This is a genomic window from Thermoplasma sp. (assembly GCF_023256435.1).
GTDB lineage: Archaea > Thermoplasmatota > Thermoplasmata > Thermoplasmatales > Thermoplasmataceae > Thermoplasma.
Genome location: NZ_JAGDXM010000030.1, coordinates 1 through 57671, shown reverse-complemented (window position 1 = coordinate 57671; position 57671 = coordinate 1). Strand labels below are relative to the sequence as shown.

Below are 57671 nucleotides of genomic sequence, written 5' to 3'. Positions count from 1 at the left end.
ATAACCGCAACAAAGGATGGGGAAGCTGTGTTGAAAACCAAGATTAGCACCGATTTATCGGGCAAGAATGTGCTTGTTGTTGATGATATTACAGATACCGGAGAAAGTATGGGCCTCGCTTATGAGTATGTCAAATCCCTCAAGCCAAAGGAGTTAAGGAGCGCAACAATGCTCCACATAAGCAGATCTAAATTCGTTCCAGATTATTACTCGGATCTCATAACCGAGAAGAACTGGGCATGGTTCATATTCCCATGGAACGTTTACGAAGACCTCAACAACCTGATAAGGAAATCACTCACCGATAAGGTAAATCCTGACGAAGTTATAGACATACTGAAGGAAGATTACGATCTCGACGTCTCATCTCTGAACATAGAGGAGATACTGAACGATTTCGTTGTTTTCGGAAGAATGAAAAAGGAGGGCAGGGACTTCGTCATCGTACAATGACCGTCCCGCTTCCGCCTGAAAGCGCATTGACGCTATTCTCTATAGATGTTATGAAGGCTTTCTTGCCACCGTTCTTTATGAACCTGATCGCTGCCATAACCTTGGGCTTCATGCTCCCCTCCCCGAACTGTCCATCTTTAAGGTATTGTTCAATTTCATCAACCCGTACCTCGTGAAGCGATCTCTGATCGGGTTTTCCATAGTTTACGAAGACATGATCAACATCTGTCAGTATCATGAAGAAATCGGCACCTATTGCGGTGGCCAGAACGGATGATGCCAGATCCTTATCTATGACTGCGTCTATGCCGTACATGACACCATTTCTATAGACGACAGGAATCCCACCACCGCCAACCGCTATCGGTAGATTTCCATTATGAAGCAGGTATTCTATCACCGGCTCTTCGACTATCTCCTTGGGATCAGGAGATGGTACCACCCTGCGCCAGCCGTCCTTGAATTTCTTCATTGCCCATCCATTCTTCCTGGCCTCTCCAAGCTCTCCATCGCTGTAATATCGGCCAATTGGTTTTTCCGGATTACTGAACGCCGGATCGTCTTCATCCACGACGGTCCTGGTTATTATGGTGAAGATGTTCTTGCGCAGTCCATATCTGGCCTTTATATTGTTGTATGCATTGGCAAGTATCTCGCCTATGTATCCCTGCGACATTGCCACGCTCTGGTGCAGATGAGCCTGTATTCCTGAAATATCATGGCTCTGCTGTATATCTCCAACCTGTGGGCCATTTCCGTGTGTTATGACGGTCTCATTGTTCTCCGTCACCGATTTCAGGTTCTCAAACGTCCTGTAGGCATGATCATACTGCGTCTCATAGTCCCGCTTTTCTCCATTCTGGAGGAGTGCATTTCCTCCCAATGCTATTACGATTCTGCTCATCATTTCACCGGGGAAAGTGATTAATCCCTTGGAAATATATAAAGATGGTCAATATACATGGCATATTCCATTGCTATATATTTTCTATACAGTTCCTATCACACCTCATATTTATAATGGATAAAACGATCTGCCGCTATGATCATAGACACATACGGGCAGGCCACAGCAAACAGGATAGACGAAGAGAGGATAAAACCCAATTACAATGGCTTCAATCTCTACAATGTTCCTAACTCAATTTTGGAGGTCTTCGGCATCGGCAATCAAGCCCGAATCGATGACCGCATATTCACGTACTTTAAGGGATCATACGATAAGGTGGTCTTCTTTTATCTTGACGGCTTCGGCTATGATAAATTCATGGATCCATCATACGGATCAAAGCTGAGGGATGCATTCGTGGATAACGGCTATGTGTGTCCTATAACTACGGTATTCCCGTCCACGACTGCGGCAGCCAACACAACGATAAATACGGGTCTACCGCCTTCTGATCACGGATTGCTTGAATGGATACTTTACTTTGATGAGGCGAGGACGGTCGCACTCACGCTTCCATACAGGCCCATCATCAGGAGATACAGAAAGAGGTTCGAATCGATGAACCCGGCAAATCTGTTCCGGGGAGAGACGATATTTCACAGGTTGAGATCTGAAGGGATACGCAGCGTATCATTTCTCAAGTCAAACATAGTCAATGGAGAGTATACAAAGCTTGTGCAGAACGGATCGGATATAGTGGGATACTCGTACATCACTGATGGCCTGATCCTGCTCAGAGATGCCATTTTAAAAGGTGCCTATGATTATTATTATTTCTACGTGGATAATATCGATCATATCGGTCATGTCTACGGGCCAGAAAGTGAGATGTACAGGACAGAAGCTTCCACAATATCAGATATGATAGCAAACATGTTCAGGCAGATTCCAAAGGATAAATTGAGAAATACGCTGGTAGTGATAACGTCGGATCACGGTCATATTCAGGTAGATCCCTCCAAGACCATATTTCTTAACGACAAGAGGAAGATATTCAGTTCATTGAAGAGCGACGGCAGATACAAGATCCCGCCAGTTGGCAGTCCAAGGGACGTTTTTCTTTTCATAAAGAAGGACCATCTTGATGACGTCCTTAAATATGCAAAGAAACATTTTCAGGGCGCACTGGTTGATCTTGTGGAAAATATAGTATCGCAGCAGTTTTTCGGGCCTCACATGACAGGCGATCTGGCGCTTCGTCGTGCTGGAAATCTACTCATAGTACCCCCCAGAAACGATATGATCTGGTACAAGCTCCCTGGTTTGCGCGACTCACATATGAAGGGTATGCATGGCGGTCTTTCAGAAAGCGAGATGCTCATACCGCTTGTTTTTGGAGAGGCTTCGGAGATCTTTTGAAGCATCGGTTAAGATAAAATAATATACAAAAATTGAATTTCCTGACGGATAAGCCACTGTAGCTCAGTTGGTAGAGCAGCTGACTTGTAATCAGCAGGTCGGGGGATCGATGCCCTCCAGTGGCTTCTTATGAAGATGTTCTTTCTTTTATAGGCAAAGTTAGAAGTCTAAGGGATCGTTAAAATTCCAACCCTCAGCAATGAGGATACGGATCTCTATCAACGGAAAGATTTAATAAAAATTTTGCTATATTGATAGAAATAGGGTTAGTGCAGTTAGAATATACCCATACAGGTAGAGGGCTCTAGACTGAAAGGAGATGCTGAGATTCCGTTGAGGGTAAATTCCGCGTATGATCCTAGTTGCGATAGATAAGCGGCATGACCTATAGGTGCAGGGCGCAGGGATCCAATGCAGATCCGTATGCATCGATATCGGCGTGATCAGGTCTAAGTGTACATCTGATGGGATATTGGTCTCAAGATGAAAGGCAAATTGGCCATGGTATAGAAAAGGTAAAATGGATGGTTGCAGAAGGCGATTTTACAGGTAAAGCAGAAAATTATTCGAAATACAGGCCAGCTTATCCCATAGAGATAATCAGGCTTCTTAAGGAGAAATACGGTTTCAATAAGGATATGGTTATTGCAGATATAGGCTGCGGTACCGGCATACTTGCAAGATTGTTCCTTGAAAATGGAAACCCAGTAATATGTGTTGATCCCAACGAAGATATGCTGGCCGTTGCGAAGAAGATTCTTTCTTCGTATAGCAATGTAAGTTTCGTTGTCGGCAAAGCCGAATCAACCCGCCTCAATGATCATTCTGTGAACGTCATCACAGTTGGCCAGGCATTTCACTGGTTCGATATGGATAGAGCCAAAAGGGAATTCAGAAGGATACTTAAGGCACCAAACATGGTTGTCCTCATCTGGAACGACAGGGATGTGCGTGATCCATTCACGCAGCAGTATGAAGAGCTGGTGCGGGAATTCAGCAAGGGATATCACGGCACTGGAAGCACAGCCATACCTGCTGAAAGGATATATAGTTTTTTTGATTACGACTATGATTATTATCAGATGGACAATTTTCAAGCTCTGGATCTAGACGGATTGATCGGCAGATATCTGTCCAATTCTTACAGCCTCCAGGAGAACGATCCCAGGTACAGGGAGGCCATTTCAAGGCTCGAAGATCTGTTCAAAACAAATCAGAAAGATGGAAAGATAGTCCTGAAATACACGACAAAGGTTTTCATAGGAAGGCTCATCTGAAAATGTCAACTACCCCTACCTCACATAATGGACTTGTTGCTGGTCTCTCTTCCCACCAGTAGATGAGGTTTCATTGAACCGCAGCGATCGGCTGGCTGACAGCAGCCTGAAGTTCAGTGCCTCAAGTGCAAATACATCGTAGGGAAGCTAAACTATCCTCTTGGAAATTACGTGATTGACATCACGCACAAACCGTCTCTCTCTTCCGCTTATTTTCTTCAGTTTACGATGGGCGGAACGAGTGCTGATGGCAGTGTGGGTATCCTTTCCCTCACCTTTCTGTATGTACCTTTATTGAGCCTGTTTTTATTGAACGTTTTATTCTCAAAACCATGTTCCAGGACTATCTGTGCAGCTTACCTGAACTGCTTCGCTGTCTCAATGAGCGAATCCATCATACGGAAGCTTCAGTTTAATATTCCTGAACATTGTTCAATAGATTCCGACATAGTATCCTAAAGTTTGTGTTCGCTTTCATCCCCTGCCAAGTCAAGGGGTCTTCCCGTTCATGGAGGATAAAAGGTATATGATCATAGATAACAAACTTTTATTACGGTTATCTTCAATTTCCCATGATAGAATTCTAAACTGTGGAAAGAAGGATGGTCATGATTAGAGAACTTCCCTGTCAGTAATAAAATTCTCTATTCCGACAGAAGATGTACGAACTTTCCACTTGGAAAGATTTATAAATTGTCTTTCCGTTTTCTTTCTTGTATCATCCGCAAAAAGCAAGCGGCGTGGTACCTGAGCAAAATCGCTGAAATCATAATATATACCTGTGGAGATCTCCGCATCTCGCTCGTATGTAATATATTCATAGAGCCAGATGTCGATCGTTGAAGCAGGACGCTACAGAGCTTAAGAGAGGAGCGTATGACATGATGGAGGTGCTGTATGTCTGATGAGGTTTACAGAGAGATAAAGATACAGGATGACGGCAATGTAAGAATCGTACAGATAAAGAGGGAGAATCCGTTAAATCCCCTCACCATCGATGTCCTGCACGAGGTTGAGCAGGCCATCAGGGAATCAGGAAAAGTTGTTGTTCTGAGGGGAAGCGACCGTGCATTCTCTGCCGGAGCCGATATAAACAACTTTCTGACGATGGATGACCGAGCTGCCTATCATTTCTCGGATCTGGGCCAGAATGTAATGAACAGCATAGCGACCTATGAAAAACCGGTTATCGCAGCTGTCCATGGCTATGCACTTGGCGGAGGCTTTGAGCTGGCACTGGCATGCGATTTTCGCATATCAGACGTTAATACAAAGTATGGATTTCCTGAGGTTGGCCTTGGCATAATGCCCGGTTTCGGTGGAACGCAAAGGATAATAGATCTCGCTGGTCCATCTTACGGAAAATATCTTGCTCTGACCGGGCGTGTGATAGATGAAAAGGAAGCTCTGTCGCATGGCATAGTGAATATGGTATCTGAAAACTATCTTGAGGAGGCCATAAAGTTGGCCAGGGATCTGGCGGAAAAACCTGCAGTTTCAGTCAGATACATAAAAGAGGTGATGACCTATACGAGAAGGGAGGGCTACGAGATGGAGAAGGAAAAGTTTGCGCTTACGTTCAGGACAAAGGATGCTAAGGAGGGACTCACTGCATTCAAGGAAAAGAGAAAACCTGTTTTCAAGGGAGAATAAAATTTTTGATTTATAATTATAAATTTTAATGGAGGAACACTCTTTTTCCTGTGAAGTACATGGGTATTCCGAGCTCGTTGCAGCGTTTTATCACTTCATCATCCCTTATTGATCCGCCCGGCTGGATTATGGCCTTTATTCCAGCATCTGCTGCCACATCGATGCTATCAGGGAACGGGAAGAACGCATCAGAGGCCATCACTGATCCCTTTGAACGATCGCCGGCACGCTGCGCAGCTATCCTAACTGCCTCAACCCTTGAGGTCTGACCGGCACCTATACCCGTTGTCACCAGATCCTTCGCGAATACTATCGCATTGCTCCTCGATCTGGCTACAACCTTCCATGCAAACAATAGATCCTCCAGCGATTTCGGATCGGCGGATCTCTCCGTCACGAGCTTGAGGGAAGATGCATCAATGGAGGCATGCATCGGTGTCTGAGCCAGAAATCCCCCCGATACTGACCTTATGCGCAGTCTTGTGTCCCTCTGCCAGTTCACCCTGAGAACACGGAGGTTTTTCTTCTTTCTGAGCAGATCCAGTGCCTTATCTTCGTAGTCCGGAGCAAGAACAACCTCTATGAAGTAAGGCTTCATGGCCGCAGCCAGTTCCTCCGTGACCTTTCTGTTAACTGCTATCACGGAACCGTATGCGCTCTCAGAATCTGCATCCCATGCCTTCCTGAAGGCAGCCACTATGTCGTCGTCCTGTGCCACGCCAGACGGTGTGTTATGCTTCATGACAACCACTGCAGGATCTTGAAACTCAAGTGCAGTCTCGAAGGCCGAATCAGCATCCAGTATATTATTGTATGAAAGTTCTTTTCCGTTGAGCTTTTCTGCACCTGCCACACCGACATGCGCACCATTAATGAACAGATATCCTTCCTGATCCGGGTTTTCACCGTATCTCAACTTTTCTCCGTCATGGCCTATGACGGCGTATGAATCTGGAACCATGCCAAAAATCCTTGAAAGGCCCTCATGTATCTTTGCATCATATTCAGCCATCCTTATGAAGGCCTTCATAGCCATTCTCTTCCTGTATTCTTGTGGTATGGATCCGGAGTTGATCACCTCAGCGGCTGCTGCATAGTCGTCGGGAGAGGTCAGTACCAGTATGTTCCTGTAGTTCTTCGCGGCTGCCCTGGTCAGCGAGACGCCGCCAATGTCGATGTTCTCTATCATTTCGTCCTCGCTCTTCATATCAGAGCTGAATGGATATAGATTTGATATGACAACATCGAATTTTATCTGGTCTCCATCATTCCTGTCCCTGTACAGAAGGCCGGCGTACAGCATCGGATGAAGCGTCTTTACCCTTCCACCTAGAAGGTCCTCGAAGCCGGTTATCTCAGATGTCTCATGAAGTTTCAGACCCAAGCCTCCAAGCGATCTGTAGGTACCTGATGTTGCGTATACCAGATCGATCTTGCTCTTTATGCTCGAGAGAAAATCGATCAGGCCAGTCTTGTCATAAACACTTATGAGGAAGTTCATGGGTGTTATTCAACGGAGGGCATAAATATTGTTCTAATTACTAATAGTAATATTATTTTCAGATGCCGTAATATTTGGAATTTGCTTACAAAACATTTAATAAACCATAAATATGGACTATCCAGAGGTTAATTATGGAGAGAAATATCTCAGTCGAGGAGCTGCACCAGATACCGACTCCAAAGAAAGAAGTTGAAATAGTGGAGAGGAAGGGTATCGGGCATCCAGATAGCGTTGCAGACGGTATTGCAGAGGCAGTTAGCAGATCCCTATCAAAATATTACATAGAGCACTACGGTAGGATCCTGCACCACAACACGGATCAGGTTGAGGTCGTCGGCGGGCAGTCGGCACCCAAGTATGGAGGCGGGCTTGTTTTGGAGCCGACATATATACTCCTTAGCGGAAGAGCCACAACTAAGGTGGGTAATGACCGTGTGCCGTTCAAATCTATAACGATTAAGGCCGCCAGAGACTATCTCAGAGAACATTTCAAGCATCTGGACGTGGATGCAGATGTCATGATAGATTCCAGGATAGGCCAAGGCTCTGTTGATCTTGTGGAAGTCTACGATACAAAGAAGCTTGAGGCCAACGACACATCATTCGGGGTTGGATTTGCACCTCTGTCCGAAACTGAAAACATGGTTCTGAATACGGAGAAATACCTTAACGGAGAGCTCAAAAAGAAGATGCCCATGGTTGGCTATGATATCAAGGTCATGGGATTCAGGCAGAAAGACACGATAAACCTGACTGTGGCGGCAGCAATGGTGGATAAATACATTCACGATGCCGACGAATACTTCAATATAAAGGATGAACTTAAGCAGCTCGTCCTGGACAACGCTGTCGAGTACACAGACAAGGAGGTAAAGGTTTTCATAAATACCGCAGATATAAAGGAAGATGGCAAGGCCGTTGGATATCTTACGGTCACAGGTATGTCCATGGAGAACGGCGATGACGGATCAGTGGGAAGGGGAAACAGAGTCAATGGGTTGATAACACCGTACAGGGCCATGAGCATGGAGGCCGCCGCAGGAAAGAACCCAGTCACGCACGTGGGAAAGCTTTATAATGTTCTGTCAAACAAGATAGCTAACGATATAGTGAAGGAGGAAGGCAACGACATCGCTGAGGTACTAGTCAGGATAGTTTCTCAGATAGGCAGACCCATAGACGATCCGCATGTGGCAAGCGTGCAGGTCATATATGAGGGGAACGTTGATCATTCAAAGCACAAGAACAACATAAGAAATCTCGTTGACGACAGAATTGCCCACATATCGGATCTGACGATGCAGTTTGTCGAAGGCAAGATCCCTGTATTCTAATCGGAATGGCCACACCTAAGTGGCCAATTTTTTTCAATTTTATTTTGGAGTTATGCGAGTTTTTGTAAAATATCATATTGCAGTTATTTTCGATCGCCAAAACATCATAATACGAAGCTATGGTGAGCTATCACTCAGCTGAATCTTCTAAAATTCCTTTCAGCGAAGTGGTCTTTGCCTGTGCATCTGATTCAGTACAGGATCTATATCATGATACAAACAGGCTTTTATTTGGACTGCATAAGCCCTATTATTATGAATTCTTGCAAAACGTATATTAAACAATTCCGCCGGAAAATTCCGCCCATATCACATCTGAATATCTTAATTTTACAGCTTCTTCAAACTTCTAACTTTTCAATAAATTGAATGCATTCATATGATGCGCCACATGGTATATGCATTTGAAGAATCACTGTAATATCCAGGAAGCAATGCCGTTATAACAAATCCATATTTCTTATAGAAGCGTATGGCCTCATCATTATCTGTTCTGACCTCCAGCCGCACACTCAGCATGTTCTCCTCCCTGCACAGCTGAAGGAATCTGTCCATCAACGCGGAACCGACACCCATCTTCCTGAACCTCTCATCAACCGCAAAGAGAAGTATTCTGGCTTCTGTTCTGGAATACTTCGAGCCCACTATGAAACCAACAACCGTATCCGTTATGGTATATACCATGAATGATTCAGGCCATTCCCTGTGAAGATCCATTATCAGGGACTGGGTATAGAACTCTGTCAGGGAATTCTGTGCTATCCTGTAGACCTGATCAATATCCTTAGGAGAGAACTCCCTGATGAAGCCAGCCACAGCGTTGATAGCCATATAAACCAGCTTTACATATCAAAACAGGCTTAAAACATTTTCCACGGATGGATCATGCGCTGTATTTTTCTCCAGTTTTTAGCGACGAAAAGAAATTGTAGATATCTGAAGCCGGATCGGATGTCTTCCTGAGATCTGGTATGAATCTTTTGAACTGCCCAGATCTTTTATCAAGTATGACGCACGCACCTACGTCATCAGCACTTCTGATGAGCCTCCCTATTTCCTGCCTTATCTTTATGGCTGTTGGATACACCACGCTGTATTCCCAGCCCTTGCCGTATTTTCTTTCGTAGTAATCAAAGAGTGATCTGTTTAATGCGTCAGGCCTGGGAAACGGAAGACCTGCAAGTATTATCATTTCGAGCTCATTTCCAGGAAAGTTTATACCCTCCGATAATCTGCCTCCAGAGACTGCAAATATGGTACCATTTCCCTTCCTGAATTTTCGAAGCATGGCATAGAGTTCCTTCTGATCTATGCCCCTGTATTCCTTCATATGATCAAATGAGACCCTGTTCTCAACTTTATCCATCAGCGAGTACGATGGAAAGTATACTATGGTGTTTCTCCTAACCTTCGTCACTATCTCTTCTATGATGGTTGCCATCTTGTCCAGTTCTCTTTCATCCAGGGTGTCATACTTGGACGATACACCATCATAGTATGCGATGTACCTGTTTTCCGGCGGAAATATTTCGCCTATCTTCTTGAACGGGATTTCAAAACCAGTTATGTCTGAGTAAAAATCAAAGGGATCGAGCGTACCAGACATGTGTATGGTCTTGGATTCCTTCAGAACCTCCAGGATTCCTGACGGATCGAGGCACGCTGCCTGGATATACCCAGACTCTTCTGGAGAAAGAATGGCGGCGTATCTTTCCTCATCCTGATCCGAAAACGCAGACAGCCTGGCGGCAACGGATGAGCAGTAACTGAACGGCACCTTGCCCACCTTTTCCTTCTCATTTTCAACGTACTCTCCGAAAAGATAGAGATAGTTGAAGAGAGAACGTATCTCCCTTTCTCCCTTCTTGTTCATTATCATCATGTATTCCATGAATTCCTGGAATCTTATCCTGACGTCCCCCTTCTGGCACCTCTCGCTCACCATGCTCTGAAGGGCGCTTCTTACCATCTCTATGAGATCGGATACATGTATCTTCTGTGAAAGTTCTGGATCGCCGTAGGCCTGAGCCTCCTTGTCGGCCCTATTGAGAGATTCAATGGATATCCTGAACGATCCTATTGATCGGCCTATATCCGGAAGATTGTGCGCCTCGTCGAGGATGATCACGAGCTGGTTTCTTGATACACCCCAGTGGCTGAGAAACTTTTCAGCTATGTTTCTGTTGAGAAAATAAGCATACGGTGCCACAACAATTTCTGCATCAGGCAGTGCTGCCTTCATGCTCTCGTATGGGCAAACGTTGTTTCGTTCTCCGTATTCATAGAACTCCTCTGCGGTTGGGAGTTCTTCAAATATATATCTCTTAGTTTCGTCCGATCTTATCTTGAAGTTGAAATATGGGCAGGCAGATTCGTTTCCCGCCATGACCTCGCGTTTCTTCATGTTGCAGAATTTGGCCAGCGATTCTGCATTTATCTCATGGAGATCCTCGATCATATGGTAGAGTATGCACATGTTAACTCTGCCCTGCATCGGTATAGCCCTGACCTTTACTGCCGAAGAAATCGCGCGAAGCTCCCTGATGACCTGTTCCTCTTGAGAATTTGTACGCACGAGATACAGGATCTTCAGCTTCCTTTCGCTGGCATATTTCAGAGCAGATCTCAGAGCCATTATGGTCTTTCCGGATCCTGTTGGCGATTCCAATGCCACGCCATAATGATCCTGAAGTGATTTACTGAGGAAGTCTATGGCCTCTGCCTGATACTGCCTGTTCTCGTACATCGTCCGCTGAAATATGCTATGCTGGTTAATTAATATGACCTCCGAAATCATCTCAACGAGGTTCTGGCCTCATAACACCCAAAGATGATGCTGATCATCTGTGACCTACATAATTCAATATGGAAACCTTTTATTCTTACAAACCCATAGCCCTTAGGGTATTATATGGTTGGACTGGAAGAGGATCTACTTAAAGTTGGCGCGATAAAATTCGGCGATTTCGTATTAACGTCGGGAAAAAGATCCACATATTATGTTGACATAAAGGAGGCCGCAACAGACCCACATCTGCTGAAAAATATAGCATCCGAATTTTCTACCATGATAAGATCAAAGAAGATCGCTGGCATGGAACTCGGAGCCGTTCCACTTGTTGTCGCAACGGCACTGCAGCTTTCCGTACCCTACATAATAGTGAGAAAGGAACGATCGCATGGAACCATGAGCCTCCTTGTTGGAAAGCTTGAAAAGGGGGAGGAGATAGATGTCATAGAGGATGTTGTTACCACAGGAAATTCTGTGCTGAAGGCTGTGCAGACGCTGCGTGAAAATGGCGCAATTGTGAAGCGTGCCTTTTGCGTCGTAGACAGGGAGGAGGGCGGATCCGAACTCCTCAGAGAAAACGGCATAGAACTCAAGCCGATAATAAAGATATCTCAAGTTAGAGGGTTCAGAAGATAGATCCTGGCGAGAGACAGCGGAATCTTGATGATGATACGTTATTTCAAATATTCCATTGCCAGATATTATTGCCTCAAATCTAAGCCAATTGCCATTCAGCGGTTGTCTAAGGATCTGGATAGATTCAGCATACGTTCATGAAAGTACGTCGTCAATCCTATCCATCTCTATCGGCGTGGTATCTTTCCCCACAAGCACTCCTTTCGAATTTGCCACTATTGATGCGCCTACATAGATGCTTCCGAAATTTGCTGTTCCTGATTTTACGGACACTTTGAAGAAGTCCTTGAGAAACTCAAGTTCGTCCTCATCGGTTTCCGGATTAACGAGCATACCCTTGGAGGTGAGTATACCAGCTGAACCAACGGTCAGGATATTTCCTATTGTCGTCCTTATTGTTTCCACGCCAAGCGTGTCTTCTATCTCCTTCCTAGATCTGTTGCTGAAATTTTTATGGATTATTGCGCCGTGATCGTTGGCTATTATGTCGTTTCCAATGGCGTTTATCTTGTCCTTCAACTGTAGCACGTTCCTGCCGTCGAGATCTCCAAGGCCAGCTATCTCGGAGCCATAGGGTACGATGAGGCCGTTTGAGTTCATCACCATCATCGTTCCTATCAGGCTGGAGTTATCTATGCTTATTTTCCTGACGTCTACCTGCAATACTTCCTGAAAATCGGCCACAGTCTTATCATCGGCCATCATTGTGATGAAGGCAACGTCATCCCAAGCCTTGGCATATATACCGATAAAGTTACTTCTAAGCACTGACGTCTTCCTTATCACAACACATCACCGCAGACTGTGAATACAAAAAATGATTGAACCGGAATCAAGGCATTATGATTTCGGTGGTTCCCTCTTCTAATTTTATTACCTTCACCGATAACTTTGATGGGATATGCTCCCTTCCTCTTTCCCATATCTTTTCACTTACTTTCGGGTCGATCCATATCTTCGACTCATCGATCTTCATCTTTTTTGAAATAAAATTCCTAAGTACAGATACAGCAGTATCCGCTCTCCTCTTCCTTGAAGAGGCCTTGGCATCCCTAAGTGGAACGTTAATTATGACCTCCTGAGTGACTGTTTCATCTGCCATTTCATTCACCTCATATCTTTAGACTGCCGCGTCTCCAGTTTCTTCGCAGCGGATTCTGCGTTACTTTCCTGGCGGTCTTCATCATGACCCAACCAGGAACTCTTCTGTTCTGCTTTACCTTTTTCATCAATCGTATCTTTCTTCCAAGTTCCTTGTTCCGGCTCATTTGCTTCTCCTCTCTATCCTTGGTTCTCTCTTATTTTCGGTAAGCTTACTTAATATATCAATTATATCCCTTTCTGTCAGCATGCGGTTGATCCTTCCCATGCTGGCAAGCTGTATGAGCTGATTTTCGACATTATCGGCCAGATCGGGTCTGACAAGCCTCACGTTGTTGAGACGCTCCCTTGCAGACGGATCGAGTATCTGTCTCAGTATCTGCTGACGCCTGGCCTTCTCTGCCTCTCTCTGCTTCTCCTGCTCCTCACGCATCTGCTCCTGCATGGCCTGCCTTTGCATGCTCTCTAATTGCTGTCTTCTTATTCTTTCAAGTTCCTCGTCATCATCCATATCCATCACTTTCGGATGAGATGCCATGTTTCATCAGCAAGATCGCGGATATACCGCTCTAAGATATATCCACCAAGCAATCATATCCACTATGTTACTTATTTCCATTTGACTTATAAGTGTTTTGCACTGGCATTGGCGTACTCAACGCGCCAGATCCAGTCATCTGCTTCAGATGAACTTCTGAAACGCTGGATCTTTCTCTGCAAGCTGCTTTATTATGTCCTTGCTTGCGTTATCCAGTAGGGACATGCCCTCAGGAGACAGTGATCTGCCCTTCGGAGTCTTCTGCACATAACCGGCCTTCTCCAGTTCATGGAATAGATATCTCACTATGGATCTGCTTCCCTGAGACGCATGGTATCTCTTCGATCCTCTGTCTACCTTGCCACCGTATTCGCTGCTCATTCTGGATATGCCCAGATTTCCATTTATGTAAAGCTTTCTCAGCATTGCGGCAGCGCGTACATAGATCCAGTCCCTGTTAACCGGTGATTTTTCACGGCTTATACCGGTCTTGACATATTTGGACCAGTCTGGCTCTGCTATCTTCTTTTCGTTCTTTAACTTCTCAGAGACGTAATTGATCAACAGATCGCTTGGAACGTATTTGACACTAACCATATTATCACAGGATGTGGGGCATATTTAAACTTGATTAATAATGTTTTCGTCATGCAGATATCCTCGTTTTCTTGGAATGCTGAAATTCTTTCCAAGAATTTTGAAGGCAAACAGATGAATGATAGAAGAAAACCTGAAAATGAATGTGCCTGCATATCATTTTCTTGATCCGCTTCCAACGGATCTCTTAAAATCCCTCTCTCCGGATATGTCCTCAAGAGTCCTTCCAGATGTTTCTGGCAGGAAAAATAAGGTCAGCAATGCTCCAAGTAGTGATATGCCCGCAAGGATCAGAAACAGATTGTTCTCACCGAACACTGCAAAGATCACAACGTTGAGGGCAGTGCCTATGAATGCACCCAGCTTTCCACCTGCAGAAGAAAGTCCTGATCCCAGGCCTCTCAATGCTGTCGGGAACATCTCAGGGCTGTAGATGAATGTGGTAACGTTAGGACCAAATTCTGTGAAAAAGTAGCTGAGTCCATATATTATCATGAACCATACTATGTAAGAATCGGCGTATATGAATTTGAGCAATCCCAGAACGAGATATGATATGGCCATCATTAAGAATCCCAGTATCTGCAGTGGTTTTCTGCCTATTCTGTCTACGGTGAATGTGGCAATCCAGTAACCAGGAAGCGCCGAAACGGCGAAGATTATAAGCGAATATAAAGTTGTGATCTGCACCTTTGCAACTCCACCGATGTATGCTGGCACGATGGCTGAAAGCATCTGGTGGCTCATTATTGAGTTCCCATAAAAAGCCCAGTCAAGAGCAAACCATGCGCCTGCGGTTCCTATCAGCGTCATCAGGAACTGGCGCTCCGTGAACATTTCTTTCCAGCTTATCTTTTCCGTAATTGCCTCATCAGGTGCGGTGGTTATTCTTGAATTTCCGGAGATCCTCTCAATGACCTTCTTTGCAGAGGATACGTCGCCAGAAACATTTATTGAGTATCTTGGGGTTTCGCCTATGGTTCTTCTTCCATAGAGCACTATGGCTGCAGGTATTGCTCCGATCATGAGTAGCAGTCTCCAGACAAGATCCATATCCGGTATGTATCTTATCATCAACAGAGCCATTATCGGCCCAAAAACAAGGCCAAAGCCCTGCATGGAAAAGACCATGCCTATAAGCTGCCCCCTGTTCTTTGCATTTGAGAACTCAGCCATTATAGTCGAACTGCCGGCATAATCACCGCCTATTCCAAGACCCAGTATGAACCTCCAGATCAGCAGATAAATGACGCCATTCACCGGAACGAGAAACGCGCTGCCTACTGCACCGATGATTAGCAGCATAAGTTCAAAACCATAAACTCTGCTGCGCCCCAGAGCATCCAGAAGCCTGCCGAAGGTGAAAGCACCGATAACCGAAGCCAGAAGTGAAACCGAAGATATGAGGGACACGTAGGCTGTGGTCAGGTGGCTCCAGCCTGCAAGCGGAAGAAGAGTAACAACAGTACCTATGATGAAAAGATCATAGGCATCGGTGAAAAATCCCATTCCAGAGATGATCCAAGCCTTGAGATGAAATTTACCAACATTTGAATTGTCAAGCTGCTGCAATAGCCCTTGCGCCATCTCTGTTTCCTCAGATCAACTGAGATATTCCTAAGATATAGTTAAGTGTCATCTAAATATAATATATAGATATATATTCGCATACTTTCTATTTTTATCACGCAATGGGCTTCGTATATGGCTATTTTTCCTTAACGGCAGGAAAATTCATGGATATTCAAAGAAAAACCTCCGGTTCGTTCATAACATCCGAATACCTGAATATAGGCCCTGATTCGCACACATACCACTGCCCTATATTGCAGTGCCCACAAACTCCAATTCCGCATTCCATCCTACGTTCAAGGGACAGGTATATGTTTTCTGGACTAAACCCGTGTTTGATCAGCTCCTGGACAGAGAACTTCATCATTATTGGCGGACCTATCACAAATGCCGATCCATTTTTGAACCGCTCTACTCCAGGTATGAGTGTCGTAACCACTCCGACTTTGCCCTTCCAGGATGGATCTCCGTTATCAACGGTTATTCTGAAATCAAGTTCCTTTTTCCACGCCTCTATTTCATTCTTGTAGACTATATCCTTTGGTGATCTAGCTCCATAGAGAACCGTGAGATCGCTCAGATTACCCTCGGATTCCATATCTTCAATCAGCGCCTTTATGGGTGGAATTCCTATGCCACCCGCAATGGCAACGATATGATCAGCGCCCTTCCAGGGCCACGTATTTCCATATGGCCCTCTCAAGCCTATCGCAGAGTCCCGATGATCCATTATATATTTCGTTACGGATCCTACCGCTTTGATTGAGAATGTGAGTGGATTTCCGAAGCCAGATGCAACCGATATGGGTGATTCACCGACACCATCAACAGACAGCATGTAGAACTGCCCAGCATGGGACATGGTTCTCTTCGAGAACACTATTGTGTATGTGTCATCCGTCTCCATTCTGAACCTTATCGGTTTCATCTTTTCCGGCAGATATTCATTCTTTATCGTAATCATGCGTTATCACCTCCTTTATATCTATGTCCACAGGACAGTCGTCAACACATCTATTGCAGCCGGTGCAAAGATACTCGCCCTTGGAAAGTTTGTAATATTTGAACTTATGATAGAACCTCTGCCTGAGCCGATCTGATAGATCCGGCCTAACATTTCCTGCGGCGGTCTTCGTGAACCCTTCCAGAATGCATGAATCCCACTCCTTCTTCCTGCCGGTTTCATCGTCATAGACATCGATGCAGTAGCAAGTGGGGCATGAGTAGTTGCATGCACCACAGGATATGCAGTAATTCGCAAACTCCGTCCAGAGCTTTGAAGACCACTTCATCCTTTTCTCAATGCCGTTCAGTTCAATCTTTCCGTACTTCCTGTTGAATTCTTTGGAGTGCTTTACAAAGACGTCCTGATCTGAAGCTGGCCTGAAACCTGCAAGATATCTTTCGTATCGCGGATCTGCCTCAACAAAGTATGATTGGCCTATGTGGAGTACCTGTATATCGTAGTCATCCAGCACCGGCCCACCAAATGATGTGCAGAAGCCGCCAGGGCACATCTCTGTGCATACAAAGTTGATGAACAGCGTATTCTGCCTCCTCACCGTATAAAAAGGATCCTTGTTCAGTATCTGCAGATCCATCAGGTAAAACCCGCGCAGATCGCAGCTCTTCACACCGATTACAGCCTTTTTTTCTGCCCTCGGAATTTCAAGTATATTCTCCGATCTCTTTATCAGAAAGTCCTTCGGCGAATAGCTGCTCTTTTTCTCTGATACCTCGCTGAAAGATGATATCTTAGAAAATACTACCTCGCCAAGTTCTTCCTTTGATCCAAATACATCGTATTCCTCCGCTATTTTTTGAAGCAGTCTCTCCATATCCTCTTCGGTGAGCTCGTATATCATGCGATCACCCTGACCGCAACTACCTTGAATTCCGGTATCTTAGAATATGGATCCAGGTTTTCTCCCACCAGTAGATTTACCCTGGCCTCCTTGAAATGGAATGGTACAAACACTATTCCGTCCGGTATTTTGGAGGTCACCATGGCAGGCAGCCTTATGGATCCGTGCCTCGATTCCACCGTTATAATCTGTCCGTTCCTTATAGACAGCTTCTTTGCGTCATTGACGCTTATCTCCACATACGGATTTGGAGATTCCCTTTCCAGTATATCACTGCGTCTCGTCATGGTGCCTGAATGCCAGTGGTAATAATTCCTTCCAGTGGTGAGGATGAATGGATACTGATCGTCAGGTGTTTCAGATGGCGGCTTGTACGGGATTGCCATGAATCTGCCCAGTCCTCTCGTGAACCTGTCCACATGCAGTATTTCAGTCCCTTCTGGATGCTGATCGTTTATCGGCCACTGCTTTCCGTCAGGATAAAGGTTTTCGTATTTTGCTCCAGAGTAGTTTGGAATTGCCACCCTGATTTCGTTGAATATTTCCTCCGGAGACCTGTATGCCTCACGATGGAATAGCCTTGAATAGAGCTGGCTCAGTATCCACCAGTCTGGTTTTGCGTCTCCCGGCGGATCCTTCACAGCAACCACCCTCTGAATCCTCCGTTCAGTGTTTGTGAACGTGCCATCTTTTTCAAGTGCCGAAGATGCCGGAAGGATGACATGTGCAAATTTTGCCGTTTCCGTCATGAATATATCCTGAACGACAAACAGATCCAAGTTTGTTAAGCCCTTTTCAACATCAGACAAATTTGCTTCTGTTATCACTGGGTTTTCGCCCATGAGGTATATCGCCTTAACCCTTCCATCTATGGCCGCATCGAACATCTCTGAAAGCATGAGACCGATATTTTTTGGGAGTTTGGCATCCCATATCTTTTCAAACCTTTCAACGCCATCCGAATCTGCTGGAATGTATCCTGGGTAAAATTCCGAAAGAGCACCCATATCGCTTGATCCCTGGACATTGTTCTGGCCTCTGAGTGGAAAGATGCCTGACCCGTATCGACCTATGTTTCCGGTCATAAGAGCCAGATTTGAGACGCTCATGACATTTTCAGTACCATGTATATGCTGAGTTATGCCCATACCATAGAGTATTGCCGATGGCCTATTCCCCGCATAAAGTTCTGCTGCTTTCTCCACAAGATCTGGGGATACACCGGTGATCTGTTCGGTTACCTCAGGCGGGTACTTCTCAATCTCGGCAGCAAAGACATCAAAATCGGTCGTCCTTGTTCTGATGAACTCGGAATCGATGAGATTCTTCTTGAGTATGACAAACATCATGGAGTTCAGGAGCGCCACGTCGGATCCTGGCCTGAACTGGAGAAAAACATCCGCTATGGAGGCAAGCTTCGTTCTCCTTGGATCGGCGACGATCAGCTTCTTGCCAGCCTTTTTCTGCCTTATTATCGTTGTGCCTATTATCGGATGCTGCTCCGTTGTGTTTGATCCTATAACAAAGAAGGTTTCGGTGGACTTCAGGCTCCTTATGGAACCTGTCGCCGCGGCTGTCCCAAGCGTACGTATGAGGCCTGCTACGGTTGAACTGTGGCAGCTTCTTGCGCAGTGATCCACGTTGTTTGTCCCCATCATGCGCGCTATCTTCTGGATCAGATAGTTCTCCTCATTCGTACACTTTGCTGAGGCCTGAAACGCTATGGAATCCGGACCATATTTATCCCTGATCTCGGTGAGCCTCCTAGCTACGTAATCCAATGCTTCGTCCCAGCTCACCTCTGTCCATACATCCCCTCTCCTGATCATGGGAGAGGTTATCCTGTCGCGTGACCCTGCATAGGAAAGCCCCTGATATCCCTTGATGCATAGCTTTCCCTCATTCACAACGGATCTTGTATAACCATGCACAGTATAATGATCCCCTGAATAATCGACCTCTATCTGACATCCTGTCCCGCAGTAAGGACAGATTGTTAGAGTCATGATTATAATATTCCATCTCGTCTTAAATAAATTTGCCATACAATCTCGGCAAATTCAATATTATGCGTAGTTATTATCACATGATAATCAATTTATATCTATAACAATTTATAAAAAATAGATGCGAATCACAGATCTATCTACATCTATTTGAACAATATAATTAAGATCATGAAGATGCGGTATGGCCATCATCAGATGTGAAAAAACGCTGAATATACTGCTTTTGGAGTAGATTGAAAAATTTAATTAACGAGTCTGTGTTTATCTATAATGCAGTACATAGTTGTGACTGGTGGAGTTATATCTGGTCTGGGAAAAGGTACAATTACTTCCAGCATCGGTCATATCTTGAAGGATTCTGGTATAAAGGTATCCGCAGTTAAGATTGATCCATACATAAATTATGATGCAGGTACGATGAATCCTTACCAGCATGGTGAAGTCTTTGTTCTTGATGATGGGGGTGAAGTTGATCTCGATCTGGGCAATTACGAGCGTTTCATGAACATCAACCTCACGAAGAACAACAACATAACAACGGGCAAGGTTTACCTTGAGGTCATACAGAAGGAAAGGCATGGGGACTACCTGGGGAAGACCGTACAGATCATACCGCACATAACTGATGAAATAAAACGGAGGATAAGGGACGTGGCGAAATCCAGCGGTGCTGACATAGTTCTCATAGAAGTTGGCGGCACTGTTGGTGATATAGAATCAATGCCTTTTCTTGAGGCTCTGAGACAGCTCAAGCGCGAGGAATCGAATGTTGTCTTCGCCCATGTTACGCTCGTTCCTGAGATAGGCCCGACCATGGAGCAGAAGACAAAGCCAACCCAGCACAGTGTTAAATCGCTGAGGGAGATAGGCATCCAGCCAGATATAATATTTGCAAGATCAAAGAGGAGGCTGACCGATGAAACAAAGGCTAGGATATCGCTTTTCACAGATGTGCCTGTTGAGGGCATTATAAGCGTGAGCGATGTGGAAAACGTATATCTCCTGCCGCAGATCATGGTGAAGGAAGGCCTGATAACGAGGCTGTCGAAGCTCCTGAACATGGATATAAATTACAGGGACTCTTGGTCGGAATACACGGAGAATATAAAGAACCCGAGGGAAAGGGTCAAAATAGCCATAGTCGGCAAGTATGTGGATCTGCATGATGCATATATTAGCCACAAGGAAGCTTTCTCGCATGTGACAGGCAATACAGGCATTGCAGTTGACATAATGTGGATCGACTCCGAAACAGTCAGGTACGATCAGAGCGTTCTGGCTGAAGCGGATGCCATTCTGATACCTGGAGGGTTCGGATACAGGGGAGTGGAGGGGAAGATAGCGGCCACAAAGTACGCTTTGGATAATGGTATTCCGTTCCTAGGCATATGCCTTGGTTTCCAGGTGGCTGTGATCGCCGTGGCAAGATACGTTCTTGGTCTTGAAGGCGCCAACAGCACAGAATTTGATGAGAAGACAAAATACCCTGTTGTGGACATACTGCCAGAACAGAAGGGCATCAAGGATCTAGGAGGTACAATGCGCCTTGGATCAAAGAAGGTCATAATAAAGAAGGGTACTCTTGCGCACAGGATATATGGGACAGACATCATATACGAGAGGCATAGGCACAGGTACGAGGTCAATCCAGATTATATAGACATGATCGAAAAGGCCGGTTTCCGGTTCTCGGCGACGGACGATGAGGGCATAAGGATGGAGATACTGGAGAAAAACGGGGATGATAGCTTCATAGCCACCCAGTACCACAGCGAATTCAAATCAAGACCGCTTGATCCATCAAAGGTTCATCTACATCTAGTGGAACAGGCGTTGATTTATAAGCAGAGAAGGATCAGGGAAAAACATGAAGGATACGCTACAGCAGCTAGTGGTCAAAGTCAATAAGAAGTTTGAGAACGACCCAAAATACAGGGAAAAACTCAAATCCCTGAGCAGGAGTATAAACCTGGAGTTCGATGGCAAGGATAACTATCACTTCTATCTCAAAGACTCGCATCTCAGCGATGTTGAGGAGGGAAAGATAGAGGCTGACATCAATGTGATGGTTTCATCGGATGTATTCAATAAGATACTGGCCAAGGAGATAGATCCGCTTACAGCCTACCTGACTAAGCAGATAAGGATAAAGGCTTCGCTCATGGATAAACTGCTCATATCTGATCTTCTGAAGTAATTTATATTTTCCAACATTTTTTCCGTGCGTATATACGAAAAAGTTGAAAAAAATTATTTTGCAGCTTCGTATCTGCATGCAACTTGCATCAGGCCAAACGTGCTATCTTCCAGTGACAGGAAAGTTTATTGATAATTTTGCACTGATCTAGGTGGTGTTAGATCATTTAAGGAAGCGATAGGATGCCGATCAGAGCGGTTGGTGAACTTTGACGGCGGATCTGAGAAGATTTCCTCCGGTGCGATGTCTCTATCATCTGATGTCCCCCATGCATCGGAGCGATAGGAAGATCTATCAGGATTAAGATAATGGATGTGATGGTAAAATATGTCTGGATGCATAAGAGTAATGATATCTGGACACGCTGAATACAGGTGCCCTTTGTGTGATTCAGTATTCAAGACCGAGGAAGAATGCATGGATCATGTTATTGCGAAACACACAATGAAAGCAAGATAGATTGCTACAGTAATGTTTGAATGTGATGAACATTGAGTGATGATTGATATGCCTATGATATCTTCATCCGGTGCCGTTAGGGACATATCTTCAATGGTGAGGAAATTAAAGCCGGGATATGAAATAGAGATGAAGACCTTCAAAAAGGATCGGGGCATAGAGATAGTCAAGATGGACGATGGTACCCTGAGCATTAACGAGTTTGGTTTCAGAACCGCCGAATACCACATCTCCGCTGATGATTTTGATCGGCTGTTCAAAGATATCTATCAGCGCGAATTTCCGCGCAGTCATGAGATCAGATATTCCATTAGGAGGAAGAGATGACCGATGGAATGGACGATGATCTCAGGAATAGTTTATCGCTTGAATATGAGCCTTTACCAGAGAAATTCAGGATCAAAAGGGGCATGAGGATCCTTGGCGTCGATGATTCCCCCTTCAGAAGAGGCGACAGTGAGAGCAGCCTTATAGGCGTCCTGATGAGGATTGATGGCTATCTTGAGGCTATACAGAAGGATCGCGTGCATGTGGATGGAGACGATGTCAATGAGGCCATAGCGAGGCTGTTCAGGAAAACAGGATCCCTGGCGAAGGTAATAATGATGAGCGGTATATCGTTTGCAGGTTTCAATATATGTGATATAGATTCCCTGCATCGAGAACTTGGTGTGCCTGTTATATCCCTGTTTGAACCAGGAGGAAGCGTAGAGAAGATGATACGTGCCATAGAAAAACACCTCGGAGATGAGGAAAAGGTGAGGATACTGAGATCCCTGAGACCTGTGGAGATAAGAAACAATGGATACGTAATAATGGCAAACCTTTCTGGGATAGACACGCGGAGCGCCCAGGAGATCATAGAGAAAAACACGCTGAGGGGAAAATTTCCTGAGGCGGTGAGAATAGCCGATCTTGTGGGAAGGATCTCTGGGATCTAGACCTTCTTTATCATCGATCTTTTCTTGTCGTAGTGCCTCTTAACCTCATGTCCGCATATATCGCATACCTTTACGGGTACTGAGAATACCTTCTTGCATCCCGTGCACCTGTAAACCCAGGATATCTGCTTTTCAATACGCTTTATGTTTGCGTTTACAAATTTCAGGTTCAGGTATGATGCTACGTTCTGTATTGAATAATCGTCCGTCACTATGGTACCGCCATACTGCAAAGCCAGGGCAAGAACATCCTTGTCGGTCTGACTCAGATTCATAAGATCACCGGTTTTGGCCGCGGTATCGTCCACCACCTTCAGGTATTCCTGGCCAGGGCTGACAACCCTGATCATGGGAAGCAGCGCATCGATCATGTAGCGCAGTTTGCCTCTCTTGATCTCGCTGATCACGGATGACGGAAATATGAGGTCTCCATCCAGCAGATTGAGGTTCCTGGAGATTATGGCGGATGTGTCTATAACATATATCATTCATCAACCTATCAATAATGAATATAAAACGTTTGACAATGATGCTAAACAGGCCGGACTTTTTCAAGAAACCGCTCCCATATTCCGCGTTCGAGTAAATTAATTAAGCGTGTCATAATTACAATTCGGATGGACATAGACATAAATCAGATGGAAGAAAAATGGATCAAATACTGGGATGAGAATGATATCTACAGGTTCGAACCTGATGAACGGAGCAGGGTATTCGCGATTGACACCCCACCACCTACAGTATCTGGAAAGATGCATATGGGGCATTCATTTTCATATCCACATATAGATTTCATAGCAAGATACAAGCGCATGCGCGGCTATCATGTGTTCTTTCCATGGGGCTTCGACGACAATGGCCTTCCGACTGAAAGGTATGTTGAGAAGGAAACCGGCGTGAAACCCAATGAAAATAATGTTGAGGAGTTCATAAGACTTTGCAAGGATCTGAGCGAGGCCAGCGAAAAATCGCTACTTGAAGGCTGGAAGCGCATAGGAATGAGCTGTTACTTCAAGGATTATTACGTCACCAGCTCGCCTGAATCCATAAGGATATCGCAATCCATGTTTCTCGATCTTGTGAAGAAGGGGAGGGTTTACAGGGATCTGGCTCCATCCATAAGGTGTCCCACATGCAAGACCTCCATATCGCAGATCGAGATGAAGGATCAGGAGATGCATACAAAGCTCGTATACATCAACTTCAACGTGGAAGGTAAACCGCTTACCATAGCCACAACCAGGCCTGAGATGCTTGGATCATGCGTGGCAGTATTCGTTAATCCGCAGGATGCGAGATACAGCCAGATCATAGGCAGGGAGGCAACCGTTCCGATCTTTGACAGGCGGGTAAAGATCATGGCTGACGATACGGTTGATATGAACTTCGGCACTGGCGCAGAGATGGTGTGCACCTTCGGCGACCAGAACGACCTTGATCTCTGGAAGAAATACAACCTGCCGCTCCGCATGAGCATAGACAAGGACGGGAGAATGACGGATGAGGCAGGCCCGCTGAAGGGCATGACCATAGGCGATGCAAGAAAGAAGATCGTGGAACTGCTCAAGGAACAGGGCTATGTGGTCAAGGAGGAGAGCATAAAGCATTCCGTGAACACGCATGAGAGATGCGGAACTCCCATTGAAATATTCATAGAGAAGCAGTGGTTCATAAAATATCTAGATATGAAGGACGCATTCATCGATAACGGGCGCAGGATAGAGTGGATACCGGATTACATGCGCGTCAGGTATGAGAACTGGGTCAACGGCCTCAAATGGGACTGGCTCATATCAAGGCAGAGGTATTATGGCGTCCCGTTTCCGGTATGGTACTGCGCAGACTGCGGAAACACCATATACGCCGATGAAAAGGATCTCCCGGTGGATCCACGCATACAGAAGCCAAGCAAAAAATGCGATAAATGTGGTTCCACAAACCTCGTACCGGAACGCGATGTTATGGATACGTGGGCCACGTCATCCCTAACACCAAGGATAGCGCTTACGCACTTTGGATACTTTGACCGTTATTACCCGGAGGATCTGAGGGGACAGGGACATGATATAATCTCGTTCTGGGCTTTCACTACCATAGCCAGATCGAAGATGCACGATGATAAGATACCGTGGTACAAGATCATGATCAGCGGCAATGTCTATGACATGTATGGAGAGAAGATGAGCAAAAGCAAGGGCAACATAGTGGACATATACACCGTCATAGAAAAATATGGGGCTGATGCCCTGAGATTCTGGGCTTCAACTGTGTCGCAGGGTGACGACATAAGGATAAAGGATCAGGACTTTACCAGAGGACGGAGAACGGTCATAAAGATGTACAATGCAAAGAAGCTCATAGACATATTGAAAGGCCAGAGAACCGTGCGCATATTCGACGACGTCAAGAACCCCGTTAACAGGTGGATACTCACCGAGGAGTCAAAGATCCTGGAAACCCTAACAGAGTACATGGAAAATTATGAGGTTGCAAAGGCCAGGACGGCGCTTGACACATTTTTCTGGAACGTGTTCTGCGACAATTATCTTGAGATGATAAAGCCCATAGTTCAGAGATCATCAGAATCAGGGAACTACGAGGAGATGGATGAAACACTTTACACCGCTTCAAAGGTCATGCTTGACGTTGCCAAGGCCTATGCACCCATAATGCCCTTCATATCTGAGGAGATATATCAGACCATGGATTTCCCCGGAAGAAAGATAAGCGTTCATGTGGATTCCTGGCCAGAGGAAAAACGCCGCTACAGCGATGCAGATGAGGTATCTTACCTGGTGAGCGTGATAGATGCAGTCAGATCTGCCAAGTCAAACGCAAAGGTTTCGATCGGAACGAGGGTAAAGAAAGCTACTATCAGTGGAAAACGCCAGACAGTGGAAAAATACAGGGATCTCATTGCTGCAATGCTGAGAATAGATGATGTAGAAATTTTTGATGGGGATACTGTTGCGGCCACGGTATTCCCATGATTACCGCCTAGAACTGTCATATTCTTTCAATCATGAATATGGACAGCGCGCGGCCTAATGCCGTGCATGACCCATATCGTAGATGCACGCGAAGCGATCGCTCTCATTTTTTCATGTGAGTTTTAATTTAGTTTTTTAGCAAAAAACAAAAACATTGTATAATAGCTTAGTTATAGGACAAGGATGGAACATGGCTGATGAATTTAAGCTCAATAACAAGGAACAGCGTGCTGATGAATACAACGAGAGGGGCATCTCATATTTCAACATCAATAAGTATGATAAGGCAGTAGAGGAATTCACAAAAGCGATAGAGATAATATCGGATGATCCGGATCTTTACCACAACAGGGGCATGGCCTATTACTCCATGAAGAAATATGAAGAGGCCATAAAGGATCTTAAGAAAAGCATAGCCCTGGACGGATCTGTACCTGATTATCACAACGTGCTTGGATCTGTATATGAGGACATGGGCCTTGTGGATAAGGCGATACAGGAGTTCACGGAAGCGATAAAACTGGAAGATGATATACCTGACTACTACTACAACAGAGGAAACGCGTACTGGAAGAGGGGTGAGGTCGATAAGGCGCTCGACGATTATTCGAAGGCAGCGGATCTTGACTCAACAGATCAGATATTTGTATACAAAAAATACGAGGCCCTGATGGATCTTGGCCGGCTTGAGGACGCACTTGCAACCGTTGATAAGGCGATAAGGATAGTCCCTGCGAATTACAATTATCTGCTCATGAAGGCGGATGTACTGATAAGGATGGGCAGAAGGGAAGAGGCCTCTGCCGTCCTTGAAGAGGTGGAGAAGCTAGATCCAGGGAATCCGGAAGCAGAAAGGTTGAGGAAAATGGCAATGCAGGGGGATACTGTTCGCTGATCCGTGTATTAGGCTTCAGTATTCGAAAAGATATTTTTCAAAAATCTGATCTTATTCAGCGGTAGGCCGAATCATTCCTCTTTGTAGGTGTCGTTATCCTCGCCTCCAGCAAAATATAACGCCATCTGCGAATATACATCTTCAAACCCGAATGAATCCTTTGAGGACACAGGATATATTTTTGTCATTATGTTGCTCTCCTTGAACGCCTGAAGCAGGCCGATGAAGTAATCCTTTTCCATCTGGCCCTTTTCATCCATAAAGGCCTCGTTCAGAAGATCGGGAGAGGCCTCCCATTTTTTGATCTCCCTTATATCGTCATCGGAGACCAGATCAACCTTGTTGATCACAAACATCATCGGCCTGAAGAATCTTGAGAAAACCGAGGCATAGAGCATCTTCTGTGCTATGAAGCCGGATGGATAGGTTGAGAGCGGGGCATCTGCTATGTACGCCATCATGGATCTCTGCCCGGATACTTTTTCTACGATCTCCGTTGACGACGTGCGGAATGTGAACAGCTCTATCTGCCCTGGCGTATCGATTATGACATAGTAATCGTCCAGATCCTCAAGGAACTCCGATATCTTATCAGTGTAGCTCACGATCATGTCCGCAGCAACTATCTGCGATCCATTCGGACCCAGATTGTAATCTGACATGATGGAATCCAACGATATGTATTCCCTTATATCGAAATCCGGTTCATACGGCAGATAATCTGCACCTGGATCAAGATTTATTATCGCTGAATCGAATTCCATGCGTTTGAGCCATTCGTTCAGCGATCCTGAGAATGTTGATTTACCGGTTCCAGCCGGACCTACAACATAGAGTGCACCTAGCATATCAGTACATATCAAGGCCGGTTATTTTAACTTCCCTGGCCTCATTCTTTTCATCCTCTTCATCTTCGTCCGGAAACGTCTCCTTTATGGTCCTTGCCAGATTGTCTATCCTTGCCCTGAGGTAATCAGGCAGCTTGTAGTTTTGGGCTATCTTCAGCGTTTCGTTGAGATATTTCACCACGCTACCCTTGTGTATGGTGAGCGTAAGGCTGTTTGATCCACATTTCAGGCAGCGGCCTGATAGAGGTATGCGCCTGTATTTTGCATTGCACTTGGTGCATCGGAATTCCTGAGAGAAGAATCTCCGGAAATTTCCGTACATGTCTGGGAGGAAATGCGTGGATATTACCCTTGCAGCAACATCATCAGCATCAACTGCTCGGAGCTTCTTTGCAAGACCGAGCTGTTCGCTGATCTTCTCGTCCATAGTCCCAAGTGTCTTGTAGGAAGAAACAAGCACACCTGCATTTATGTCAGATGTGTCCATGGTATAGGATGAACCCATGTATGTGCCGGTCTTCTTTATTCTTACCTTCATGGTCATCATGGTCTCCTCCACCTCCGATGGTGAAGCATGGCGCTCCGCTGCCTCATAGAATATGAGCGGATATCTGGAAAGCGTATCAACATTCAGAGCCTCCTTGTCTATCTCGTCTGGGTTTATGAGCACAGATAGGACAAGCGGTGCGTCCATTAGACCTCCCCTTGTGGATGGCAGGTATCTTGCCGAGAAATTCAGGAAACCATCCATCAGCAGCATTATACTGTCCTCATCGCCATCGCAGTTCCTCCTCTTTGCGGCATGGAAGAATGGATGCGCGTAGAACGCATTAACATCGCTGAAACCTATTATTCTGCCTACGACGCCTCCTGATGTGTGAGGTGCGAGCCCTATTACCAGATGACCTATGAGATCCTCCTCGCTCTCTAGCGAATAGAACGGGGGCATATTGTAGTATTTCACAAGGAGATCGTCTATGAATTTTGAAACGTTAAAGAGATACTTCGCCGCCTTCCTTGGTATTATGACGTCCTGCGGGAAGAGCTCGTTCACATCCTTTGCCTCATATCCCAGTTCCTCGATCTTCTCAGCGCTTATCCCTATCTCCTTGTATCTGAAATGCGTTATCGGTATATCCGACATATCAAAGCGGCAGGTTCCATCCTTGTTGACCGAGATGTCGTGTATCGAACGGAGTATGCCCTTCTCTATGGGTTCCGCCACCTTCTCCCTTGACATCAGCTTCTTGACGCCCTTGAACTCCTTTAGGTCGTCCAGCGATATGCCCAGTACGTTTTCTGCCCTCCTGAGTATGGATTCGAGATCTATATTTCCCGTCCTCTCCCCTTCTGGATTGCAGTGGCTCCCGCACCTAGGGCACACCGGAGTTGGTGTTTCAAACCCACATGATGTACACCGATAGAAGAACACCTCCGCCTTGTACATCCCTTCGCTGTTCCTGTTTGCACCTATTATCGATCTTCTTGCCTCACCGTAGCTTTCAACCGGAAAGAGGGCATGTACCATGGGCTTCATCTTCCTGTCCCCGGCCTTCTCAGGCCTGCCCAGCCTGGATCCAACCCTGGTTGGCGCTCTGGGCTTGATCTTTATACCTGAAAGATAATTCACGGTGTCCAGAACGCTTTCCTTCCTCTCATAATTCCTCACGCTGACTATACTACCCCCATCAACGTCATAGCCAAGCGATACGAGGAGTGGGTAATAGTCCCCTACGATCAGATCATCTCCGGATCTTCTAAACTGGACGCCAAGCCTGATCAGCACGTCCGAGGCCTGATACGGCATCCTAACGCCGTCTTCAGTTATCCTGGATTTAAGCACGATGCTCCTGAGGAATTCCAGATCCTCAAATGATATGTCATGCCAGTAATAATCGAAGTCTGGGTGCAGTGGAACACCGTATTTTCTGGACAGTTCCACAGCAGAAAACTGATCCACCTTCGTTCCCCTCAGATCCTCAGGCAGATACTGATCCCACCATTCCACGGTGAAAGATGGCGTCGGAAGCGGATAATTATTCTCCAGAAAATCGCCGTATGCGATCAGTATTTCACCAGCGTCAGTTATCTCGACTACGTCATCGTAAAGTTCCCTTGCAGTTTCCATATCGTTTATCCTTACGTGATCTCCATTCTTTAGGAGTACAGTGGGACCATCAATGGTATCGCATGGAGTCACGGCGGCAGCCTTTCCCGGCAACTCAACCTTTATCTGCGATCCAATGGCTATGAACTTTCCCATTATGTACATCGTGGCCGGATTCAGAGATGCAGCCGCAAGGCCTGATACCCGGCTCCTGCCATATCTCAACCTGAAACCTCCAGGTCTCGATGGATGTGAAAATACGGGCCTGCCTGCAACTATATCCTTTAGGAATTTGTCTGATTTCTTTGCCGACTTCCCCTCGGTCTTTCCTCCAAGATTGGCGAGAAAGTTCCAGTCATCAAGGTGCATCGAACTTGTGTACTTCAGTATCTTTCTCGCCTTCTGAACAAGACCTTCACACAGGACCAGACACATACCACCGCGTATCCTGTTTGTCTTGATCCTGTCCATGTCCCTGTGCCCGGATACCTCTTCCTCCTCACTGCCCTCGCCGTCTATGCATATTGGGGAATTCCTGACGACCAGCTTTATCTCGTCCGGCGTAGGCAGATACTGAAGATGCTTCACACGGTCATAGCTCTCTATTTCCTCTATGTATCTCTCAACTTCGTCGTCGGTGGGCTGGAACCTCGAGATGCCAAGCTCCCTTCTGACAACGTCGCCTATAAGAACACTCAGCGCTTGAGCAGTTCCGCCAGCGCCACGTATTGGCCCCGCATATGATATGCCCACATATTCGCTTCCATCGTAGTTCTTCCCTATGTAGACATCCGCTATGCCCTCGAGCGGAGCGACAAGTATACCCTCTGTCAGAATGGCCAGGCCGACCCTTATGGCCTTGTCCAGAGCCTCCTTGCGGTTATCCCTGAACATGGCGGCTATTCTCCTGGACATTTCAAGGGACACTTCCTCTCTGGACATTCTGCTGCTGAGATCCCTTATTTCCTGGGCTATGCCCTTTATGCCTATAAGCGCCTCTATCCTCTCTGCCATATCCGAGGCAAGAGGTATTTCCACATGATCAGAAACGTCAAGCCCCTTTGACCTCGCCTCCTGTGCAACGTCATAGGCCTGCTTAACCCTTTCCGATATGTATTTCCTATAACCTTCAAGATCGAAAATCTTTGAGGGCATGATCAACTTACAGTAAAGCGAACAGGAGTTAATAAAAATACCCGGTCGGATCGATGCACATATTTTTGCGTGATTTTCCTGAATATGCAAGGATCTCAGATACGCATACCGCAACTGCGATCCATTTTCATCATATCGATTATGCATCTGTCCTATATTGCGAGTCCATGCATTCACGCTTCAGGAATCTGGAACACTTATTATGCCCATAAGCGATGTCAATGCATGGCTGATCTTTCCGAATTGCTGATGGTGGAGCACTCCGCTATACGTTTGCTCGCAAAGGTATCATATGGAAAGGAATCACTTGATATCTTTGAGGATTTCAACGATTATCTCGTAAAGGATCATGTTGAGGTTGAGGAGAGAATTCTCTTTCCAGCTATAACGGATTTTGAATGGGAAGACAGGAAGGAATTCGAAAAAACCGTAAACAGGATAAAGGCCGACCACAAGCTAATAGAAACGCTGGCAGATAACCTCATAAAGTGGAAGAGATCCGGGGACGAAGATCTTTTCAAACTCAGGCTGCCTCTATTTTATAAGACTCTAACGGAACACAATCTCTCTGAAGAAGATCAGATATTCCCAAGGTGGAAAAGGATCGACGATGAAGTGAGGGACATTACCCTTCGTGAGGCGCTGGATTTGATTGAAGAAACAGGAATTGAAAGATATTCGCGGAATACTGGAATTTCAAAAGAATTCATTGCTTACATACAACCGAAGAATTCGGCGGGAACCCATTAGAATGCCGGCGAAATGTATACGAAAGATCCGAAGCCATGTTATCGAGGTATTAACACCATGTATTTATGCTATCAAGCGTTAGCAAAATATGCCAAGATATGAAGTTTCGGAGGATCTTTCCGAAAAGATAAAGGATCTGAGCAGAGCCAGGCAGTCCCTGATAGAGGAGATTGAAGCCATGATGTTCTATGACGAGCGTGCAGATGCCACAAAGGATGCGGATCTCAAGCACATAATGGAGCACAACAGGGATGATGAGAAGGAACATGCCGTGCTACTGCTGGAATGGATCAGGAGGCACGATCCTGCTCTGGACAGGGAACTGCACGAGATACTCTACTCCAACAAACCCATAAAGGAGCTTGGAGACTGAGCAGAATTTTCATCTGATCTGGGGATCATTTCATAGATCTCCAATTTCCTCTTTTTCGACGTCGGATATGAATTTTGTGGGGCATATCTTTATGTCGCAGTTGTTGCACAGGATCTGATCAACGTCTGTGCTGACCCTCACTTCAAGGGATTTCACACCATCTATCTTTCTTATCTGGCCTATTATCTTATCCGGTATAGGCCTGTAAAATATGATCCTTATGAAGCTCTCCTCCTGGCTTATGTTCCTGGAAAAGATCTCTCTTATGTAGCATCCGTATTTGGATATGGCGCTGAATATCTCCCTGAAAACATATGGAAAATGCCCGAGGCTGGTATAAGCCGTTATTATCTGGTTTCCGGTAAGCAGCGCCACATCTGCTATATCGGCCATGGGTTTTATTGATGACATCACCTTCTTCAGCGGTTCGCTGGATTCAACAAGCTTTATTGTTTCGTAAACTGTCTTGCGGTTGACGTCAAATGCGTTTGCTATTTCGCTTACAGATATCTCCACATCGTTAGTGAAAAATCTTCCGTCTCTGATGGAGATTCCGGATCTGTAGAGGCCGTCTATTATCCTCAGCTTAATTGGGTGTTCCTTGAAATATTCGTCGAGGATAAGCAGCATATGCGTGTACATTTTGATTATGTATAAATAGGTATCCAAATCTGACCAGTCTAAAAACTTCTGTAATATTCTGTCCCGCTGACAATCATTGTCCATGCATCCGAACGACCTCATGGGGCCCGATGATCCATCTATCAGAAATGACAAGGAGACAAAATCGTTATACCTTTTCTACGCATATGATCAGATACTAGATCAAGATCGATGAGGTGATCAATGAACCTGAAAATTCTCTCAACCGTTGGAGCCATAGTCATAATATTATCGCTGATAATATTCTCCATTTCTGTATTATCGATATCGAGAGACACGAATGTGTATAACGTAACGCTGAACCCGCAGCAATCAGAGAATATATCGAGATATGCTGGAATTAACGATTATCTGACCTACAGGATAACATTCGTGAACGTATCCAGCGCAATAGCGTCCTATATAGTATCGCCAAATGGTATCCATACAGCACAGCATCAGAACCCCCTCAACACCACCGGCAGCCTTGTGACAGATGAGAGCGGGACCTGGTCACTGCTTATAATGAATGCCGGAAACCGCACGGTTTATCTAACCGTCGAATTCACCGTAGTGCCTGAAACGGTGATATTTGCTCTGATATCTGCCTTCACCCTTCTTCCACTGGGAATAATAATGATGATCATCAACCCCATGAAAAACAGGATAGATAAATGGAAAAGGAAGAGGAGAGATTACTGATCACGGTTTCGAAATGAAGTAAACCGTTGCGTTATCCTCCTTTCTTTTTTCAACCTTTATCGATATTTCCATGCCAACCTCTGGCTTCTGTATGGCGTCATCGATCCATGCCAGCACATTGATGTTCTCTCTGTCCAGATGAGCTATTCCAACGGTATAATCCCCGAAGCCTGAAAACGATTTTGGTTTTGCAAATATCCTTGTGAACGTAAGCAGATGCCCATGGGTATCCAGCGGATAGAATTCCATGTCTCCGGAAAAACCGCATTCAGAACACCATGCCTGAGGCGGAAAGAACCTTGAACCACAAACAGGGCACTTTGTTCCCATTATGATGCCCCTATCCAGGCTTTCGTAAAATTTTTCTATTCTGGAGACAGGTATTCTGTATCTTATGTTGAGACTGCGCATATCCACCAGCAGTGGATTCCTGCTCTTTTCATCCTTTGCTATGTATTCCGGCATTTTCTTCACCTCATATTGAATATATGGTCACATAGGCGTAATGACCGGTTCCACCAACATTGTGCGCCAGAAACCTGCCGTTCCTGACGTCGATCTGTCGTCCATTCTCCGCCTTTCTCAGCAGCTGCTTGGATGCTTCTACCGCCATTGAAACGCCCGTTGCACCGATGGGATGCCCCTTAGATATCAAACCTCCGTCCACGTTCACGGGAATTTTACCTCCAATGTATGTCTCATCGTTCCTTATCATGTCCAGCGCCTTTCCTCTCTCTGCAAAGCCAAGATCTTCGTATGCCATCAATTCGGCAATGGAGAAGCAGTCGTGTACGTCTGCTCCGTCCAGGTGCTTGTAAGGTTTATCCTGATCTATCTTTGCCATCCTGTACGCCTTAGCCGCAGCCTCTCTCGCTGCTTCTATGTGCAGGAAGTCGCTCCTTTTGCTCAGGTTTGCAGTACCGAGGTTTGATCCTATTCCATCTATCCAAACAGGCGTATCGGTATACTGCTTTGCCACATCCTCAGATGCAAGCACCACTGCTGCGGATCCATCGGTTATGGGCGAAGAATCGTAGAGCTTCAATGGAGATGCTATGTACCTGCTCTTCATCACGTCTTCCACGCTTATTTCGTTGTTGAAATGGGCAATAGGATTCAGATGCGCGTAATGATGATTTTTCACCGAAACCAGCGCTAGATCCTCTTCTCTGCCACCGTATCTGTTCAGGTAGGCTGTGGCATATAGTGCATAATAGCCTGGAAATGTCAGACCGAAAAACTCGTATTCCCAGAGGAAGTCACCGGCTCTCCCTATAAGCTCTATGGCTGTTTCACTTTCGACCTCACTCATCTTCTCTATGCCCACAGCTATGGCTATCTTTGAACGACCTGATCTGATCGCATCGTATGCAGATGCTATTGCAGAGCTGCCACTGGCGCATGCGGCCTCCACCCTATGCAGCCCTGCATTCTTTATTCCGAGAACCTCACCTGCCACAACTGCAGCCAGTTCCTCGGAGCTGAATATGCCCATGTTGGATACAACCATATAATCTATGTCCTTTTTATCGACCCCGCTGGATTTGATAGCCTCAGACCCAGCTTCCCATATTAGATCGTACATCGAAGCGTCCGTTCGCTTGCCGAATTTGCTGATGCCGTATCCTATGATTCCTACCCTGCTCATCCTTATCATATTTGTTGCGTATATTTATAATATCTGACATACCCTCATCCTCGAAGGGACTCTATCCTGATTCAAAACGTGTGACTGATGCAGTCTCGACTTAGACATACTACGTAAGGCGTCTCCACAGACGTGAATTCTGGAACGTCATTCCCTGGCTTTATCGATACAATAAAGGGAGCGAATCTCTTTCATGAATGTCTGGCCTTCTTGCTCATTTTTCCGCAAAACCAACACCTTCAGCGACGAAATATGCTGGCCTCTTCCAATAAAAAAGTATGATATCGAGGCTGATCCATTGACCAGATCCGCTTTTTTATCATTGTCTGCAGACTCAGGAAAATGCCATCAGAAAAGTGAGGATCTGTTCACACCGATCTTGCTTCGATCTCCTTCGAAAAACTTTATCGGTGCTTTTAAATTCGATTTTTTCATGCATATGATATGCGAATGACAGAATTCGGCGGAACAGGGAGGAATGTATCGGTTATCGGAGTGGGAACATGGTCCCTAGAGGGGCCCAGATCCGATAACATAAGATCAATACGTTATGCTATAGATCATGGTATAAACTTCATAGACACAGCAGAGATGTATGGAACTGAGGACATAGTTGGTGAGGCCATAAAAGGATACAGCAGGGAGGATCTCTTCATCGCCACAAAGGTGTGGCCAACGCATTTCTCCTACCATGATGTCATAAGATCATGCGAGGAAAGCCTGAGGAAGCTGAAGACCGATTATATAGATCTTTACCAGCTCCACTGGCCCAACCCCTCCATAAGCATAAAGGAAACTATGAGCGCAATGGAACATCTGGTTGATGAGGGCATGATCAGGTACATAGGAATAAGCAACTTCTCGGTCAGGGAGACCGAGGAAGCTATGAAGGCAATGGCAAAATACAGAATAGTTTCTAACCAGCTGGAATACAACGTTGCCACCAGAGAGATAGAGGATGACGGTATATACGACCTATGCAAAAAGAACGGCATGGCCATAATCGCATACAGCCCGTTATCGCATGGAAAGATCTTCGATAATGAGGCAATATTAGATAGGCTGAAGGCCATTGGCAGAAAATATGACAGGAGCCCTGCACAGGTCGCCTTAAACTGGATCATAAACAGAGGGGCTTTCCCCATCCCAAAGGCAAGCAGTATCGATCATATGGCTGAAAATGTTGCATCGGCAGATTTCATCCTTTCAGACGAAGATATGCAAGATCTGAATTCAATATATAGAAGTCATCCCATAAGATCTATAGCTAGCAGATACAAGAATCGCTGATAGCTGATCCATTCAGAGATCCGCTGCGACATCGATTGTATGGCGAATCCGGAAGCGTGCGAAATTTCGAACTTCGTAGATAAAAATTTTAATACTGTATTGCATTAACTTGTCGTACCAGTTTCAAGACTGGTAGATTGGAATGGAAGAACTGCTAAACGTTGAGGCAAAACCCCCGGGGCGTACGCCCACAATAAAAGCGTATGCACTTGGGAATGAGCTCCATTTGAACAACCTTTTTTTGAAGTTCGAAGGAGCAAACGCAACAGGAACTCAGAAAGATCGCATCTCTGAGGCGCATGTTATAAATGCCATGAGAGGAGGATACAATGGAATAGCCGTTGGTACCTGCGGTAACTACGGTGCGTCCATTGCCTATTTTGCTCACAGGTATGGAGTGAAATCTTACATTGGTATACCGAAATCCTATTCTCATGACAGAACAGACTTCATGGAGGCTGAACATGCGGAGATCATCTACTATGACGGAAAATATGAGGAAACCGTTGACTACGTCAGGGATTTCTCAAGGGACAATGGGCTATATGATGCTAGCCCTGGATCTGTAAATTCTGCCATAGATAAGATGATGTATGCCACAATAGCCTTCGAGATCTATGAGGCACTGCTCAGAGTTCCATCTTATGTCATAGTTCCTGTTGGGAATGGTACCACACTGGCCGGCATTTACCATGGCTTCAGGAGGATGTACGAGGAAGGCGTGATCGATCATCTGCCGAGGATGGTTGGCGTAAGCACATCTGGAGGGAATCCGATAGTCGATTCATGGAGGCGCGGATACAGCAGAGTCATCGATCTGAACCCGGATGAAATAAAAGAGACGGCTGTAAATGAGCCTCTCGTTTCCTACAGGTCCTTCGATGGGCAGGACGCGCTCAAAGCCATAAGGGAGACGCATGGAAGGGCCATGTACGTTAGCGATGAGGAGATGATCTACTACTCCAACCTGATCTATAGGGTGGAGGGTTTGAATCCGCTGCCAGCATCAGCTTCAGCTGTCGCAGCGATAAATCATATCAGGATCAAGTCTGATGAAACTGTTGTCTCTGTCATAACAGGGAGGCAGATATAATGGAAAATGCAACAATTCTATCTGAAGGTGTTTTTGGAACTACATACGGAAAGACAGCAAATGGTCTGGTGAGATACAGCAAGCGCTACAAGATACTATCGGTGATAGACTCCAGGCTTGCCGGCCAGGATGCCGGCAATGTGCTGATGCACAGATATGCAGGGATACCCATAATCTCTGGCGTTGAGGAGGGTCTAAGGGGTGGTGCAGAGACTTTGATAGTTGGTATCGCATCAGATGGTGGAGTTCTTCCGGACAGCTACCGCCCATACATAAAGACTGCTATAAACCATGGTATGAACATAGTCAGCGGTCTTCATGACTTCATAAGCGACGATCCTGAATTCTCAAAGCTGGCCAAACGCACTGGATCAAAGATCACGGACGTCAGAAAACTGTTCAAGGAGAGGAAATACTTCTTCACTGGAAACATAGAGAAGGTCAAGGCAAAGAAGATAGCTGTGCTTGGAACGGACAGCGCAATTGGAAAACGCACGACGGCTATATACCTGAACCGCGCTATGAAGGCCATAGGCAAGAAGAGCGTAATGATCGGTACTGGACAGACCTCATGGATGCAGGGATTCAAGTACACGGTCGTCATAGATGCTATAGTGAACGACTTCGTAGCTGGTGCCCTTGAATCTGTAACCTATGAAGCATGGGATGTCGAAAGGCCTGATTACATGTTCATAGAGGGGCAGGGATCCGTTCTGCATCCAGCCTATCCTGGAAGCTTCGAGATCATAGGCGCCACCAGGCCGGACGCGATCATACTACAGCATGCGCCCATGAGGAAGTATTTCGACGGTTTTCCTGGCTATGAGATCCCACCGCTGGAGAAGTTCATAAATATACTGGAGCTTCTTTCCAACAAGCGCGTGATAGCCATAGCTCTCAACACCGAAAATATGGATGAATCGATGATAAAGGAAGAGAAGTCAAGGCTTCAGGCAAAATTCGGCATACCTGTCTTTGACCCGCTGCAGAGGCTATCTTCGGTGACTAGAGAGATAGACAGCTATAAGATCTGAACATTTTTTTAAATTTTTGGTGATATTTTGAGCGTCAGCATTGAAGGTTCAATGCGTTATTATGAGAGAGTCAGGCATTTTGATTCCATCGAGGTCAGCCTGCAATCCGTGACCAACAGGAGGATAAAGGCAAGGATATCGGCAGATGATCTTTCCTTCGATCTCTACTTTGATTACGATGAGGATGTTCCCCTGGACGAACGATTGGCTGGGATGATTGCATCGCTGCCTGTGGTCAACTATGCATATTTCACCAGGGAGATAAGGCTTAATTTTCCGGTATCAGAAAGTTTTCTGAGGCAGCTGAAAGAATTCGTCAGAATAAATAATATAGAGACGTTCGTTAACAGCATAGTCAGAAGAAGATATGAATTTTTCAGGAAGGAATACCTGCCGCGCGACGATGAGATAACACCTGAAAACGCAGCTGGAAATACGGTTGTGAATGCCGAGACGACCTATACAGACGGGTTCCATTTCACAGGGGACAGGAGGAGGGTCGCAGTAATGTCATCGGGTGGCAAGGAGAGCCTCACCACATTCGGCATGCTCAATGAGATCGGGTCGGATGTATTTCCAATATTCTTCAACGAATCCGGCGGCCACTGGAAGACAGCAAAGGTGGCCTACGATCACATGAGGGAAAGATACGGAAACGTGCATAAAGTATGGTCTAACGTTGACCGCTTCTATTCATTCATGAACAGAAACATGAGGATGCTTGATCAGAATGCGATAAGGAAGACGGCAGACAGCTACCCTATACAGATGTTCATATTTCCTGTATATGTGTTTTCGACACTTCCATACGTCCTAAAATACAGGATAGGAAACATAGCACTTGGAGACGAATTCGATGACCCAATCTATCAGGAAAACTACAGAGGAATAAAACATTACTACGGTGTCTATGACCAGACCAATGAGTTCAACGATGCGGTATCCGATCTTCTTAGAGACAACGGGATTCCAGTGAGAGTGTTTTCTGCTGTATACCCGATATTCGGCACTCTGGTCGAAAAGGTACTTGTGAAGAGATACCCAGATCTGCTCAGGATACAGCGGTCATGCCATCTCTGCCATTATGAGGGTAAAGAAATCGTTCCATGCGGTAGGTGCACCAAATGCCTTGGTGTTCTTCTGTTCATACTCAATGCAGGCGGAGATCCCATGGTAGCTGGCTATAAGGAGGATTCTGTCAAGAGCCTGCAGAAGAATCTCGCTGAGGCCAATATGCGCCTGGATCCGGTTGAACTTGAATATCTAAAAGCCTCCGTATTCGATGGAAAAAGGGAAGATAGCCATGTGGAAGGCATTCACATAATTCCTGGAGAGGGGGAGCCATTCTCAAAGGTACCTGAAGAATTCAGAGACGGCATAATGAATATAATAAATCAGTACTCAAATGGCGTTTATAGGATAGAGAATGGAGAGTGGAAGAGAATTTCATGACCTCTTAGAAATAGGCATCCTCTATCTCTGGAATTTTTTCTGGTTCCGCTTCGCTGTATTCATCCAGAGGATTTCTGTTGAGCTGTATGAAGTTCATACCCCAGTTGTACTTTGAGAGTACGGCGAATGCCTCGTCTTTATACCCGATGATGTAAAGCGCTGCAGCAACTGCCTCGATCGAAGAAAGCCTTTCCAGCTTACCGTAGTTGACAGGATTGGCTGCAAGCAGCTTGGGGAGCCTCCTTGCATTCAAAAATTGCATATGGCGGAACGTTTCTTCCCTGTTCCATGATCCCTCTATAACGCATATCCCATGTCTTTCGGCAGCAGGCCGATCTATCTTCGATATGCGCACATCTGTGAATGGGGTGAGCACAAGCTTGTATCCGGTGTTTCCATAGGATATCCGCTTTGCAAGGCCAAACCTTTCAAGCTTTCTCATGGTGGATTTTTTTGGATCATCTTGTTTCAGATAGATAAAATATATGGGGATCATATGGAGATGAGTTCCAGAGAGTTTTCGTCTGCATATTTCTTTATCATATCCCTCACAGATCCCCTTGTGCCCTTCCTGTCCATTATGAATCCTTTGCAACCTGGAGTTTTTTTGACAGCCATATCTATCTCCCAGGGCTCAAGTGTATCATGATCATGTTTTGAGATTATGTGCCCGATATTCACGCTGTTTTCCTTGAAATACTGCTTTATCTTTGGAGCGTAATGTCCGCCGCCAACGCCGACAAAGTTATCGTAGCTTCGAATGTCCGGATTCATTACGGAATCCACGGTGACCCTCAGTGCATCCGGATCGTTCCACTCATTCTCTGTCGTACCAATTTCAACATAATAGTTCGGAATGTCGAACAGGGGGCCGTGATGGGTTGCTTCGAATGTGACCTCAAACTTATCGCCAGAATACAGTTCCATCATCCTTCGAAGAGTTCCTGACATGACAACGGGGCACGAGATGTTTATGGTTCTTGGTTTGCCACCAAGATCTGCGGTCGGCCCGAAGTTTCCCGTGGGATGGGCCGTCAGCGACCTTATATTGGCGGCAGAGGAATGCCTGGATAAAACCACGGCATAATCATATCTTCCTGACAGCGACATATCATGGAATATGTGCCTGTCCTCTATTATCAGCAGGTCAAAATCACCGTGGTTCATAACCCCATTTTTTTCTGTGAATGTGTATTTTTCTGTGAGATAACTGAGCATGCTGAGGCTGGCCGGATCTGATCTCGAAGATATTATAAGATGCATTGTGAAGCACATTTTTGCCTGCTATAAATATATTATCAGCTTTTTTGAATGATCGCGCTAATTTCAGTCTGAAGATTTAAAATTTATTTTCATCGATTTAAACGATTTTCTGATTTCTTTCCATATTAAAGTTTTATATAATAAAAAGCTAGGATCAGAATGATATTTAAAAATTCAGACCTCAGAAACCGGACATTCAGGCTTTCACCCGCGGAAATGTTCGATAAAAAATTTTGAAATATTTATTGGAATAGTGCCGATGCATTCCTAATACAAGCCTATTGATATCACAATATATGGCCCGTTCGTAATATGCATGTACAAGCAGAGATTTATTCACCGATGTGTGGATCAGAATCTTCGACTTAGAGGTGTTTCACCTCTTATATAAAGGGATCTTTCTCAGGTTATCAGAAGCCATGGCGTCTGCAATGGCATTGAGCAGGCGCCTGTTATCCGATCTCGTTCTGATGGCGATCCTATAGCAGTTTCTGCCCAAATCGACATACTCGGATAGATCTCTTATGAGTATTCCGGAACTTATGAGCCTCTCTTTAAGATCTATGTCTGAAGGCGTTCTAAATGCTATGAAATTTGCCCGGGGATTTCCAATTATTTCCAAACCCATTTTTTTCAGCTCTTCCATAACATAGGATCGCTCTTCGTTTACATGCAATATCGTCTTTTCCCTTATTGCATTTAGATCGACTTTTCTAACGAAATCTATAGCAGGTCCGCAGATTGACCAAGGTTCATCCATATCTTTTATCATACTGAACAGCTGCTGGCTTATCAATACATAGCCTATCCTCAAGGCCGGTATGGCAAGTATCTTTGTCAGGGATCTGCCTATTATGATATTATCCGTCTTCTCTGCAAGCCTGACAATGGCCTCGGAGTGATCCGGAACGAAGTCCCCAAATGCCTGGTCGACGAAAAGAATGCCACCAAACCTGTTCATCTCTTCAGAGATCTCTTCGATGAGATCCACATCTACGATATCGCCTGTTGGGTTCACTGGCGAACAAAGGAATAGCGAGTCCGGCCTGTAGGATCTTATGATTTTTGGATTCTTCTTGATGATGTTCAGGCTCAGCGACGAGACTTTCGAACCTGAGACTGCCAGGGATGCTTCGTATTCGTTGAAGTTTGGGGTGATCACCAGCGATCTCCTGAAGCCGAACCATACCGGTATCTTGTATATGAAATAGGTGAGACCTGGCCCAAGCATAACCCGCAGTGTCTTTGTTCCGGTATATTTCATTATCTTATACTGTAAGTCTTTCAGGGATAGTTCAGGGTATCTGGAAAGCGCTCCAGTATCCAGGAATGCATTGACATTGGCACTGAAATCCATAACGCTGCTGGAATTATTCAGATATCTGTATATATCTCCACCATGTTCTTTCATACCTCGACCTCATAGAACATTGTCAGAATGCTCTGGATGTTATCCTTTATCAGGTTAAAACTTGTCTGCTGAATGCCATGCATCCTGTCCTTTTTGATACGTATTGTCTGAGTTTTTCATTCCCAACGTTTATTAAGGAAATAAAATTAGGCTCTAAGATACCATGGAAATGATTGAGATAAGAAAGGGCGGAAAGTACACAGTTGTTTCTAACAGCGGCAACGATAAACCACTCATAACGAAGGGGGAATTTGTAGGATACACGATAATAGGAGAGGAAGGTGCGGTGTGTTTTAGAACAGTCGGTGACGATGGCAAACCCATACTGAGGCTTATACCAGTATCCAACCTGATCTCCATCGAGTTCTCGGAAGACGATCTGGTCACGACAAAGAAAAGCGAAAACAACGATAAGGATAAGACAACGTACATAAGCTAGGCTGTGAATTCTGAGATATAATGAGTGATCCTATCATTCTGATGCCTGAGGTGCAAGTTTGCTGCAGCAGACTTTCGTGTATACCGGACCAGAAGGCCTCAGATCGCTGCTGAATAGGCACACCTCATCGATATGATATTTTTCACTCTTAAATTCGATATGTGGCATGATTATTTTCTGTTTAACCCTCCCTATGGTTATGTGGGGTACAAAATCCTTCTCCAGCGTGACGAATTTTCCTACCTCTGCCAGAAGCTGATATAGCCCATCTGATCTGCAGTCCACATAGATGACTCTAGGCCTGGACATGGACGGAAATGCTCCGATCCCTTCTGTTTCTATATCAAATTCATGCGCCCTTAGATTTTTAATGCCTTCGCAAATCTCTTTGGTTTTCCTCTCATCTATTTCTCCAAGAAATTTTATTGTCAGATGTATGTTCGTATGCTCCACTACCTTTATGCCCTTTATTCTGCTGAATTCATTGAACACACCGGAAAGATAATCACTGGGTCTTATCTGTACCGCTATGAATGCCCGCATAACTATGCCCCCATGATGGTCTTTACTATGAATGCAAGGCCGGTCACCATGAAATCCACCGCAATGGCCGCAAGTAGAAGACCCATTATCCTGGAAATTATCAGGGATCCGGTTTTACCTAGATATTTAAAGATGGAGGAACTGAAGTGCAGTATGAAGTATGACATAACAACCACAAGCAAAACGGCTATGATGACCGCGATCTTTTCAGGCACGTTCACGCTGTATGAATTGAAATATATTATGGCCGCAGTTATGGATCCTGGGCCTGCCAGGAGAGGTGTACCTATGGGTGCTATTCCTATGGAGGTTCTCTCGATGCTCTCCTCCTTTTCTACAGGTGTGAGCTTGGTGGTCGAGGTTCTGCCCTGAAGCATATCGAACGCCACCTTGAAGAGCAAAACGCCGCCTGCGACCTTGAAATCGTTGATATTTATCCCAAGAACCTCAAATATATAAATACCTATGAGCATGAAGCTGAACAGCATTAGGGCTTCTGACATTGTGGCATAACGTACGACCCTTTCAAAATCTTCTTGGGTGTATCCCTCTGTCACGGATACCAGTACAGGAAGCGCGCCTATTGGATTGACCATGGCGAAGAGCGCAATGAACACCGTGACAAGGTACAGTACTATGCTCATCCTTATTGCGGAGGTATTTTCTGCATAGATAAAATTATATTGATCAGGTTCTGCTCATACCGCTTTATCTATGAAAGATTGCTAAAAATATATATTGAAATAGGATTAAATATCCGTTGATAATAAGGGAAGAATGGTCAATTCTCACTTTTTGAAGAAGATAATATCTGTTGGTGAGAAAGATATAATGTCACGTTTGGTCGATTATACGGAGCTGGCTTACAAAGAGAGCGATATATTGATAGATATGCTGTCTAACCGCAATTCGCTTGTAGAAAAGAATGAGGAGATCAAGGAGATCGAGAAAGTTGGGGACGAGCTTGATATATCCATAAGACAGGATGTAACCAAAGGTGCGATAAGCCCAACGCTCATGAACAGCATGTTACAGCTTGTGGAAAAATGCGATGATATTATAGATACTGGATATTTCATAAGCAGGGAGATAAAGAGGATGTTCCTAGACTATGCAGGTGGAATGGAGAAATGCATAAACCTAGTGACAAAGACATATTCCACCTTCATATCGATGCTTGAATACAATAAAGCGTCTCTTAAACATCTCAACCAGATGCTCACCGCTTCTGAAGACGAGAAGATCCGTGATGAAAGGATAGCAATAGAGAAGCTGGAGGAGAAGGTAGATGAACTCAAGGATGACACTTTTGATTACATATACAGGAACGCCGACGGCCTTCCGTATCTTGTGTTTTCGCATCTGATAGATTTAACGCACAAAATAGATGATATGCTCGATGACTGTGAGGATGCAGCCGATCTCATAATAACGATAACAAGGTCGATAACCAGCTGATGCTAGCCATACTCATATTCTCATTCCTGCTCGTCATACTCGTGGCAGGCAACAATTCGTCCGCTGTATCTGGGACCATAATAGGTTCCAAGATGATGAACAGGTACACAGCGCTGGCCATAACATCGGCGGGTTATGTGGCCGGATACCTTACTGAAGGCAGATTCCTTCAGCATGCAGTCGTGGAACTTCTTCCCTTCAGGCCGGAATATGTACTGTTTGCCATCATTGCTTCGTTCATCATATTCTCCATAGCCTTCTTTGTTAAGGTCCCGATATCACTCACCATGGCCCTTGTGGGTTCGGCTATTGGCCTCTCGTTGAAGCTGAGGTACACAGCTGACCTTTCTTTTCTGACAGAGATAATCATAGCCTGGATTGCTGCGCCCATAGTATCGATCGTGTTCTCGTATATCTTCAATGATAGGCTGTCGCGGATGAAGCACAGAAACCTATGGTCTTATGCTGCAGGGATTAAGCTGATGCTTATCTTAACGGCAGTATTCACTGCATTCACCCTCGGAGCAAATACAATAGGGTTTCTCGGCGATATATCAGGTACAGGAGCATTGAATGAAGTGCTTATATCGATTGGATCTGTGATAGGCACCTTCTTCTTCAGTTCAGGAATTATAAGGAGCGTTTCGCAGAACATGTATATGATGAAGTACACCAATGCATTCAGCTCGCAGCTCGTTTCCGCAATTGTTGTTGAGATTTCAACCATATTTTCTATACCGATGTCCAACACACAGACGCTGACTTCAGCAGTTCTAGGTGCCGGATTGTCTTATAAGGCTAAGGCAATATATCTCAAGCCGTTCTTCTACATAGTGATAATGTGGGTGCTATCCCCCATAATTGGCATGGTGTTCACATACATGCTTGCATAATTCCCACAGATAATCTGTCCAGTGCAAAGAATAATGGGAAAAATTGATAAACGGCTATACAATAAGCCTCAGCCGATATCACAGATCTATTCCTGCGATGCGGCCTTCACTGTGCCATATTGCGGGGTGCTGACCTGTGGATACTGGTATGCGGAGGTTGTCGAGACTGGTCAAAGGCGCCAGATTGAGGGTCTGGTTCCGTAGGGATGCGAGGGTTCAAATCCCTCCCTCCGCATATTATATGGCGATGTTGCCATTTATGATCCTCATTTCTATATGTATTTGATCGGGAAAAAGTGGATATCCTTATAATCTGCTGTTCCTGGATCGCCATCGAGAAGGTTGTAGAGATCACTGACGCTCAATGACGTACAGCTGCATCTTGTCCTGACTTTCGTTCGCGCCGTAAGTCAATGGAACATCTAACTTAAGCATTTAGATCCAAATAGATTGAACAACAGATTTGTCATTTCCTTGGTGCTATAACACCAATTTTCCTGACGAAATACATATCGTAGATCCTTCTTTCAAGAATTATCCATTCTTGTAAACATTTTTCGTACCTGCTATACCTTAAAAAGCACATATATCGGTTACGCCTCACTATTGAACGACCAAGATGCTCTGAACAAAGCTATTAAAGTTTGCATCTATATTCTATATTTAATTTAGATATGGAATATTTCTTAATATAATTAAATTATACATATAAAATGTAAATATAAGATTTTAAAAACATTTAAATAACATGAGTTTCATGTTATCTATTGCCATGTCTTATGACGTACCGGATTTTATCATAAAAAGTGAAGAAATAAAGATGGTGGATGAGAATAAAAGCAGAGACTTCATGAAATTGCTTGAATTTTCAAAGAGCAATCCAGACAGGTTCTGGGATCAGATCGCGTCCGAACTGAGATGGAAGAAGAGGTGGAATTCCGTGATGGAGGGGTCTTTGCCAGATTTCAAATTCTTCACCGGTGGCTACATGAACGTTGCAGAGAATTTGATAGACAGAAATCTTGAAGACGGCTATAACCGGCTCGCACTGATATTCGAAAGCGAGACTGGAAAGAGCTCTGCCTATACCTACGGCATGCTGCAATCCATTGTGGATAGACTGGCGAGTGCGCTGCATTCATTGGGAGTGAGGCGAGGAGACAGGGTCTCAATTTTTCTGCCAAATATCCCCGAAACCCTGTTCAGCGTACTTGCCTGCTACAGAATCGGTGCTGTTTTCAATACTATATTTTCAGGGTTTTCAGCCCAGGCGCTGGAGAACAGAGTTTCACATTTTGGACCAAAGATCCTGATAACGGCGGATGGCACCTACAGGAGAGGAAAATTAGTGGAACTTAAGAATAAGGTGGATCAGATAAGATCGGTGACTGTAGAAAAGGTGCTTGTTGTAAGGAACGCTGGAAACGAAATTACGATGAAAGACAGGGATATTGATTTCAATGAGGCCCTGCAATCTGCACCAGAAGAAAATGTGAGCGAATACGTTGAAGCCAATGATCCAGGCATTGTATTCTACACCTCAGGAACGACAGGAAAACCAAAGGGAGTTGTCCTTTCGGGTGTAGGTTTTCTGGTTAACAATTACGTGTATGCCAGGCACCATCTGGATCTGAAAGCTTCAGACATACTGTGGTGCACAGCCGATATAGGATGGCTAACTATGCATATCTGGGGTATAGTCGGCGCTCTATCAAATGGTTCCACAACGCTATTCTATGAAGGTGCAATGGATTATCCGTCTATTGATACATTTTACAGGATAATAGAGAAATACAGGGTGACAAAGGTTTTCACAGCGCCAACGCTCATAAGGATGCTTATGAGATACGGAGATCCAGAGAGAAAGTATGACGTTTCATCTGTCAATGTGATAGGACTTGTTGGAGAACCTTTGAATCCAGAGGCCTGGAACTGGATGCATGATCACTTTCCATCCGCATACATAAACAATACCTGGGGGCAGACGGAAACTGCCGGAACTCCGCTTGCTGGTTCTGCATTCGCCACCGGTATGAAGCCTGGATCCAGCGGCATAGAGTTCCTCGGCTCACAGGTTGATGTTGTTGATGACAGCGGAAATCCATTGACGGGAGTTCCAGGAAATTTGGTCATAAGGAGACCGATACCAATGATGATAAGGGATCTGTGGAACGAGCATGACAGGTTCTTGAGAGAGTACTATGGAAAGATACCTGGTGTATATTACACATACGATGTGGCGCTGAAGGATTCAGATGGGCACTTCTGGGTGCTTGGAAGAAACGATGACGTCATAAACGTTGCAGGGCATCGCCTAAGCACGATGGAGATGGAGAGTGTCGTTGCAGAGATAGATTCGGTTGCAGAATGTGCTGTGATAGGGGTACCTGATGAAATAAAAGGCCTTGTTCCTGTTGTATTTATTATGCCCAAGAACAACGCAAGGATCGATGGAATAGAGGAGGACGTTGCAAGAAAGATCGAAGAGGGTATAGGCAGGTTTGCCAGGCCGTCAAGCATCATACTTGTGGACGAAATGCCCAAGACGCCCAGCGGAAAGATACTGAGACGCTTCCTAAGGGAGGTATACGTGCATGGAGACATAGTCGGAGACAGGACAGGGCTTGAGAATCCATCCTCCATAGAGAAGCTGAAATCTGCAATATTGAAGAAGGCAAGCTGATCATGAATACGCAGCGTTACATCCACTTTTTAATTGAACTGAAACGGATTCATGCTTTTCAAAGAATTTTCTCCATGGACATAACATCGAAAAATGAACCGTTGATCTTACCATGATCTCTGAAGATGCCTACGATCCTGCATCCCATCTTCCGATATAGTGCCTGGCCTGCCTCATTGAATGGAAATGCCGTCAGTGCAATCTTATGGAAGCCGTCAGATCTTGCGGTATTCTCTATATGCCTCAAAAGTTCGGTTCTGATACCACACCACGAAATTCACGACGTATATACACTGAGAGGTCGGCTGTACCAGCATGGACCATCCTATCAGAAAATAGGTTCATGGAAACACATCCAACTATTATGCCGTCCTCAGCTTCCGCAGCAATAACCGAATATCTGCCAGTGTGCTTCTGCATCCATCTTTCCATGTATTCCAAGTCCTTTGTGTCCTACTCCAGTGTAGCTATCCTGTCTATGATTCTCTGATTGTATATTTCCAGAATGTTCTTGAGATCGTCATATATCGCTGATCTGATGTGAAATTTCATACTGGCACAAACGCTTTCGCAAGAAGAATTTTCTGCGTATGCTTACAGACCAATCTTCATGATGCCTTAATCTCATTTCCTTCTTCTAAGGCAGATGGCATGTTGAAGCCATTGTCATGCCTAGGTATTGATGTTATAGCATAGAAGGCTGTTTTTTCCTCTAAACATCATCATTCTGATTACGGAATCCCATAGCCATGACCGTAAGTCCAATCCATACATCGTTCATGTACAAATGCACTTTTTTCAAAAATACGTGTAAATTAGATACATCTTGGATCATCTTGGTCAATGACGTTGAAGATTAATAATATTAATAGTTAGTTGAGTTATTTATTAGATTATGGACGAGATGATAGGATATTTCGACGAAAACGTTTCAAAATATGATTCATGGTATGATAAGCATGAAAGGGAATACCATGAACAGCTTGAGTTCATAAGGGAGAGACTTCCCTCTGGAAAAGGGGTTGAAATAGGCGTCGGTACAGGCCGTTTTGCTTCCCAGTTGGGCATACCTGTCGGCGTTGATGCATCAGAAAAGATGCTTTCATTGGCAGCCAGCAGGGGCATATTTCCCATCATGGCTTATGCAGATCGCCTTCCATTCATATCTGGCTATTTCGACTTTTCCATATTCATCGTTACCATATGCTTTCTTGATGATCCTGTCGCATCGCTGAAGGAGGCCGGCAGGATATCCAAAGAGGTCATATCCGTCATTCTCGAGGCTGGTACAGAATATACGAATAGACTTCAGCAGGAGAAGAAAGGCTTTTACGCCTATGCCAAATTTTACAGCGAGGCAGATATGGTCAGGATGTATACCATGGCTGGCCTGAAACTGATCAGGAATGAATACTCGGATCTATACACCGGAGGCATGCGGTACAGGATAAGATATGTCGCAGGCATAAACCAAAGATAAATAATTAATACAAAGACATATTAGCGTAATCAGGTGGTTGGATCGATTCTGACACAGTTGGATATTTTGAGATACTTGTATCTACAGTTTTCTGGGGACTCATACCTATAGTATCGATAGTCATAGGCTTCCCTTCACCTGTATTCGTCTTCTTCAGGGTCCTTGTGTCCGCCCTGTTCTTCTATGCCATAAACAGGAAGGGATTGAAACTGCGGGAATTCTTCAGATGGCCTGTGCTGGTTTCTGGAGTTCTCCTTGGAATAAACTGGATATCGTTCTTCTATGCTGTGGACATCATGCCCGTATCGATGGCCGTAGTCATCTACTATTCAGGGCCTGCGATAGCGATATACCTAAGCTTCATCGCCGGAGAGAGGCCGAACAGGATGGCTATGATCGGAGGCTCATTCTCATTTGCCGCAACGGCACTCATGTTCCTGCAGTCGGTAAATTTAAGCCTCTACGGATTTGCTGTTGCCATGATATCAGGCCTGAGCTATGCAATGATAGCCATAATTTCAAGAAAGGCTGTGGATCGCCTGAGATCATCGGATCTTGTGATGTACCAGACGCTTATAGTGCTGATTATGACAGCACCGTTCCTGGCCTTCATGAGATTCCATTTAACATATGTCAACGTAGCACTGATAATATTTGCTGGAGTGTTTCAAACCGGCCTTGCACTCATACTGTGGTATGATTCTCAGAGAAGGATAGGAATACAGACCGTGTCTGTGCTCAGCTACCTTGATCCGGTCTTTGCGGTGATATTTGCCTTTCTGATACTCGGCCAGAAACCAACGATCCTTGCAGTCATATCCGTATCCATGATACTTGCTTCAGGATCGATTGTATCATACAGTAATATCAGGGCACTTAGAAAACTTGGCGAGAAGACAGTCATTTGATGACCGTTCCGGTCTCGCTGTACCAGATGAAGAGATCTAGTATGCCTGGTTCCACGCCCAGGCTGGCTGATAACCCCCTGAATATTTCCTCATTGTAAAGGTAGTTCTTCCTGCTTGAATTCTTCTTAACTGGATAGTACTGCGACATCCATTTCATTATATGCTTGTCAAGTATGGCAAAATCAAAAATTCCCACGTTTCTGAGGAAATGGGATGCCTCCTTGTATCCGACGCCATACACATTTTCAACCAGGTAATCCCTTGATCCTTCGTGATCACTCGACTTTACGATTTCCGGCAGTTCGTCTATGATCGATCGCGATCTCACTATGAAATCCGATCTCACATTATAGAATCTGTACTTATTTGTCTTCAGAGCGTTCCTAAGTTCATCCCTTGACATGTAAAGGAAACCATCTCCAATCGCCTCCTGCATTCTCAGGCTCATGGATGCAGATGTGTTTGCAGCGAGTATGCAGAAAACAAGTTCTTTAAAGAGTGTCTCCTTGGAGGATCTGCCTATGGATCTAAATTCTTCAGCCTTACTGTATATAAGCGATCTTACGTTATCATCATCTAAAAAAGGTACGGATATAATGGTATCCATAAAAATTAGGATTTAAAAGCCTCGTACGCCTTCTTTGCCCTGTTCAACCTGTCAAGCACCACAGGCCAGTTGACATTCTTGAGGAATGCGTCAAGATATGGTGCCCTCTTTGCTCCATAGTCCACATAGTAGGCATGTTCGTACACATCCATGGTGAGTATGGCTATGGAGTTCCATATGAGTCCAACGTTGTGCGCATCTGATCCTATGTTCCTCAGCTTTCCATAGTTCAGATCGAATACTAGGATTGCCCATCCCCTGAACGCTGTTCCGGTTGCCTTGAAGTCCTCAACCCATTTCTCATAGGATCCAAAGTCCTTTGCAACTGCATCCTTGAACTCCTTTGGTACCTCGGAGTGTTTTGGTGTGAGGCCCTCGAAATATAGTTCGTGAAGAAGTGAACCGCCGTAGTTGAATGTCTCCTCAAGCTTGAGCGCCCTGAACTCACTGTAGTTCTGATTTGCCTTGCTCCTGTCCACATCAGGCAGTCTGCTCCATATCTCATTCAGCTTGTTAACGTATCCCTTATAATGCACATCAAAGTGGTTGTCTATCTGAACGTCTGATATACCTTCCAGTCCTCTTGGTTTCAGTTTTTCCTTTATCTCCCATGTTTCTGCCATTTTTTCACCACTACTCTATGTATTCTTCGTTTAAAAATTTTTTTAAATCTAATTATTTTTTGATAATAATTATGATTTACATGAAATTATCCAAAGGTATGCATTCCGTTTCCTTTACCTTGATGCTTCCGGATTCCCTTGTACGGGAAAGCCAATCTTCAAATGATTCATCGTCCATTGTGCGCGCCCTCTGAATTTCTGAGAGGCAGTCTGAGCAGTATAATCCTGAGTATATTGTTGATCCGCATATTATGCAGTGGAGCTTCTGCGACATGAGGATAAGCATGGCGTTGCCGTAAAAATTATTTGCGCATCTACTTGAAAATCCGTAGTTTCTTATTAATCCGTTCATAGATATTTTTCATCATTCATTTACAGTGATCCTGAACGATAAATTACATCTGCACGTGGTAATCTTCAAATATTGGTTGGAGAACATATCATATTGTGATGGTAAGAGAGTGCGAATAACTATTATTATAAAGCAGATTACCTTAAGATGAAGGGAAAACATGTAATGATTACGGGTGGTGCCGGTTTTATCGGTTCGAATATGGTTGAGATGTTGCTGGAAGAGAATGATGTGACGGTGATAGACAACCTGAGCATAACGGATGATAGATACATAAGGCCGTTCATGGGAAGAAAGAATTTCAATTTCATAAAGGAGGATATAACAGAGTCCGTAACACCCGGAGAATATGACGCAGTGGTGCATCTTGCGGCGGACTCTGATGTGAGAAACGGATCCCAGGATCCCACTATTGATCTTCGTTCAAACGTTATCGGAACGGTAAATGTGCTTGAGATGATGAGGAAGAACGACATAAAAGACATACTCTTTGCTTCAAGTTCAACGATATATGGCGAGGCAAAGATAATACCTACGCCAGAAAACTATGGTCCTCTGCTTCCGATATCATCCTATGGCGCTTCCAAACTATCCGCAGAGGCTTTCATATCATCATATTCGCACTATTACGGCATCGATGCGAAGATATTAAGATTCGCAAACATAGTTGGCAAGAACTCAACGCACGGCGTTATATTTGACTTCATAAACAAGCTCAAGAAGAACAGCAGCGAACTTGAGGTTCTTGGCGATGGGACGCAGGCTAAATCTTACATGCATGTGACGGACTGCATAAACAGCATGTTCTACGTTTATGAAAAGGTGAAGGGAACCGATGTTTTCAACCTTGGTAACGATGATGTTACAAACGTAGATACCATTGCCAGGTATGTTATAGAGGCTATGGGACTGAAGAATACCAAGATAGTGCACCGCGGAGGCTATATGGGAAGAGGATGGCCCGGGGACGTCAAGTACACAAGGATGGATGTGAAGAAGCTGAAGGAGACTGGATGGAAAAACAGATACAGCAGCGATGAGGCTGTTAAGGTGGCCATAGAGGAGATAAAGAGACAGATTTTATAAATTATTTATATTTAATAAAACAATTAAATAGAGAGGGAGGGGTGTATTTCCACTGCAACCTCATTTCACTATCCTGGGTCTGGTTACGGTGGCAGTATGATCGGCGGAACGGATCTCTATCATGACCTGTGTATTCTCCTTTGAATAAGCCTTTTCTATATATCCAAGTGCAATCCCCTTATTCAGAACAGGTGATATCGTTCCACTGGTCACGATCCCGATCTTCTTTCCATCAATCTTGATTGGGTTCCCGGGTCTGGGTATCCCATCTGAAAGTATGAATCCCCTGAATATCTCATGATCTGTGCCTTTTCTCTTCTCAAGAGCACTCTTGCCTATGAAGTCGTTCTCGTTGTTCACTATGAATGATATGGAAGCTTCGTATGGATCTCTGTCTTCATTGAAATCATGCCCTGAGAGGAGCATACCCTTCTCCATACGCAGAGTATCCCTGGCCCCTAAGCCAGCAGGAAGACCACCTCTCTTGCTTATGGATGCCATGAGCATTTTCCACAGATCTACAGCGTATTCATTCGGTATTATAAATTCTACGCCTTTCTCTCCAGTGTAACCTGTTCCTGATATAATAATCTGATCCTTACCTGTTATGGCATTCTCATATTTTCCATCTGCGTACTGGAATTTGAAATAGCCTGGATATGAGTATCCAATCTCGGCAAGAACGTCATCTGACTGCGGTCCCTGCAGGGCTATGCTAGATATCTTATTTGACACGTTGTTTATCTTAACATCATATCCCTTTGAATGATCCATCACCCATCTGTATATTTTATCCGTTGTTCCTGCGTTTGGCACAAAGAAGAATGAATCCTGACCCATTCTGTAAACTATAGTATCATCGATCATCAATCCATCATCATTGAGAAAAGCAGTATAGACACATTCTCCATTCTGCAGCCTGCTCACCTGTGTCGGAAACATGTGATCAAGGAATCTTGAAGCATCCTTTCCGATCACGGTAATGTCGCCCATATGCGATACATCAAATATGCCAACATGTTTCCTGACGGCCATATGCTCATCTATTATACTTCTATAATAGAGAGGCATATCCCATCCGTTGAACTCCGTAAACTTTGCGTTGAGCCTTGCATGTTCATTATAAAGTACTGTCCTCATACCATCACCTTTTCACATCTGCAGTGGAAATATACCCCCCTCTCCCCCATGCCATGGATATGAAGTATTCATGTATCCTCGCATCGCCCGTGAGTTCAGGATGGAACGTCATGGCCAGTATGTTTCCCTGCCTGACCATCACTGGAGTTCCATCGAGCGCTGCCATGACCTCAGATCTTCCAGGATCCTCTATGACCGGAGCCCTTATGAAAACGGCTGGAAATCTTCCTATTCCTTTTATGTCCACATCCGTTTCGAACGACATGACCTGCCTCCCGTAGGCATTTCTCTTTACCGTTACATCTATGAGGCCCATCCCCTTGACCCTCTCGTCATTTGTTTCCTTGGATATTATTATGAGTCCTGCACATGTCGCCATCACAGGCATACCATCACTGGCCCTCTGCTTTATTGCGTCATATAAGCCATATTCCGTTATCAGTTTGTATATAGTGGTGCTCTCCCCGCCAGGTATGATCAGAGCATCTACTTTCTGGAGATCCGCGATTCTCCGTACATCAACCGTTTTGACTTCCCTATTCTTTCTTGAAATCTTCTTCAGCATGTTCAAGTGTTCCTGAACATCTCCCTGAAAACCTATGACTCCTATATTCATATCACATACCACCTTCATATGGGGAAAAAGAAGGTATCATCGTCTTTATATCGCTTACATGCTTAAACGTTTATCTACCATTTTCCAATTCTATTCCATTTTCTGTGTATTTCCTCTGGCTTCTGAACGGCCTGAACAGCCTTCCATTGCCATGATAGAACTTTGAGAAGAACTCAACGTATATCAACCTTGCACCCTGGATTCCAGGCTCAAACACAGCAAGAACAAGGTTGAACGTCTGTCCAAATATGAGTATTATTATGCCAAGTATTGCCAGTGCGATGGAATGCGATACCAGACTCCTGATAAAGACAAGATCGATTATCTCCGCTATAACGACGCTTGCTATGAGTATACCAACAAGCCTGAGATATGAGAGTATATGGCTTATTATTGACGGCATTTCTATGAATCCCTGTGATTTTTCCTTTATTGCTATGAGCGGTATTCCGACTACGATGAGTGCAACAGCAGCCAGATTTGTTATCCCTGTGCTGACGCTGAACGTTAGATCATGATGTATCAGGTTCAGGCCTATTGTTGCAATGCCGACGGCAAAGAACAGCCAACCTAGGCGATCCATAGCACCCTTAACATCATGCATCCACAGATCCTCTATGAATCCGAGTATGAATCCGAACGCCACCATTCCAAGGCCTATGTAGCCTGCTATTAACATCAATTTAGGAAGCACGCTGTACACATGGAATACGGTGAACGGAAGTATGGCGAAACCGAAGAACTGATTGAAGAGCACACCCGCTATTATGGCGACTATAGATGAAGGTATAAGCGCCTTGGCCAATATCTTGAGGGACTGCGGAGACATTATCATCAGTATGAATCTGCTCAGGACTTTTGGTATATGACTCCTGGCCGGCGGATGATCAACACGGTGTATTATGAAGAGAGAGAGTAGCAATATAGCTAGGCCATAGCCCCAGTCTCCAACCATGAGTCCAAAGAATACGGGGAAGACAAGGGCAAATATCAGCGTTGGATCATACTCCGTGCCTTCTGGAAGGGAATAAAATTTTATGAAGAATTCAAACAGCGATATCCTCCTCGGATTTCTGAGGAGCGTTGGTGGGATTTCATCAGTATCCACCTTTGATATTATACAGCTGTTGCCTGTTACCCTGTTGATCGTTGCATTTACCATATCGAATGAATCAGCCGGCACCCAACCCTCGATTGCGAAGGTGTATTCCGTACCCTTGAGCTTATCCTCAACTTCTATCTTCCTGGCCTCGATCTCCAGAGCTTCCCTGATCTGTACTATCCTCTCATAATACTTGTCAGATATATCTTGCAGATGCTTCTGAATCTCCTGTCTTGCCTGATCCAGCTTCTTCTTCTCATCCTGAAGCATGCTGATGACTTCATCAGGCTTACCCTTCAGCTCCGGTATGTGAGCGCCATCAAGCGTACTAAAAAGTCAGCTGACAGTATTCACATGATTGCAGGTGTTGATTTGCATAAATCAACCATGAATATAGCTGTAATGGATGATGAGGGACACGTAATAAAAGTAGGCTTCCCGCTGATCCAGATGAGCTGATGAATTTCTCAGAATCCCTTCCAGCAAATTCGGACATCGTTATAGAAAGCTCATCAACATGGTACTGGGCGTACAGGATATTATCGGAAAGGCATCATGTAGTTTTATCTAACCCGTTAAAGACAAAAGCTATAGCTTCCGCTAAGGTGAAGACAGATAAAATTGATGCATTAACTTTAGCTAATCTGCTGAGAGGAGGATATATAGCTGAATGCTATATACCATCTAACGAATTGATGCAGCTAAGGGAGCTAGTCAGATATAGAGCTGAGCTTGTGAGGATGAGGACAAAGATGAAGAACAACATACACGCAATACTTCTCATGTACAACGTAAAGGTTGAAGGTTATCCTTTTACTCAGGAGTATATAAACAAGCTGAAGCAATTGAACGA

The 57671-nt window shown here is 44.9% G+C and carries 56 protein-coding genes, 2 tRNA genes and 1 pseudogene (1 of these 59 running past the window's edge); 29 read left to right on the top strand and 30 right to left on the bottom strand.

The window, feature by feature from the left end:
- Nucleotides 1-453, top strand: the 3' portion of a protein-coding gene (locus Q0C15_RS03985; RefSeq protein WP_297216450.1) for a phosphoribosyltransferase. 201 nt of this gene lie to the left of the window's left edge; only the last 453 of its 654 coding nucleotides appear in the window; the start codon falls outside the window, past its left edge; its stop codon occupies nucleotides 451-453.
- Here Q0C15_RS03985 and arcC read toward each other — a convergent pair.
- Nucleotides 440-1357 (bottom strand): carbamate kinase, encoded by a 918-nt coding sequence (gene arcC, locus Q0C15_RS03980; protein WP_297216447.1) that lies wholly within the window; start codon nucleotides 1355-1357, stop codon nucleotides 440-442. The two genes, Q0C15_RS03985 and arcC, sit on opposite strands and share 14 nt — an antisense overlap.
- Before the next feature lie 138 nt (nucleotides 1358-1495).
- Here arcC and Q0C15_RS03975 point away from each other — a divergent pair, with 138 nt between their 5' ends.
- The 4 genes from Q0C15_RS03975 to Q0C15_RS03960 all read left to right on the top strand — a co-directional run bounded on the left by Q0C15_RS03975 (nucleotide 1496) and on the right by Q0C15_RS03960 (nucleotide 5691).
- Nucleotides 1496-2761 (top strand): alkaline phosphatase family protein, encoded by a 1266-nt coding sequence (locus tag Q0C15_RS03975; protein WP_297216444.1) that lies wholly within the window; start codon nucleotides 1496-1498, stop codon nucleotides 2759-2761.
- A 52-nt stretch (nucleotides 2762-2813) separates the two neighbouring features.
- A tRNA-Thr gene (locus Q0C15_RS03970) sits at nucleotides 2814-2886 on the top strand.
- A 399-nt stretch (nucleotides 2887-3285) separates the two neighbouring features.
- Complete coding sequence (locus Q0C15_RS03965; protein ID WP_297216441.1) at nucleotides 3286-4038, top strand: class I SAM-dependent methyltransferase; 753 nt, start codon at nucleotides 3286-3288, stop codon at nucleotides 4036-4038.
- Nucleotides 4039-4935: 897 nt separating this feature from the next.
- Nucleotides 4936-5691 (top strand): enoyl-CoA hydratase/isomerase family protein, encoded by a 756-nt coding sequence (locus tag Q0C15_RS03960; protein WP_297216438.1) that lies wholly within the window; start codon nucleotides 4936-4938, stop codon nucleotides 5689-5691.
- Nucleotides 5692-5716: 25 nt separating this feature from the next.
- Here the strand turns inward: Q0C15_RS03960 and purH are convergent, their stop codons facing one another.
- Entirely contained in the window at nucleotides 5717-7192 is a 1476-nt protein-coding gene (purH, locus tag Q0C15_RS03955) for a bifunctional phosphoribosylaminoimidazolecarboxamide formyltransferase/IMP cyclohydrolase (protein ID WP_297216434.1), read from the bottom strand.
- A 134-nt stretch (nucleotides 7193-7326) separates the two neighbouring features.
- Between purH and Q0C15_RS03950 the strand changes: the two genes are divergently transcribed.
- On the top strand, nucleotides 7327-8529 hold the full coding sequence (locus Q0C15_RS03950) for a methionine adenosyltransferase (protein WP_110640063.1): 1203 nt from the start codon (nucleotides 7327-7329) through the stop codon (nucleotides 8527-8529).
- Between the two features lie 375 nt (nucleotides 8530-8904).
- Here Q0C15_RS03950 and rimI read toward each other — a convergent pair whose 3' ends face one another.
- Together rimI and Q0C15_RS03940 are read right to left on the bottom strand one after the other, a co-directional pair.
- Complete coding sequence (rimI, locus tag Q0C15_RS03945; RefSeq protein ID WP_110640062.1) at nucleotides 8905-9360, bottom strand: ribosomal protein S18-alanine N-acetyltransferase; 456 nt, start codon at nucleotides 9358-9360, stop codon at nucleotides 8905-8907.
- Between the two features lie 52 nt (nucleotides 9361-9412).
- Nucleotides 9413-11275: an ATP-dependent DNA helicase gene (locus Q0C15_RS03940; RefSeq protein WP_297216429.1), complete on the bottom strand. Its 1863-nt coding sequence runs from the start codon at nucleotides 11273-11275 to the stop codon at nucleotides 9413-9415.
- A 165-nt stretch (nucleotides 11276-11440) separates the two neighbouring features.
- On the opposite strand from Q0C15_RS03940, the gene pyrE reads away from it, so the two are divergent.
- Nucleotides 11441-11956, top strand: coding sequence for an orotate phosphoribosyltransferase (gene pyrE / locus Q0C15_RS03935; RefSeq protein ID WP_297216426.1), 516 nt, complete (start codon nucleotides 11441-11443; stop codon nucleotides 11954-11956).
- Nucleotides 11957-12091: 135 nt separating this feature from the next.
- Here pyrE and Q0C15_RS03930 read toward each other — a convergent pair whose 3' ends face one another.
- The 9 genes from Q0C15_RS03930 to fdhF all read right to left on the bottom strand — a co-directional run bounded on the left by Q0C15_RS03930 (nucleotide 12092) and on the right by fdhF (nucleotide 19635).
- On the bottom strand, nucleotides 12092-12742 hold the full coding sequence (locus Q0C15_RS03930) for a translation initiation factor IF-6 (RefSeq protein WP_110640059.1): 651 nt from the start codon (nucleotides 12740-12742) through the stop codon (nucleotides 12092-12094).
- 46 nt (nucleotides 12743-12788) lie between these two features.
- Nucleotides 12789-13058 (bottom strand): 50S ribosomal protein L31e, encoded by a 270-nt coding sequence (locus tag Q0C15_RS03925; protein ID WP_297216422.1) that lies wholly within the window; start codon nucleotides 13056-13058, stop codon nucleotides 12789-12791.
- 10 nt (nucleotides 13059-13068) lie between these two features.
- The gene (locus Q0C15_RS03920) at nucleotides 13069-13224 is read right to left on the bottom strand and encodes a 50S ribosomal protein L39e (protein WP_110640058.1); all 156 of its coding nucleotides are present in this window, start codon (nucleotides 13222-13224) and stop codon (nucleotides 13069-13071) included.
- Nucleotides 13221-13568, bottom strand: a complete 348-nt coding sequence (locus tag Q0C15_RS03915) for a DNA-binding protein (protein ID WP_110640071.1) — start codon at nucleotides 13566-13568, stop codon at nucleotides 13221-13223. Before Q0C15_RS03915 ends, Q0C15_RS03920 begins: the two co-directional genes overlap by 4 nt.
- Before the next feature lie 171 nt (nucleotides 13569-13739).
- Entirely contained in the window at nucleotides 13740-14192 is a 453-nt protein-coding gene (locus Q0C15_RS03910; RefSeq protein WP_110640057.1) for a 30S ribosomal protein S19e, read from the bottom strand.
- A 156-nt stretch (nucleotides 14193-14348) separates the two neighbouring features.
- Nucleotides 14349-15779 carry an MFS transporter gene (locus Q0C15_RS03905; RefSeq protein ID WP_297216411.1) on the bottom strand — a complete coding sequence of 477 codons (1431 nt, stop codon included), beginning with the start codon at nucleotides 15777-15779 and terminating at the stop codon, nucleotides 14349-14351.
- A 157-nt stretch (nucleotides 15780-15936) separates the two neighbouring features.
- Nucleotides 15937-16728 (bottom strand): FAD/NAD(P)-binding protein, encoded by a 792-nt coding sequence (locus tag Q0C15_RS03900; protein WP_297216408.1) that lies wholly within the window; start codon nucleotides 16726-16728, stop codon nucleotides 15937-15939.
- Entirely contained in the window at nucleotides 16709-17629 is a 921-nt protein-coding gene (locus Q0C15_RS03895; protein ID WP_297216405.1) for a 4Fe-4S dicluster domain-containing protein, read from the bottom strand. The genes Q0C15_RS03900 and Q0C15_RS03895 overlap by 20 nt, the downstream gene beginning before the upstream one ends.
- Nucleotides 17626-19635 carry a formate dehydrogenase subunit alpha gene (gene fdhF, locus Q0C15_RS03890; RefSeq protein WP_297216402.1) on the bottom strand — a complete coding sequence of 670 codons (2010 nt, stop codon included), beginning with the start codon at nucleotides 19633-19635 and terminating at the stop codon, nucleotides 17626-17628. Before fdhF ends, Q0C15_RS03895 begins: the two co-directional genes overlap by 4 nt.
- A gap of 270 nt (nucleotides 19636-19905) precedes the next feature.
- On the opposite strand from fdhF, the gene pyrG reads away from it, so the two are divergent.
- The 4 genes from pyrG (at nucleotide 19906) to Q0C15_RS03870 (ending at nucleotide 23235) form a co-directional block, all read left to right on the top strand.
- On the top strand, nucleotides 19906-21546 hold the full coding sequence (pyrG, locus tag Q0C15_RS03885) for a glutamine hydrolyzing CTP synthase (protein WP_367181981.1): 1641 nt from the start codon (nucleotides 19906-19908) through the stop codon (nucleotides 21544-21546).
- Entirely contained in the window at nucleotides 21506-21835 is a 330-nt protein-coding gene (locus Q0C15_RS03880) for an SCP2 sterol-binding domain-containing protein (RefSeq protein WP_110640052.1), read from the top strand. The genes pyrG and Q0C15_RS03880 overlap by 41 nt, the downstream gene beginning before the upstream one ends.
- A gap of 507 nt (nucleotides 21836-22342) precedes the next feature.
- On the top strand, nucleotides 22343-22621 hold the full coding sequence (locus tag Q0C15_RS03875; protein ID WP_297216396.1) for a hypothetical protein: 279 nt from the start codon (nucleotides 22343-22345) through the stop codon (nucleotides 22619-22621).
- Nucleotides 22618-23235, top strand: a complete 618-nt coding sequence (locus Q0C15_RS03870) for a DUF99 family protein (protein ID WP_297216394.1) — start codon at nucleotides 22618-22620, stop codon at nucleotides 23233-23235. Before Q0C15_RS03875 ends, Q0C15_RS03870 begins: the two co-directional genes overlap by 4 nt.
- Here Q0C15_RS03870 and Q0C15_RS03865 read toward each other — a convergent pair.
- Nucleotides 23232-23723: a type II toxin-antitoxin system VapC family toxin gene (locus Q0C15_RS03865; protein ID WP_297216391.1), complete on the bottom strand. Its 492-nt coding sequence runs from the start codon at nucleotides 23721-23723 to the stop codon at nucleotides 23232-23234. The two genes, Q0C15_RS03870 and Q0C15_RS03865, sit on opposite strands and share 4 nt — an antisense overlap.
- Nucleotides 23724-23852: 129 nt before the next feature.
- Between Q0C15_RS03865 and Q0C15_RS03860 the strand changes: the two genes are divergently transcribed.
- Nucleotides 23853-26225, top strand: coding sequence for a valine--tRNA ligase (locus tag Q0C15_RS03860; protein ID WP_297216389.1), 2373 nt, complete (start codon nucleotides 23853-23855; stop codon nucleotides 26223-26225).
- Between the two features lie 190 nt (nucleotides 26226-26415).
- Nucleotides 26416-27120: a tetratricopeptide repeat protein gene (locus Q0C15_RS03855; RefSeq protein WP_297216386.1), complete on the top strand. Its 705-nt coding sequence runs from the start codon at nucleotides 26416-26418 to the stop codon at nucleotides 27118-27120.
- A 71-nt stretch (nucleotides 27121-27191) separates the two neighbouring features.
- On the opposite strand, the gene Q0C15_RS03850 is transcribed toward Q0C15_RS03855, so the two are convergent.
- Complete coding sequence (locus Q0C15_RS03850) at nucleotides 27192-27968, bottom strand: ATP/GTP-binding protein (protein WP_297216384.1); 777 nt, start codon at nucleotides 27966-27968, stop codon at nucleotides 27192-27194.
- Nucleotide 27969: 1 nt separating this feature from the next.
- A complete protein-coding gene (locus Q0C15_RS03845; RefSeq protein WP_297216382.1) occupies nucleotides 27970-31230 on the bottom strand; it encodes a DNA polymerase II large subunit in 3261 nt (1086 codons plus the stop codon).
- Between the two features lie 225 nt (nucleotides 31231-31455).
- On the opposite strand from Q0C15_RS03845, the gene Q0C15_RS03840 reads away from it, so the two are divergent.
- Nucleotides 31456-31980 carry a hemerythrin domain-containing protein gene (locus tag Q0C15_RS03840; RefSeq protein WP_297216378.1) on the top strand — a complete coding sequence of 175 codons (525 nt, stop codon included), beginning with the start codon at nucleotides 31456-31458 and terminating at the stop codon, nucleotides 31978-31980.
- An 88-nt stretch (nucleotides 31981-32068) separates the two neighbouring features.
- Nucleotides 32069-32353, top strand: coding sequence for a ferritin family protein (locus Q0C15_RS03835; protein ID WP_110640044.1), 285 nt, complete (start codon nucleotides 32069-32071; stop codon nucleotides 32351-32353).
- A 30-nt stretch (nucleotides 32354-32383) separates the two neighbouring features.
- Here Q0C15_RS03835 and Q0C15_RS03830 read toward each other — a convergent pair whose 3' ends face one another.
- Complete coding sequence (locus Q0C15_RS03830) at nucleotides 32384-32983, bottom strand: regulator (RefSeq protein ID WP_297216375.1); 600 nt, start codon at nucleotides 32981-32983, stop codon at nucleotides 32384-32386.
- A 216-nt stretch (nucleotides 32984-33199) separates the two neighbouring features.
- On the opposite strand from Q0C15_RS03830, the gene Q0C15_RS03825 reads away from it, so the two are divergent.
- The gene (locus Q0C15_RS03825; protein ID WP_297216372.1) at nucleotides 33200-33697 is read left to right on the top strand and encodes a hypothetical protein; all 498 of its coding nucleotides are present in this window, start codon (nucleotides 33200-33202) and stop codon (nucleotides 33695-33697) included.
- On the opposite strand, the gene Q0C15_RS03820 is transcribed toward Q0C15_RS03825, so the two are convergent.
- Together Q0C15_RS03820 and Q0C15_RS03815 are read right to left on the bottom strand one after the other, a co-directional pair.
- A complete protein-coding gene (locus tag Q0C15_RS03820) occupies nucleotides 33698-34162 on the bottom strand; it encodes a Zn-ribbon domain-containing OB-fold protein (RefSeq protein WP_297216370.1) in 465 nt (154 codons plus the stop codon).
- 10 nt (nucleotides 34163-34172) lie between these two features.
- Nucleotides 34173-35345, bottom strand: coding sequence for a thiolase domain-containing protein (locus tag Q0C15_RS03815; protein WP_297216367.1), 1173 nt, complete (start codon nucleotides 35343-35345; stop codon nucleotides 34173-34175).
- A 444-nt stretch (nucleotides 35346-35789) separates the two neighbouring features.
- Between Q0C15_RS03815 and Q0C15_RS03810 the strand changes: the two genes are divergently transcribed.
- The 4 genes from Q0C15_RS03810 (at nucleotide 35790) to Q0C15_RS03795 (ending at nucleotide 40214) form a co-directional block, all read left to right on the top strand.
- Nucleotides 35790-36635 carry an aldo/keto reductase gene (locus Q0C15_RS03810; protein WP_297216364.1) on the top strand — a complete coding sequence of 282 codons (846 nt, stop codon included), beginning with the start codon at nucleotides 35790-35792 and terminating at the stop codon, nucleotides 36633-36635.
- Nucleotides 36636-36777: 142 nt separating this feature from the next.
- Nucleotides 36778-37728: a pyridoxal-phosphate dependent enzyme gene (locus Q0C15_RS03805; RefSeq protein WP_297216360.1), complete on the top strand. Its 951-nt coding sequence runs from the start codon at nucleotides 36778-36780 to the stop codon at nucleotides 37726-37728.
- Nucleotides 37728-38762: a DUF1611 domain-containing protein gene (locus tag Q0C15_RS03800; protein ID WP_297216357.1), complete on the top strand. Its 1035-nt coding sequence runs from the start codon at nucleotides 37728-37730 to the stop codon at nucleotides 38760-38762. Before Q0C15_RS03805 ends, Q0C15_RS03800 begins: the two co-directional genes overlap by 1 nt.
- Nucleotides 38763-38789: 27 nt before the next feature.
- Entirely contained in the window at nucleotides 38790-40214 is a 1425-nt protein-coding gene (locus Q0C15_RS03795) for a metal-binding protein (protein ID WP_297216354.1), read from the top strand.
- Between the two features lie 4 nt (nucleotides 40215-40218).
- Here Q0C15_RS03795 and Q0C15_RS03790 read toward each other — a convergent pair whose 3' ends face one another.
- The 3 genes from Q0C15_RS03790 to Q0C15_RS03780 form a co-directional block, all read right to left on the bottom strand.
- Nucleotides 40219-40710 carry a DUF367 family protein gene (locus Q0C15_RS03790; protein WP_297216351.1) on the bottom strand — a complete coding sequence of 164 codons (492 nt, stop codon included), beginning with the start codon at nucleotides 40708-40710 and terminating at the stop codon, nucleotides 40219-40221.
- Nucleotides 40707-41477: a D-aminoacyl-tRNA deacylase gene (locus Q0C15_RS03785; protein ID WP_297216348.1), complete on the bottom strand. Its 771-nt coding sequence runs from the start codon at nucleotides 41475-41477 to the stop codon at nucleotides 40707-40709. Before Q0C15_RS03785 ends, Q0C15_RS03790 begins: the two co-directional genes overlap by 4 nt.
- A gap of 376 nt (nucleotides 41478-41853) precedes the next feature.
- Complete coding sequence (locus Q0C15_RS03780; protein WP_297216345.1) at nucleotides 41854-42888, bottom strand: aminotransferase class I/II-fold pyridoxal phosphate-dependent enzyme; 1035 nt, start codon at nucleotides 42886-42888, stop codon at nucleotides 41854-41856.
- Nucleotides 42889-43051: 163 nt separating this feature from the next.
- On the opposite strand from Q0C15_RS03780, the gene Q0C15_RS03775 reads away from it, so the two are divergent.
- Nucleotides 43052-43327, top strand: coding sequence for a hypothetical protein (locus tag Q0C15_RS03775; RefSeq protein ID WP_297216342.1), 276 nt, complete (start codon nucleotides 43052-43054; stop codon nucleotides 43325-43327).
- A 33-nt stretch (nucleotides 43328-43360) separates the two neighbouring features.
- On the opposite strand, the gene thpR is transcribed toward Q0C15_RS03775, so the two are convergent.
- Nucleotides 43361-43870, bottom strand: coding sequence for an RNA 2',3'-cyclic phosphodiesterase (gene thpR, locus Q0C15_RS03770; RefSeq protein ID WP_297216339.1), 510 nt, complete (start codon nucleotides 43868-43870; stop codon nucleotides 43361-43363).
- Between the two features lie 2 nt (nucleotides 43871-43872).
- Complete coding sequence (locus tag Q0C15_RS03765) at nucleotides 43873-44514, bottom strand: MarC family protein (RefSeq protein ID WP_297216336.1); 642 nt, start codon at nucleotides 44512-44514, stop codon at nucleotides 43873-43875.
- Nucleotides 44515-44647: 133 nt separating this feature from the next.
- Between Q0C15_RS03765 and Q0C15_RS03760 the strand changes: the two genes are divergently transcribed.
- The 4 genes from Q0C15_RS03760 to Q0C15_RS03745 all read left to right on the top strand — a co-directional run bounded on the left by Q0C15_RS03760 (nucleotide 44648) and on the right by Q0C15_RS03745 (nucleotide 48904).
- A complete protein-coding gene (locus Q0C15_RS03760) occupies nucleotides 44648-45328 on the top strand; it encodes a DUF47 family protein (RefSeq protein WP_237265179.1) in 681 nt (226 codons plus the stop codon).
- Entirely contained in the window at nucleotides 45328-46221 is an 894-nt protein-coding gene (locus Q0C15_RS03755; RefSeq protein ID WP_297216331.1) for an inorganic phosphate transporter, read from the top strand. Before Q0C15_RS03760 ends, Q0C15_RS03755 begins: the two co-directional genes overlap by 1 nt.
- 150 nt (nucleotides 46222-46371) lie before the next feature.
- A tRNA-Leu gene (locus Q0C15_RS03750) sits at nucleotides 46372-46456 on the top strand.
- A gap of 522 nt (nucleotides 46457-46978) precedes the next feature.
- The gene (locus tag Q0C15_RS03745) at nucleotides 46979-48904 is read left to right on the top strand and encodes an acetate--CoA ligase (RefSeq protein ID WP_297216328.1); all 1926 of its coding nucleotides are present in this window, start codon (nucleotides 46979-46981) and stop codon (nucleotides 48902-48904) included.
- 58 nt (nucleotides 48905-48962) lie between these two features.
- On the opposite strand, the pseudogene Q0C15_RS08010 reads toward Q0C15_RS03745, so the two are convergent.
- Nucleotides 48963-49456, bottom strand: a pseudogene (locus Q0C15_RS08010) (N-acetyltransferase family protein).
- A 343-nt stretch (nucleotides 49457-49799) separates the two neighbouring features.
- Here Q0C15_RS08010 and Q0C15_RS03730 point away from each other — a divergent pair.
- Both Q0C15_RS03730 and Q0C15_RS03725 read left to right on the top strand, forming a co-directional pair.
- Complete coding sequence (locus Q0C15_RS03730) at nucleotides 49800-50384, top strand: class I SAM-dependent methyltransferase (protein WP_297216319.1); 585 nt, start codon at nucleotides 49800-49802, stop codon at nucleotides 50382-50384.
- Nucleotides 50385-50425: 41 nt separating this feature from the next.
- On the top strand, nucleotides 50426-51292 hold the full coding sequence (locus Q0C15_RS03725) for a DMT family transporter (protein WP_367181980.1): 867 nt from the start codon (nucleotides 50426-50428) through the stop codon (nucleotides 51290-51292).
- Here the strand turns inward: Q0C15_RS03725 and Q0C15_RS03720 are convergent.
- Complete coding sequence (locus tag Q0C15_RS03720; protein ID WP_297216317.1) at nucleotides 51285-51899, bottom strand: N-glycosylase/DNA lyase; 615 nt, start codon at nucleotides 51897-51899, stop codon at nucleotides 51285-51287. The genes Q0C15_RS03725 and Q0C15_RS03720 overlap by 8 nt on opposite strands.
- Before the next feature lie 5 nt (nucleotides 51900-51904).
- Nucleotides 51905-52522, bottom strand: coding sequence for a superoxide dismutase (locus Q0C15_RS03715; protein WP_110640023.1), 618 nt, complete (start codon nucleotides 52520-52522; stop codon nucleotides 51905-51907).
- 499 nt (nucleotides 52523-53021) lie between these two features.
- Between Q0C15_RS03715 and Q0C15_RS03710 the strand changes: the two genes are divergently transcribed.
- Entirely contained in the window at nucleotides 53022-53960 is a 939-nt protein-coding gene (locus Q0C15_RS03710) for an NAD-dependent epimerase/dehydratase family protein (RefSeq protein WP_297216313.1), read from the top strand.
- A 60-nt stretch (nucleotides 53961-54020) separates the two neighbouring features.
- On the opposite strand, the gene gcvT is transcribed toward Q0C15_RS03710, so the two are convergent.
- The 3 genes from gcvT to Q0C15_RS03695 form a co-directional block, all read right to left on the bottom strand.
- Nucleotides 54021-55100, bottom strand: a complete 1080-nt coding sequence (gcvT, locus tag Q0C15_RS03705) for a glycine cleavage system aminomethyltransferase GcvT (protein ID WP_297216310.1) — start codon at nucleotides 55098-55100, stop codon at nucleotides 54021-54023.
- A gap of 4 nt (nucleotides 55101-55104) precedes the next feature.
- Nucleotides 55105-55716 (bottom strand): pyridoxal 5'-phosphate synthase glutaminase subunit PdxT, encoded by a 612-nt coding sequence (gene pdxT / locus Q0C15_RS03700; protein WP_297216307.1) that lies wholly within the window; start codon nucleotides 55714-55716, stop codon nucleotides 55105-55107.
- A 70-nt stretch (nucleotides 55717-55786) separates the two neighbouring features.
- Nucleotides 55787-57094, bottom strand: coding sequence for a V-type ATP synthase subunit I (locus Q0C15_RS03695; RefSeq protein WP_297216469.1), 1308 nt, complete (start codon nucleotides 57092-57094; stop codon nucleotides 55787-55789).
- 182 nt (nucleotides 57095-57276) lie between these two features.
- Between Q0C15_RS03695 and Q0C15_RS03690 the strand changes: the two genes are divergently transcribed.
- Nucleotides 57277-57671, top strand: a 395-nt coding sequence (locus Q0C15_RS03690; RefSeq protein WP_297216304.1) for a transposase, incomplete at its 3' end; no start/stop codon positions are given.

Bases quoted from the DNA above. Each gene is read 5' to 3' on its own strand.
- arcC (WP_297216447.1), bottom strand. From the start codon at position 1,357: ATGAGCAGAATCGTAATAGCATTGGGAGGAAATGCACTCCTCCAGAAT.
- Q0C15_RS03975 (WP_297216444.1), top strand. From the start codon at position 1,496: ATGATCATAGACACATACGGGCAGGCCACAGCAAACAGGATAGACGAA.
- Q0C15_RS03965 (WP_297216441.1), top strand. From the start codon at position 3,286: ATGGTTGCAGAAGGCGATTTTACAGGTAAAGCAGAAAATTATTCGAAA.
- Q0C15_RS03960 (WP_297216438.1), top strand. From the start codon at position 4,936: ATGTCTGATGAGGTTTACAGAGAGATAAAGATACAGGATGACGGCAAT.
- purH (WP_297216434.1), bottom strand. From the start codon at position 7,192: ATGAACTTCCTCATAAGTGTTTATGACAAGACTGGCCTGATCGATTTT.
- Q0C15_RS03950 (WP_110640063.1), top strand. From the start codon at position 7,327: ATGGAGAGAAATATCTCAGTCGAGGAGCTGCACCAGATACCGACTCCA.
- rimI (WP_110640062.1), bottom strand. From the start codon at position 9,360: ATGGCTATCAACGCTGTGGCTGGCTTCATCAGGGAGTTCTCTCCTAAG.
- Q0C15_RS03940 (WP_297216429.1), bottom strand. From the start codon at position 11,275: ATGTACGAGAACAGGCAGTATCAGGCAGAGGCCATAGACTTCCTCAGT.
- pyrE (WP_297216426.1), top strand. From the start codon at position 11,441: ATGGTTGGACTGGAAGAGGATCTACTTAAAGTTGGCGCGATAAAATTC.
- Q0C15_RS03925 (WP_297216422.1), bottom strand. From the start codon at position 13,058: ATGGCAGATGAAACAGTCACTCAGGAGGTCATAATTAACGTTCCACTT.
- Q0C15_RS03920 (WP_110640058.1), bottom strand. From the start codon at position 13,224: ATGAGCCGGAACAAGGAACTTGGAAGAAAGATACGATTGATGAAAAAG.
- Q0C15_RS03915 (WP_110640071.1), bottom strand. From the start codon at position 13,568: ATGGATGATGACGAGGAACTTGAAAGAATAAGAAGACAGCAATTAGAG.
- Q0C15_RS03910 (WP_110640057.1), bottom strand. From the start codon at position 14,192: ATGGTTAGTGTCAAATACGTTCCAAGCGATCTGTTGATCAATTACGTC.
- Q0C15_RS03905 (WP_297216411.1), bottom strand. From the start codon at position 15,779: ATGGCGCAAGGGCTATTGCAGCAGCTTGACAATTCAAATGTTGGTAAA.
- Q0C15_RS03900 (WP_297216408.1), bottom strand. From the start codon at position 16,728: ATGATTACGATAAAGAATGAATATCTGCCGGAAAAGATGAAACCGATA.
- Q0C15_RS03895 (WP_297216405.1), bottom strand. From the start codon at position 17,629: ATGATATACGAGCTCACCGAAGAGGATATGGAGAGACTGCTTCAAAAA.
- fdhF (WP_297216402.1), bottom strand. From the start codon at position 19,635: ATGACTCTAACAATCTGTCCTTACTGCGGGACAGGATGTCAGATAGAG.
- Q0C15_RS03880 (WP_110640052.1), top strand. From the start codon at position 21,506: ATGAAGGATACGCTACAGCAGCTAGTGGTCAAAGTCAATAAGAAGTTT.
- Q0C15_RS03875 (WP_297216396.1), top strand. From the start codon at position 22,343: ATGCCTATGATATCTTCATCCGGTGCCGTTAGGGACATATCTTCAATG.
- Q0C15_RS03870 (WP_297216394.1), top strand. From the start codon at position 22,618: ATGACCGATGGAATGGACGATGATCTCAGGAATAGTTTATCGCTTGAA.
- Q0C15_RS03865 (WP_297216391.1), bottom strand. From the start codon at position 23,723: ATGATATATGTTATAGACACATCCGCCATAATCTCCAGGAACCTCAAT.
- Q0C15_RS03860 (WP_297216389.1), top strand. From the start codon at position 23,853: ATGGACATAGACATAAATCAGATGGAAGAAAAATGGATCAAATACTGG.
- Q0C15_RS03855 (WP_297216386.1), top strand. From the start codon at position 26,416: ATGGCTGATGAATTTAAGCTCAATAACAAGGAACAGCGTGCTGATGAA.
- Q0C15_RS03850 (WP_297216384.1), bottom strand. From the start codon at position 27,968: ATGCTAGGTGCACTCTATGTTGTAGGTCCGGCTGGAACCGGTAAATCA.
- Q0C15_RS03845 (WP_297216382.1), bottom strand. From the start codon at position 31,230: ATGCCCTCAAAGATTTTCGATCTTGAAGGTTATAGGAAATACATATCG.
- Q0C15_RS03840 (WP_297216378.1), top strand. From the start codon at position 31,456: ATGGCTGATCTTTCCGAATTGCTGATGGTGGAGCACTCCGCTATACGT.
- Q0C15_RS03835 (WP_110640044.1), top strand. From the start codon at position 32,069: ATGCCAAGATATGAAGTTTCGGAGGATCTTTCCGAAAAGATAAAGGAT.
- Q0C15_RS03830 (WP_297216375.1), bottom strand. From the start codon at position 32,983: ATGCTGCTTATCCTCGACGAATATTTCAAGGAACACCCAATTAAGCTG.
- Q0C15_RS03825 (WP_297216372.1), top strand. From the start codon at position 33,200: ATGAACCTGAAAATTCTCTCAACCGTTGGAGCCATAGTCATAATATTA.
- Q0C15_RS03820 (WP_297216370.1), bottom strand. From the start codon at position 34,162: ATGCCGGAATACATAGCAAAGGATGAAAAGAGCAGGAATCCACTGCTG.
- Q0C15_RS03815 (WP_297216367.1), bottom strand. From the start codon at position 35,345: ATGAGCAGGGTAGGAATCATAGGATACGGCATCAGCAAATTCGGCAAG.
- Q0C15_RS03810 (WP_297216364.1), top strand. From the start codon at position 35,790: ATGCGAATGACAGAATTCGGCGGAACAGGGAGGAATGTATCGGTTATC.
- Q0C15_RS03805 (WP_297216360.1), top strand. From the start codon at position 36,778: ATGGAAGAACTGCTAAACGTTGAGGCAAAACCCCCGGGGCGTACGCCC.
- Q0C15_RS03800 (WP_297216357.1), top strand. From the start codon at position 37,728: ATGGAAAATGCAACAATTCTATCTGAAGGTGTTTTTGGAACTACATAC.
- Q0C15_RS03790 (WP_297216351.1), bottom strand. From the start codon at position 40,710: ATGATCCCCATATATTTTATCTATCTGAAACAAGATGATCCAAAAAAA.
- Q0C15_RS03785 (WP_297216348.1), bottom strand. From the start codon at position 41,477: ATGCATCTTATAATATCTTCGAGATCAGATCCGGCCAGCCTCAGCATG.
- Q0C15_RS03780 (WP_297216345.1), bottom strand. From the start codon at position 42,888: ATGAAAGAACATGGTGGAGATATATACAGATATCTGAATAATTCCAGC.
- Q0C15_RS03775 (WP_297216342.1), top strand. From the start codon at position 43,052: ATGGAAATGATTGAGATAAGAAAGGGCGGAAAGTACACAGTTGTTTCT.
- thpR (WP_297216339.1), bottom strand. From the start codon at position 43,870: ATGCGGGCATTCATAGCGGTACAGATAAGACCCAGTGATTATCTTTCC.
- Q0C15_RS03765 (WP_297216336.1), bottom strand. From the start codon at position 44,514: ATGAGCATAGTACTGTACCTTGTCACGGTGTTCATTGCGCTCTTCGCC.
- Q0C15_RS03760 (WP_237265179.1), top strand. From the start codon at position 44,648: ATGGTCAATTCTCACTTTTTGAAGAAGATAATATCTGTTGGTGAGAAA.
- Q0C15_RS03755 (WP_297216331.1), top strand. From the start codon at position 45,328: ATGCTAGCCATACTCATATTCTCATTCCTGCTCGTCATACTCGTGGCA.
- Q0C15_RS03745 (WP_297216328.1), top strand. From the start codon at position 46,979: ATGTTATCTATTGCCATGTCTTATGACGTACCGGATTTTATCATAAAA.
- Q0C15_RS03730 (WP_297216319.1), top strand. From the start codon at position 49,800: ATGGACGAGATGATAGGATATTTCGACGAAAACGTTTCAAAATATGAT.
- Q0C15_RS03720 (WP_297216317.1), bottom strand. From the start codon at position 51,899: ATGGATACCATTATATCCGTACCTTTTTTAGATGATGATAACGTAAGA.
- Q0C15_RS03715 (WP_110640023.1), bottom strand. From the start codon at position 52,522: ATGGCAGAAACATGGGAGATAAAGGAAAAACTGAAACCAAGAGGACTG.
- Q0C15_RS03710 (WP_297216313.1), top strand. From the start codon at position 53,022: ATGAAGGGAAAACATGTAATGATTACGGGTGGTGCCGGTTTTATCGGT.
- gcvT (WP_297216310.1), bottom strand. From the start codon at position 55,100: ATGAGGACAGTACTTTATAATGAACATGCAAGGCTCAACGCAAAGTTT.
- pdxT (WP_297216307.1), bottom strand. From the start codon at position 55,716: ATGAATATAGGAGTCATAGGTTTTCAGGGAGATGTTCAGGAACACTTG.